This is a genomic window from Nocardia sp. NPDC056000 (genome assembly GCF_042269265.1).
GTDB lineage: Bacteria > Actinomycetota > Actinomycetes > Mycobacteriales > Mycobacteriaceae > Nocardia.
In genome coordinates, this window is the sequence record NZ_JBHJXS010000002.1 from 341332 (window position 1) to 399002 (window position 57671).

Sequence of the window (57671 nt, forward strand, 5' to 3'; positions counted from 1 at the left end):
GGTTGGCATCGTGTGCGGCGGCATCGATGAGTTCGGCCACATCGGTGGCCACGTGATCGCGGGCATTGGTGAGATCCCCGGCGGCGAGCCGTTCCAGCGCCGCGAGGGTGGATTCCACCCGGTTCTGCCCGCGATGCAGGTCGATGAGGATTTCCGCGCGCTGCGCCTCGTCCAGGTCCAGGGTGCGCAGCACTTCCAGATCGGTGCGCATGGCGGTGAGCGGGGTGCGCAGTTCGTGTGCGGAGACGGCGGCGAAATCGCGGGCGGTCTCCAGTGCGGCGGCGGTTTCGGCCTGTGCCCGGTCGATGCGCTCCAGCATGGTGTTGACCGCGTCGGCGAGCATTTCCGATTCGCGCACCCCGTGCCCGTCCACGGGCAGCGGGCCGCCGGGTTCGCCGTGCCGGTCCAGCTGCCGGGTCAGGTTCGCGATCGGGCGCACCGCGCGCCCGCCGAACAGCCAGCCCAGTCCGGCCGCCGCGGCCACGGCCAGCAGCGCCGCCCACAGCACCCAGCGCCGCTGCGCTGCCGTGGTGCGCTCATTCTCGGTGGTCGGAATGCCAAGGGAGACAACACGTCCGGAGGGTTGATTCTGGGTGGTGGTGAGCACCCGGTAGGTATTGCCGTCCACGGTGACGGTGTGATTCCCGACCGGTAGCGCGGGCAGCTGCACCGAGGTGCTGGCCAGTGAACCGTCGGCATTGCGCACGGTCAGCGCCATATCGTTGGTGGGTCCGAGCACCCCGAGCACGGTCACCGCGAGCACCGGTTCGATGAGCACCACCCGCGAGGTGACGGCCAGCTGCTGATCGGCCTGCGCGAGATTATTGCGCTCGATGGCGTACATGGTGAACCAACTCAGCGCCGCCACAATGATTGTCGCGCCGAGAGCGGCCGCCGCGGCGACGCGCGCCCGCAGTGAATACGAGCGGCGTCGCGGACTGCGCGGGCGGTTCACGGCGTCATTTCGGCGCGCGCAGCACGAATCCGACGCCGCGAATGGTGTGCAGCAGCCGGGGGGTGCCGTCGGTCTCGAGTTTGCGGCGCAGATAGCCGACGAAGACGTCCACCACATTGGTGTCGGCGGCGAAGTCGTAGCCCCACACCAGTTCCAGCAGTCGTTCCCGGCTCAATACCACCCCGGCGCTGCGCGCCAGTGTGGACAGCAATTCGAATTCCCTTTTGGTGAGCTCGATTTCGTCGCCGTGCAGCAGTGCGCGATATCCGGCGACGTCGACTTCCAAGGGCCCCACCGTGATTCCGCCCGGCACCGACGACGGCGGCACATCACTGCGCCGCCGCAGCAGCGCCTTGATCCGCGCCACCAGTTCGGCCAGCACGAACGGTTTCACCAGGTAGTCGTCCGCCCCGGATTCCAGTCCGGCGATGCGGTCGTTGACCGAACTGCGCGCGGACAGCACGCAGATCGGCACCTCGTTGCCCATGGCGCGCAGGGCGGTGACCACGCCCGCGCCGTCCAGGATGGGCATATTCATATCGAGCACGATGGCATCGGGTGCGGTCTCGTTGACCGCGCGCAGCGCCTGCGCGCCGTCCCGGGCGATGACCACCCGGAAGCCCGAGAGCCGGAGCCCGCGTTCGACCGAGACAAGAACATCCTCGTCGTCATCGACGACCAGGACAGTAGGTAACTCGCCGCGTTCGCCCACGGGTTCCATTGTCGCAGTCTCTGCCTCAGTAGTTGTGGCAGGTGTCGGCGACGGTCTGGATGGTGGCGGCCATACCGGAGGCGCGCGGATCGTTCGCGGCGGAGTTCGCGGCGTCCGGGTTATCGCGCACATACGCGTCGAATTCGGCCTGGCGCTGGGCGGGCGACTGATCGAATTTGGCCTTCAATTCGGCCTTCTGCGACGGGTTCTGGTCCAGCAGCGAGGCCAGGGCGGGGGCCTTGTCGTGCAGTGCGGCGTCGACCTGGGCGAAGGTGCAGGTCGAATTCAGCAGCGGCGCGGCCAGATCCAGCGGGCTCGCGGAGGCGGTGGCGGGGGCCAGTGCGATCGCGACGGTGGCGAGCGCACCGGCGCCGAAGACTGCGGCGGTCCGGTGGTTACGGACGAAACTCATGTATCGGCCTTTCTCAGCGGTACACGGGTCCTGCGACCCGTGCCCGCCCGACGCTAGGCCACCGCCATGGGAGTCCCGTGAACGATCTCTGAGAAAACCGTGTGGGTGCCCGAATTCGCCCCGGTCAGCGCGTGATTCAGGCGGAGGGCGCGGTATCTCCGCTCGGCGCGGCGGCATTGGGGTCGATGCGCCGGAACGGGGTGGTGGCCGCGGTCGCGGCATCGGCGGCCGCGATGCGCTCCTTATCCTCCATCAGCGTCACCGCATCGCGGATCTGCTTCTCCAGGGTGGGCAGCATGCCCGCGTCCTCGATGGTGGGCGGCACCTCGAAGGTCTCGCCCGCCGCGATCTGGCGCATGGTGCGGCGCAGGATCTTTCCCGATCGGGTCTTGGGCAGCGAGGTCACCGCGACCACGTCGTACAGCGTGGCGATGGCGCCGACCCGATCCCGGACCCGCTCGATGACCTGGGCGCGCAACTCCTCGGGCGCGATATCGACACCGGCCTTGAGCACCACGTATCCGATGGGCCGCTGGCCCTTCAGCTCATCCGGCACCCCGACCACCGCGGTCTCGGCGACCAGCGGATGTCCGGCGATGGCGGCCTCGATGCCGCCCGCGGACAGGCGATGTCCGGCCATATTGATCACATCGTCGCTGCGGCCGAGTACGAACAGATAGCCGTCCTCGTCGAAGAAGCCGGAGTCGCCGGTCAGATAGTGCCCGGGATAGGCGGAGAGATAGGAGCGCTCGAAGCGCGCGTCATCACGCCACAGCGTGGTCAGCGTGCCGGGCGGCAGCGGCAGCCCGATGACGATATTGCCCTCGGTGTTCGGCGGCACGGCGTTGCCCTCCGAATCCAGCACCCGCAGCCGATAACCGGGCACGGGAACCGAGGCAGATCCGGCCTTGATCGGAAGCTGTTGCAGTCCAAGCGGATTGGCGCAAATGGGCCAGCCCGTCTCGGTCTGCCACCAGTGATCCACCACCGGGCAGTCCGGCCGATCGGCGAGCAGGGTGTCGACCGACCATTCATAGGTGGCCGGATCCAGCCGCTCACCGGCGCAGAACAGCGCGCGCAGGGTGGACATGTCATGCCGCTTGGCCAGCGCCGCTTCGGGATCGGCGCGGCGGATGGCGCGCAACGCGGTCGGCGCGGTGAACATCACATCGACCTTGTAATCCTCGATGAGCCGCCAGAACGTGCCCGCGTCCGGAGTCCCGATCGGCTTGCCCTCGTAAAGGATGGTGGTCGCCCCGACCAGCAGCGGCGCGTACACGATGTACGAATGTCCCACGACCCAGCCGATATCGGAGGTCGTGAGCATGGTCTGCCCGGCATTGACGTCGTAGATATTGCGCATCGACCAGGCCATCGACACCGCGTGCCCGCCGTTGTCGCGGACCACGCCCTTGGGCTTTCCGGTGGTGCCGGAGGTGTAGAGGATGTACAGCGGATCGGTCGCGGCCAGCGAAACCGGTGCGGCCGGTTCGGCGTCGCGGATCGCCTCGTCCCAGTCCAGCCAGCGCGCGGCCACGGTCTGTGACGAATCAGGCAGATATTCGGTGGCGGCCTGTGCCGCGGAGAAGCGCAGTTCGGGAAAGCCGTCCCGCGCTTTGACCAGCACATTGCGCGGTGCGGTGGTCTCGGCGATATCCAACGCCTGCAACACGATCGGCGGGTATTCGATACGGCGGCCGGGTTCGAGTCCGCCGGAGGCTGTGATGATCAGCACAGGTTCCGCGTCATCGATGCGAGCGGCCAATTCGTGCGCCGCGAAGCCGCCGAAAACCACCGAATGCACCGCACCGATGCGAGCACAGGCGAGCATCGCGATAACGGATTCCGGAATCATCGGCATATATATGACGACTCGATCGCCGGTTTTCACACCGAGTCGCACCATGGATCCGGCAAATCGGGCGACTTCGTCCAGCAGCTGTGCGTATGTGTAAACACGCCTGGTGCCGGTCATAGCGGAGTCGTATATTAGGGCGGGCTGATCGGCGCGACCCCCCTCTTGACCGCCGGAACCGCCCTCCGAGGGTGTGATCTCGCGCACATGACGATCAAGTGCGTTGTAGGAGGTGTTGAGGCGAGCGTCCGGGAACCAGCGCGCGGTCGGGCGCGCATTCGAGTCGAGGATCTGGGTGGGCGGAACATCCCAGCTGATGGATTCGGCCGCGGTGCGCCAGAACTCCGAGGGATCGACCAGGCTCAATTGATACGCCGGTCGGTACTCCTGCTTCGCGTTCAACCCCGTGACTCCCTAGCTCCGCAGCACGCATGTGAAGGGCATGGATGCCCGCCTCGATAGATCAGCCTGATTGTGGCAGACTTCACGCGACGTCCGGGCGGACGCCGCGACCTTTGATAATGCCTGCAAACGGCTGGTCAGAGACTGGTGGTTGCCAAGAGGTCACACAAGAAGTTATTGATCCGTTAGAATCGCATGTCACATATTTCGGCCGTCTTGGACGCAATTTCTCGGCCAGCCGCAGTTCTCGGCCAGCTCCGTCTGTCGAGCCCAGCGTGCGATCGCGGAGGCTCGCTGATGGCGCGTGGCTTGGGCCAGTTTGGAAAGTGAGTGGGAGATGCGTGACGCCGCAAGGTCCGGCAGCAATAAGCGCTGGGCGCTGAGCAACTGGGACCTGCGATGGAAGGTGACGGCGGTGCTCGCCGTCCCGCTGTTGGTCGCCGTCGTGCTGGGTGCGTCGAGGATCTCGGCAGAGTTCGCGGAGTCCAGCAGGCAGGGGAACGCGGTCGACCATGTCGCCGTTATTCCGGCGATCACCGGTTTGAGTGCCACGGCCGCTTCGGTGGTCGGTGGTCAGATGGTCCAGCTCGGCCCGAACCAGTCGATCACCACCGAACCCGAATTGGCGAGCCTGGATACCGCTATTCAGTTCGCCGAGCGCGCGGTCTCATCGCTGTCCGATCTCCCGAGTGCGCGTGCCGCGCTCGATGACATGATCACCGCTTCCAAAGCGGTTCGCGCCAATGGACTGGCGCCGCTCAAGACCACCGCCGAGGGCATCAACACCATCGAGCGGATTCGCGGTAACAGCGTCCGGACCGTGGAGAGCATCGTCTCCACCATCGCCGATAAGAACGTCGATCAATCCAAACTACGATTGGTCGACTCGCTGAACACCCGTGCCGTGCTGGTCGGCGAGGTCGCCGGTTTCGCGGACGCGCTGCGCAGCAATCCCAAGGACGGCTTGCGCGATATCCAGATCGGCATCAGCACCGAGCGGCAGCTGCTCGCGGTCATGGCGCATCGGTTCGCCGACGGCGATCCGATCATCGCGGAGCTACAACGCCTGGTGGACACCCGTCTGCAGCTGGTCACCAGCCCGCAGGCGCAGGCCGGTCAGCTGCCGGTCTCGGATCTGAAGGATTCGCTGGTCTCCAGCGTCGAGAACTATCAGACCATCGGCACCAATTCGACCAAGGACATCGTGTCCCGAGTCGACGTGCTCGCGTCCAACGCGCGCGGCGACGCCATTCGCTACACCGTGATCGTCATCGCCACCATTCTCGGCGCGCTCGCGCTGGCCGTGTTGATCGCGCGCGCGATGATCGTGCCGCTGCGCCGTCTGCGCCTGGCCGCGCTCCGCGTCGCCGAATACGACTTGGCGCAGGAGGTCTCGCAGCTGCGTGACGGCGCCGATCCGGAAGACGTGCCGCTGGAGCCCATGCCGGTGCACACCGATGAGGAAATCGGTCAGCTGGCTCGCGCCGTCGACGATATCCACGGGCAGGCGCTGCGTCTGGCCGCCGATCAGGCCTCCATGCGTACCCAGGTCAACGATATGTTCGAGACCCTGGCGCGGCGCTCGAAGTCCCTTGTCGACCATCAGCTCTCGCTCATCGAGGCGATGGAGTACGACGAGAAGGACCCGCGCCTGCTCGAAAACCTCTTCCGCCTGGACCATCTCGCGGCGCGTATGCGCCGTAACGGTGACAACCTGCTGATTCTGGCCGGCACCAAACAGCGCCGCACCAAGTCCGCGCCCGTCGAGATCGCGGACGTGCTGCGTGCCGCCATCTCCGAGGTGGAGGACTACGAACGCGTCAAGCTGGGCGCGACCCCGCGCGGTGCGCTCACCGAACCGGCCGCCTCCGATATGGCGCACCTGTTCGCCGAGTTGCTCGATAACGCGCTGCGCGCCTCGCCGCCGGAGACGGACGTGAAGTTCACCTTCGCGCAGGCGCACGATCAGGGTCTGCTCATCGAGGTCGCGGACCGCGGCATCGGTATGCCCCCGGCCGAAATGGCCGAGATCAACCGGCGTTTGGAATCCACCGCCGAGGTGGGTCCGGATACCGCGCGGCACATGGGTCTGTTCGTGGTCGGCCGCCTGGCCGAGCGCCACGGCCTGAGCGTGCGACTGCGCCCGACCTTCGATACCGCCCGCGATCCCGGCGTCACCGTGACGGTGCACGTGCCCAAGCCGCTCATCGTGGCGGCGGGCGGTGCCATTTCGGTGCCGCCGCAGGGCAATCCGCAGCAGCCGGCCCCGGCCGCGCAGGGTGCGGGGAATCAGCAGGGCGCGCCGTCCTCCATGCAGATGCGCGCGGTCACCCGCACCGCGACCGGCAATGTCATGGTCACGGTGGATCCCGGTGTGAGCGGGCCGATTCCGGCCGGTGCGCCGGGAGCGCCCGGAGCACCGGCTCCCGCGGCCGCCTCGGGCGGTGCCTCGACGGGTCTGCCGCAGCGTTCGCCGGGCACCAACGTGCCGGGCGGTCTGCCCGGTAGCGGTGGCGGACTTGCCGGTGGCGGGCTCGGCGGCGGTCTGCCGCAGCGTCAGCCGGGCGTGAACGGTCCGACCGTGAAGCACACCGTGGCCACCCCGTCGGTGGACAGACCCGGTGGGCTACCCCAGCGCGATCCGGGTGCGAATGGTCCGGCCGCGCCGGGTGCGCAGCCTGCCGCGAATCTGCCGCAGCGCCCGCCGGGCGATGGCCCGGCCCGACCCGGCGGCGGTCTCGCCGCCAATATGCTTCGCCGCCAAGGTGGTCCGGGTGGTCCCGGTGGACTGCCCCAGCGTCCGGGTGGCCCCGGCGCGCCGGGTGGCCCGGGTGCACCGGGTGGTCTCGGCAACTCCGGCGGCCCGGGTGGCCCCGGTGGTCCGGGTAAGGGTGTCGGCCTCGGTGGCTCCAATGGTCTCGGTGGATCGGGTGACTCGGGTCTGACGCAGCGCGGTCCGGTACCGCCGCAGCGGGATGGTCTGGCTCCGCGCGATCCGGCGACCGGGCTTCCGCAGCGCGGTGGCGCTGATCAAGCGAACGGTTCGGCGTCCGGCGGTCTGCCGCAGCGCCAGCCGGGCACCAATGGCGCACCGGGTCGTGAGCCCAGTGTCGGCCTGCCGCCGCAGCGTTCCGCCCAGGGCGGACTGCCCACCCGTGAGCCGGGCGCCAATGGCGCGCCCGCGCGTGATGGTCTGCCGCAGCGCGGTGAGGCCGCAGGTGGTCTCCCGCAACGTGATTCGGGTCCGACCAACCGTCCGCAACCGCCGCAGCGCGGTGGCGCGGATGCCGCCGCCGGTGGTCTCCCGCAGCGTGGTGACGCCGCGGGTGGTCTCCCGCAACGTGATTCGGGTGCGGGGAACCGTCCGCAGCCGCCGCAACGCGGTGGTGCTGATGCCTCCGGTGGTCTGCCGCAGCGCGGTGGCTCCGACGCCCTGTCGGGTGGTCTCCCGCAGCGTGGCGGTTCGGATGCCCTGTCCGGTGGTCTGCCGCAGCGTGGCGATTCCGATGCTCTCTCGGGTGGCTTGCCGCAGCGTGGAAGCGGAGCGGATGGCGGCCCGCAGGGTCGTCAACAGCCGCCGCAGCGCGGTGGCCAGGATTCCCTCTCGGGCGGCCTGACTCAGCGCGATCCGTCCGCCGGTGGTCTCCCGCAGCGAGACGGCGGCAATGGTCTGCCGCAGCGGGATCAGTCCGGTGGTCTGCCGCAGCGCGATACGGGCAGGCACGGCCTGCCGCAGCGCGGTGGTGCCGATGCCGCGGGTGGTTTGCCGCAGCGCGGCGGCTCGGATACCGGCTCCAACGGTCTGCCGCAGCGTGATTCGGGTCTCCCGCAGCGTGGTGGCGATCAGGCCGGTGGCCTGCCGCGTCGTGCGCCCGGTGGCAATGGCGCGCCTGGCGCACCGCAGCAGGAAGCCGCGTTCGGTGGTCAGCCGCCGCAGCGTCCGGGTGGTCTGCCCCAGCGTGGTGCGGATCCGGCCGGCAGTGGTCTGCCGCAGCGCGACGGCGGCTTGCCGCAGCGCGGTGGCACCGATGCGGGTGCGCCCGGTTTGCCGCAGCGCGGCGCCAGTGGTCTGCCGCAGCGTGATCCGGGTGCGGGTCTGCCGCAGCGTCCGGCTCCGCTGCCGGGTCTGGGTCTGCCGCAGGGCGATTCGGGTGATCCGAAGGACCGCGGCCGGCACAGTTTCCGTTCGAATCCGCAGAAGGCGGCCTCGTTCTTCCAGACCCGGCTGCAGCCCGCGACCGGTGAGGATCAGGCTTCCATGGGTACGCCGATCTTCGCTGAGATGATGTCGGCGTGGTTGTCGGATCCGAGCGCGGAGCGATCCCATGTGGCCTCGTCCTTCGAATCACCGGGTGATGAGGGTTGGCAGGCCGCGCAGCGGGTAAACGAGTCCGAACCGCAGCGCCGTACGGCAGCGGGTCTGCCGCAACGTGATCCGGGTAACCGACTTGTGCCGGGCGGTGTCAACGGAAACGCTGACAAGGCGGCCCATCGCGACCCAGAATCCATCAGGTCGAGTCTGAGTCGGCATCAGCAAGGTGTCCGGGATGGCCGTGCGATGAAAGAAATGAACCTAACCGGAGATAAAGGAGACCGATGAACCCCGATCTAGGTGGTACGAAGCGTCAGCTGGATTGGCTGGTTTCGAATTTCGCCAATGAGGTTCCGGGCGTCGCACACGCGGTTCTGGTTTCGGCGGATGGTCTGCTGATGGCCGCGAGCGCGCAACTGCCCGTGGATCGTGCCGAGCAGCTGTCTGCCGTGACCGCGGGCCTCGCGAGCCTGTCGGTGGGCGTGTCCAATCTGTTCGAGGGCGGCACCGTCCTGCAGTCGGTGGTCGAGATGGAGCACGGTTACCTGCTCCTGATGGCCGTCGGCGACGGTTCCTACCTCGCGGTGCTCACGAATACCTCGTGCGACATCGGCCAGGTTGGATACGAAATGGCGTTGTTGGTCGAGCGAGTGGGCCAGACAGTCCAGGCCACACCTCGCGTCACGATGGGTTCCTGATGGCGGGATGGACATAGACAACGAACGCATCGGTAGCGCCGAGCCGAGCCTCGTTCGCCCGTATTCCCTGACTGCCGGCCGTACCCGGCCGAAGGTGGAATTGGCGTTGGAGGCGCTCGTCGCATCGCATCCGGTCGCCCTCGAGCGGCAGTTCGAACTCACCAACATCGAGACGTCAATCGTGGAGTTGTGCAGAGAATCGCCGTCTGTCGCCGAGGTCGCCGCGCGCCTGGGTATCCCGATCGGGGTGGCCCGGGTGCTGGTCGCTGATCTGATCGAAGCCGGCCATGTACGGGTTTCGGCGACATTGAAAGACGATTCCAGCGACGATGAACGTCGCGAGCTGATCGAAAGGGTTCTCAGTGGACTCCGGCGTATTTGATTCGACGACACAGGTCGATACGCGCACCAGCAAGCCCACGTCGGCCAAGATCGTGGTCGCCGGTGGGTTCGGTGTGGGTAAGACGACCCTGGTAGGTGCCGTCTCGGAGATCGTTCCGCTGCGCACCGAAGCTCTGGTGACCAATGCCAGTGTGGGCGTGGACTCCCTCACGGGTGTTCCGTCGAAGGCCACCACCACGGTGGCCATGGATTTCGGCCGTATCAGCCTGGCCGATGATCTGGTGCTCTACCTGTTCGGCACGCCCGGCCAGTACCGCTTCTGGTTCATGTGGGACGACCTCATCAAGGGCGCCATCGGCGCGGTGGTGCTGGTCGATACCCGTCGCCTGGAGGACAGTTTCGCCGCCGTCGATTATTTCGAGGCACGGAACCTACCCTTCCTGGTGGCGATCAATGAATTCGATGATGCGCCAAGGTATCCGGTGGAGGACATTCGTCAGGCGCTCGCGGTGCCCGCCGATGTGCCCATCCTGTCGATGGATGCCCGTCGCCGGGAACCGGTGAAGCAGGCGCTGGTCGCTGTCACCGAGTACGCGCTGCGCAAGGTCGTGCAGGGCTACTAGCAGGACGACGCGGCCTCCGGCGTTGCCCGCAGCGATGTCGGAGTCCGGTTAAGCTCGCGCGCGTGAAGACCTCGGCGCGAGAGTTGCTCGGCGAGTTGCTGGATCCCGGTTCCTTCGAGAGCTGGGATCTACCGCCGATCCCTGTCCAGGCTTCTTCCGCGTATCGGGCGGAGTTGGACGTAGCGGCGATGAAGGCTGGCATCGATGAGTCGGTGCTGACCGGTGCCGGAATGTTGCGCGGACGGCCGGTGGCCGTGATCGCATGCGAATTCGCCTTTCTCGCAGGGTCTGTCGGGGTTGCCGCGGCCGAGCGCATCGTGTCGGCGGTGGAGCGCGCTACCGAGCTGGGTCTGCCGCTGCTGGCCTCGCCGACTTCGGGTGGTACCCGAATGCAGGAGGGCACAGTGGCTTTCGTGCAGATGGTGAAGATCGCCGGAGCTGTCGCCGTGCACAGGTCCGCCGGGTATCCATATCTGGTGTATCTCCGCAATCCGACCATGGGTGGCGTCTTCGCCTCGTGGGGATCGTTGGGGCACATGACATTCGCCGAACCTGGCGCGCTGATCGGTTTTCTCGGACCGCGCGTCTACAAGGCACTTTACGGCCGCAGCTTCCCCGAGGGGGTGCAGACCGCAGAAAATCTGTACCACAGCGGCGTCATCGACGGCGTGGTGCCGATCTCGGTGTTTCGCCGGATCGCGCATCGGGCCCTGAATGTGCTGTGCGACGGTCCGCAGCCGCTCACCGAAATGGACGGTGACACCCGCGATTTCGACAATGGCGTGGGCATTCTGCAGGCCGGGCACGAACTGCGTGGTCCGGCGCTGCAGGTCGGGAATGATGTGCCCGCGTGGCAGTCGGTGCTGATCTCCCGGCGTGCCGATCGTCCGGGCATTCGCGAACTGCTTCGGCATGCGACCGACCGAGTTCCGTTGTCCGGCACCGGACAAGGTGAATCCGACCGGACGGTTGTGCACGCGCTGGCGCGCTTCCGCGGTCAGCCCTGCATCGTCTTCGGCCACGATCGCGCGGGCCAGTCACCCGACCAGACCATGGGTCCGGCGGCGTTGCGCGAGGCGCGTCGCGCCATGCATCTGGCCGCCGAATTGCAGGTGCCGCTGGTGCTGGTGATCGACACCATCGGCGCATCGCTCTCCCGCGAGGCCGAGGAGCGCGGCCTGGCTCCCGAAATAGCCCGCTGTCTGGCCGATCTCGTCACCCTCGACACCCCGACGGTCTCGGTGCTGCTGGGGCAGGGGAGTGGCGGCGGCGCGCTGGCGCTGCTGCCCGCCGACCGCGTGCTGGCCGCCGCCAATGGCTGGCTGGCCCCGCTGCCGCCGGAGGGTGCGAGTGCGATCGTCTACCGCGATACCCTGCACGCTCCGACAATGGCCGCGCGACAGGGCATTCGGGCGACGGAATTGCGGTCCAACGGGATCGTCGACCGCATCGTCCCGGAATATCCCGATGCCGCGGACGAAGCGGTGGATTTCGCGCTGCGCATGGTGTCGGCCATCGCGGCGGAGATCGCGGACCTGACCGCCAAGCCACTGGCTGAACTCCGCGCGGTCCGGCATCTCCGCTATCGGAGGCTGGGGCTGCCCGAGTAGCGCTGCCGATGATCTTCGGGACACCGGTTTCGGGGGCTCACTGAAATGCTCGAATTTTACTATTGTCTCGAGATGACAGTTGGAAGTGCTTGCGGTGTAATGGAATTGCTTCCGTGAGTGGGTAACACGGAGGTTCTGCATGTACCGAACTGCTCGTCTCGTCATGATCGGAGCGGTCGCGGCCGCGGCGTTGACCACCGGCGCCGCGTCCGCCTCGGCCGATACCGGTTCGGCGAATCCCGGTTCGCTCGGCACGCTTTCGGCGAATACCGGTTCGAGCCCCGGCCTGCTGGTCAATCTGCTCACGGCCGGTTCCTCCGGTGCGGGCTCCTCGATCGGCGGCAATTCACTGTCGTACCTGATCGAGCAATTGCTCATCAATTCCGGTTCGTTCACGCGCTGCCAGCTCAGCACCACCGACGATCCGTCCTGCGTCATCTGGCACTGATCGAATATCTGCTGGAAGTTAGCCCGCTCACATATCGCTTTTCGGCACTGACACGCGCGGGCGCGTGGTTGACGCCCAGGTGAACCACTTCTACGGTCGGAATGGTGACTTACCGGAGCGAGACCAGCGCAGTCCCCTCGATCGTCCTCAATGACGGCCATGTCATGCCCAAGCTCGGCTTCGGTGTGTTCAAGGTCGAATCGGGTGACACCGTCGACACCGTGGCGACCGCGCTGCAGGTCGGCTACCGGAGTATCGATACCGCGGCCATCTACGGCAACGAATCGGAGGTGGGCCGCGCGCTCGCCGATTCGGGGCTGCCGCGCGATGAACTCTTCATCACCACCAAGCTGTGGAATCGCAATCAGGGCTATGACTCGACCCTGCGCGCCTTCGACGAGAGCATGAAGCGTCTGGAACTGGATGTTCTGGACCTCTATTTGATTCACTGGCCGATTGCCGAGTCCGGTTTGTACGTGGACACCTTCCGGGCGCTGCAGGCGCTCAAGGCGCAGGGCCGGGTCACCTCCATCGGCGTCTCGAATTTCACCCGCGAACATCTGGAGCGGGTCATCGAGGAGACCGGTGAGACCCCCACCGTGAACCAGATCGAATTGCACCCGTATCTCGCGCAGACCGAGTTGCGCGCGTTCCACGCCGAGCACGGCATCATCACCGAGGCGTGGAGCCCGCTCGGCCGGGGCGCGGAGCTGGAGGACGCGACCATCGCCGCCGTCGCGCAGGAGGTGGGCCGCACGCCCGCCCAGGTCATCCTGCGCTGGCATATGCAGCTCGGCAATGTCGCAATCCCGAAGTCGGTCACCGCCTCTCGCATCGCGGAGAACTTCGAGGTCTTCGATTTCGAGCTGACCCAGGATCAGGTGACGCGAATCAGCGCCCTGGACAACGGCACTCGCATCGGCCCGAATCCGGACGAGTTCCAGGTGGACGCGCCCGCCTGAGGTTCAGGGCCTCGGCGTTCCGGCCTGCGGCCACCGGCTGTCGAGGAGGTCGGCGAACATGCGGGTGACCCGATCGGCGAGCGCCGATGCGGTGGTTCCCATTTGGGCGGAACGCAATTCGAGTTTGCCGTCCACCGTGAGCGATGCCAGGCCGTGCGCGAGGCTCCACAGCGACAGCGCCAAGGTCTCGGCATCCTCGGGCGGCAGGCCGCCGGTGCGGGTGGCGTCGTCGATGATGCCCTCGAGGACGGCGTAGGCGGCATCGCCCGCGGCCTCGGTCTCGGGATGTTTCTCGGGCTGATGCAGTTCGGGCCGGAACATCAGCCGGAAGTACCCGGGGGACGCCCGCGCGAATTCCACGTACGCCACGGTCATGCGGATGATCGCGTCGCGCGGTCCGTCGGCTTGTTCGCGAGCTGAAATCAATTGCGCGCCGAGCTGTTCGAAGCCGCGCGTGGAAATCGCCGCCAGTAGCGCGGCTCGGTCGCTGAAGTGGTGGTACGGCGCGCCGGGGCTGACGCCCGCTTCGCGTGCGACCCGGCGCAGGCTCACCGCTGCCAAACCCTCGGTCTCGATGAGGTGCAGCGAGGCGCGCAGCAGCTCTTCGCGGAGGTCTCCGTGGTGGTAGCGGTCCTTGGTCGGCATGGGATGAGCGTAAGGGGTTGACTTCGGCGTGCCCTTGAATCTATACATTGTTTAGATTCTAAACACTGCTCAGATTGGAGCCGTCCCATGTCGGATCTCGTTCTCGTCACCGGCGCCTCGGGCTATCTCGCCGGGCATGTCATCGATGAATTGCAAGGTCAGGGCTATCGCGTGCGCGGCACGGTGCGCTCACTCGCCAAGGCCGCCGAACTCACCCACCTGACCGGAGTCGACTTCGTGCAGGCCGATCTGGACTCCGACGCGGGGTGGGCGGAGGCCGTGGCGGGCTGCCGTTTCGTGCTGCACACCGCCTCGCCCTTCCCGCCCGCCGAACCCGAACACGAGGACGAACTCGTGCGCCCCGCGGTGGACGGCGCGCTGCGCGTGCTGCGGGCCGCGGCGGCCGCGGGTGTGCAACGGGTGGTGCTCACCTCATCGGTGGCGGCCGTCATGCGCGGGCATGGCGATCGAGTCCTCACCGAGGACGACTGGTCGGATGTCAACGCCTGCAACGCCTATGAGAAGAGCAAAACCCTGGCCGAGCGCGCCGCTTGGGATTTCGCGGCGGCGCATCCGGAACTCGAACTGGCCGTGATCAATCCGGGCATGATCCTGGGCCCGGTGCAGCGCGCCGCGGCCGGAACCTCGGTCGATGCCGTGCGCATCCTGCTGGCCCGGGAAATGCCTGGCCTGCCCGATCTCGGCTTCTCCACGGTCGATGTCCGCGATGTGGCCGTCGCGCACCGGCTCGCCATGGAACTGCCGCGGGCCGTGGGCAATCGCTACATCTGCGCGGGCGAACAGGTAGCGCTACCGGAGATGGCGCGTGCGATCGCCACCGAATACCGCGTCCCGACCCGGGTGCTGCCCGATTGGCTCGTCCGCCTGAGCGCCCGCTTCAATCCCGCCGCCGCGACCGCCGCCCGCTACCTGGGCCGCACCGAACACGTCAGCGCCGCCAAGGCCCGGGACGAACTCGGCTGGACCATGCGCCCGGTCCAGCAGACCCTGCTCGACACCGCCGCCAGCCTGATCCGCTTCGGCGTCGTCGCCGACCCCGGCACCCCGCGCGGCAAGGCCCCCCGCCCCGCCTCCCAAGCCCTCGCCTGACCGAACCCTCACACCGTGAGATGGTCACACAGTATGCAGCCCAAGGTATTTGGTGAGCTCCACCGCCGCAGCCCGCCCCGCGCGGTTGGCCCCGATGGTGCTCGCCGACGGCCCGTACCCCAGCAAATGGATGCGCGGATCAGCCGCCACCTGTGTGGCGAGCTGCCCGGTCATGGTGATCCCGCCACCCGGCCCGCGCAGCCGCAGCGGTGCGAGATGATCGAGGGAACTGCGGAATCCGGTGGCCCACAGAATCACGTCGGCGGCCTGGAAAGTGCCGTCGGCCCAACGGATTCCGCCGGGTTCGATGTGATCGAACATGGGTTTGCGATCGAGCACGCCGCGGGCGCGAGCGGCGCGCACCCGGTCGTCCTCGGGCAGTCCGGTCACCGATACCACCGAGCCCGGCGGCAGTCCGCGTCGTACGCGATCCTCCACCATGGCGACGGCGGCGCGTCCGGCCTCCGGTCCGAACTTGCTGTCCCGGAACACCGGTTCGCGCCGGGTGACCCAGGTGGTGTCGGCGACTCGCGAAATCTCGTCCAGCAGTTGGATTGCCGTGATTCCGCCGCCGACCACGACCACATGCTTGCCCGCGAATTCGCCGGCGGTGTTGTAGTCGTGCGCGTGCAGCTGCCGTCCGGCGAAGGTGTCCGCGCCGCGATAGAAGGGGATGAACGGTTTATCCCACGTCCCCGTGGCGTTGATGAGCCCTCGGCTGCGAATATCGCTGTCCACGACCGGTTTAACGACCGAAGGGTCCGTGTGATCGAGGCTTACCGGCCGCACCTCGGAGTGCAGCAATCCGTCCACCTCGGCATCCGGGCAGGTGGCGGTCGTCGCCCGATCGCACACCACGCTCACCGACACCGGCCGGTGCACCCGCAGGTCGAACCGCTTCTCGTACAACTCGAAGTAGTGCGGTACCGCGGTGGCGGCCTGCGCGTTCTCGGACCCGTCCGGCAGCGTCTCCTCGAAGGACATTCCGGGTAGATCGTGCACGCGGTTGACTGTGCTCAATGTCAAAGAAGGCCAGCGGAACTGCCACGCGCCGCCCGCCGCGGGCGCGTGGTCGACAATCAGAAAGTCCTGTTCGGGGCGTAATCCGAGTCTGCGCAGGTGGTACCCGACCGACAATCCGGCCTGGCCCGCACCGATCACCAGGATCTCGACATCGGGTGTTGCTGTCACGGACCCGACGGTACGCCCGCTTACAGTGAACATGTCCATGGGTACGTAGCACAGTGGGGAAGGACAAATGCTCGGAGTCAGCCGTGATGGCGATGTCGTCACCATCGAACTGCAGCGTCCGCAACGGCGGAACGCACTCAACGAAGAGCTCGTGCGGTTGCTGCGCGATGCGATCGAGGAGGCCGCGGGGTCGGCTCGGGTGATCGTGCTGACCGGTCAGGGTCCGCTGTTCAGCGCGGGCGCGGATCTGGACGGCGTCTATTCGGACAGTTTCCTGGGTGCGCTGCTCGGCATGTTGCGCGCCATCGAGACCGCACCGGTGCCGGTGATCTCCGCGATCAACGGGGGCGCGCTGGGTGCGGGCGTGCAATTGGCCATCGCCTCGGATCTGCGGGTGATGAGCCCGGATTCGTTCATCGCCATTCCGGCCGCGAAACTCGGTATCTCCGTGGATCGTTGGACGGTGCGGCGACTATCCACGCTGATCGGGCCGGGTCCGGCGCGCACCATTCTGCTGGGCGCGGAACGGGTGCAGGCGCAGGACGCGTACAACTTCGGTTTCGCCAATAAGATCGGCACGCTCGAGGACGCGCAGATGTGGGCCAAGCAGATCGCCGAGCTGGCTCCGCTCTCGCTGCGTCATATGAAGCTGGTTTTCAACGATGACGGCAGCCGCGGTGATGACACCGCCGAACAGAGCGCCGCCCTGGCCGCGGCCTGGGCCAGCGCCGATGCGCAGGAGGCACGGGTGGCTCGGTTGGAGAAGCGTTCCGCGAGATTCGAGGGCCGATGAACGACAAGCGTTTGGGCGCGAATGCGCGGAGACTGGCTGGTATGGCAGCGGGTGCTTTCGGAATCTCCTGGGTGGTGCGGGCGGCATGGGGTATCCCCAATGCCATGGGTGCGTCGATCAATGCGATCGCGCCGACCGCGACCGGGGCGACGACCTATCGGAACAAGCAATTCCACAACACCGAACCGAGTTCGCAGCTCACCGGTTCGGGGCTGGAGCTGCTGTATCAGCTACTGACACAACGCAATACGGGCAGGCCGCCGGGCAAGATCCCGCTGGAGACGCCGGTGGTGCCGGATCAGGCCGCCGATCTCGCGGTCACCTGGTACGGGCATGCCAGCTGTCTGGTCGAGGTGGACGGCTACCGGGTGCTCACCGATCCGGTGTGGAGCGAACGGGTTTCGCCGTCCGCGCTGGTCGGTCCGGCGCGGCTGCATCCGGTGCCGACGCCGCTGGAGGCGTTGCCGCCGGTGGACGCGGTGCTCATCTCGCATGACCACTACGACCATCTGGACCGCGATACCGTCGAAACGCTGGTGCAGACCCAGGACGCGGTGTTCATCGTGCCGATCGGTATCGGCGCGCATCTGCGGCACTGGGATGTCCCGGCCGATCGCATCGTCGAATTGGATTGGGCCGCTTCGGTTTCCCTGTCCGAGCTGGAGCGCGCGCATCCGGACGGCACCGATCTGGTCATCACCTGCTCCGAGGCCAGGCATTTCTCCGGTCGCGGTCTGGTGCGCAACACCACGCTGTGGGCGTCCTGGTCCATCGCCGGTCCGACCCGCCGGGTGTATTTCGGCGGCGATACCGGTTACACCAAGGCGTTCGCGGAAGCGGGCGCGCGGCTGGGCCCGTTCGATCTGACTCTCCTTCCCATCGGCGCGTACGACCGGCACTGGCCGGACGTGCACATGAATCCAGAGGAGGCGGTGCGCGCACACGCCGATCTGTGTGTCGGCGATCCCGGATACGGGGTTTTGGTTCCCATCCACTGGGCAACCTTCAATCTGGCCTTCCACGGCTGGTCGGAGCCGGTTCGCCGGATGGTCGCCGCCGCGAAAGACGCCGGTACGACGGTCGCCGTGCCCAAGCCGGGACAGCGGATCGACCCGATTGGCCTCCCATCAGGGGATACGTGGTGGGAAGATGTGCGCGAATGACCGAAGACCGAGAGTGAAGGAGCAGGGACTGTGAGTCTGATTGACACGCTCAAGGGACTGGTCGGCAAGGGCAAGGAAGTGGCGGCCCAGAACGCCGAGAAGATCGAAAGCGCGGTCGACAAGGCCGGCAATGTGATCAATGACAAGACCGGCGGCAAGTACTCGTCGCAGATCGACAAGGGTACGGCCGCGGTCAAGAACGCGATTCCGGCCGATGCTCCGGCGGAGGCGCCCGCGCCCGCCGCCGAGCCCGCACCGGCCGAGGCCGCGGCCGCGCCCGCACCGGAGCCCGCACCCGAACCCGCTCCGGAACCGGCCCCCGCGCCGGAACCGGCTCCGGGAGATCAGCCACCGGCCTGATTTTCGACGCCGCCCCCGTCATTCCGGCGGGCTTTTGGCCGGAATCCACTGCCCGCGAGGTGTGGATTCCCGGCCGTAAGCCATGCCGCGATGACGGGGTGAGCCGACCGTCGGCTTCGGACCCGGGAAGCCGTGGGCTGGCCGGAATATCCCGCACCCGGCCTTAGACTGCCCACTATGGGGTCCCGTCGGGATTTCGGGGGTATCGAGGTTGGGCTCACCAACCTCGACAAGGTGCTGTATCCGGCCACCGGCACCACCAAGGGCGAGGTGATCGACTACTTCACCGCCATCGCCCCGGCACTGCTGCCGCATATCGCACTGCGGCCGGTGACTCGCAAACGCTGGCCCAACGGGGTCGAGCAGGGCTCGTTCTTCGAGAAGAATCTTGCCGAGCACGCGCCGAAGTGGCTGGCGCGCCGCACCGTTCCGCATTCGGACCGCCCGGTGACCTATCCGCTCATCGATTCGGTGGCCGGAATGGCCTGGCTCGGACAGCAGGCCGCGCTGGAAGTGCATGTGCCGCAATGGGTTTTCGACGGGGAGACGCGCGGTCCGATCACCCGGCTGGTATTCGATCTGGATCCCGGGCCGGGGGCGGGGCTGTCGGAATGCGCGGAGGTGGCGCTGATCCTGCGGGATGTGGTGCGCGAGGTCGGACTGGACGCGTACCCGGTCACCAGCGGCTCCAAGGGAATTCACGTCTACGTGCCGTTGGATCGGCGGGTCGCCGCGGACGGTGCGTCGGCGGTCGCCAAACAGGTGGCGTCGAATCTGCAACAGCTGCGACCGGAATTGGTGACCGCGAATATGGCCAAATCCGAGCGCGCGGGCAAGGTGCTGCTGGACTGGAGCCAGAACAATATGGCCAAGACCACCATCGCGCCGTATTCGTTGCGCGGCCGCGCTGAGCCGTGGGTGGCCGCACCGCGCGACTGGTCGGAGATCGAACAGCGTAAGAAGCTGCGGCACTTGCGATTCGGTGATGTCCTGCGCCGCTGGGAGCGCGACGGAGATCTGCTGGCCGGGCTGGACGAGCCGGTGCCGGAACAGCCCGACAAGCTGCACGTCTATCGATCCAAGCGCACCGCCGAACGCACGCCGGAACCGGTGCCCGCCACCGCGCCCGCGCCCTCGGACGGGAATCGCTATGTGGTGCAACGACATCAGGCGCGGCGACTGCACTGGGATGTGCGACTCGAGCGCGATGGCGTGCTGGTGTCCTGGGCGGTGCCCAAGGGGCCGCCGGTCGACACCCATGAGAATCGGCTGGCCGTGCACACCGAGGATCATCCGCTGGAGTATCTGGACTTCCACGGCTCGATTCCCAAGGGGGAGTACGGGGCCGGGGATATGGAGATCTGGGATCACGGCACGTATGAGACCGAGAAGTGGCGGGACGACGAGGTGATCGTCCGGCTGCACGGCGAGCGGCTGGACGGGCGGTACGCGCTGATCCGGACCGACGGCAAACAATGGCTCATGCACCTGATGAAGGATCAGACCGGCGAGCCGGAAGGTCATGGCGCACAACCTGATTCGCGAACCAGGAAGCCGGTTCCGCTGCCGCACGGCCTGACTCCCATGCTGGCCACCCCCGGCGATGTCGCGTCTCTCGATACCGAGCAGTGGGCCTTCGAAACACTGTGGGACGGCGTCCGCCTGATCGCGGAGATCGAGGATGACGCGGTCGCGCTGCACGATGCCAATGGCCGCGGGGTCCGCCGCTTTCCCGGATTGGCGGCCCTGGGCGGCGAATTATCCGGTCACCGTGCGGTTCTGGACGGCGCGGCGGTCGTACTCGACGATCGGGGCCGCGCCGATCCCGCGCTGTTGCGCGCCGATCCGGGCAGTGCGGTGCTGGTGGCCTTCGACGTGCTGTATCTCGACGGCACCTCGCTGCTGCGCAAGCGGTACGAAGATCGCCGCCGCGTACTGGAGGCGCTCGCCGCACGCATGCCGTCCCTGATCGTCCCGCCGCTGCTGACGGGTTCCGGTGCCGAGGCGCTGCGCACCGGCGAGGAGCGGGGTGCGGCGGGTGTGCTTGCCAAGCGCCGTGATTCGGTCTACCTGCCGGGGCGGCGCGGCCGATCCTGGGTCAGCACCCGCACTCCGGGCTCGTCTCGGTAGGCACGTTCAGGCGACGGCCGGGGTGATCTCGCTTTCCGGTCGCGGTTCGGCGGTCGCGTGCACCTCGTGGAAGCCCGGCAGGAAGCGATCGACGTAGGGGATGAGCAGGTGGATGAGCGGCCCGATTCCGAAGGCGTACACCAGGGTTCCGATCCCGACGCTGCCGCCGAGCATCCAGCCGATCGCCAAAACGGTGACCTCGAGCGAGGTGCGCACCATCCATACCGGCCGCCCGGTCCGGCGAACCAGTCCAGTCATCAGGCCATCGCGCGGTCCCGGACCCATGCCCGCACCGATGTACAGCACGCTCGCGACCGCGTTGAGCAGCACCGCCGCCACCATGGCCGCGATGCGCAGCGGCAGCCCGTCGATATCGGGCATCACATTCAGCCCCACATCCACCGCGATGCTGATCACCACCACATTGCTGACCGTCCCCAGCCCCGGCTTCTGCCGCAGCGGTACCCACGCCAGCAATACCACCGCGCCGGTGATGGCGACGACGGTTCCGAAGCTGACCGGCACATTCCCGGCCACGCCCTGGTGGAACACATCCCACGGATCGAGTCCGAGCGCCGCGCGCAGCATGACCGCCATGGACCACCCGTACAACCACAACCCGACATAGAGGGCGACCAGCCTGCGCAGCAACATGCTCCAATGGTCCAGCCCACTGGCCCGCGAAAACAGATCCAGTCATCCGATACTGGCATCTTCTTCCGGAGTCCACCCTGCCATCGCTATTCATGAGCGTCGGCTGTGGATGACTGTGGATAGCGGGGGAGATGCTGTGCGCGTGCGCCTGTGGAATTCGGGACACGGGTGCGCGCGAATAGCGACCGGCCAGTTCTATTCATTTGCGCCGCAGCGCCTTCCAGCGCAACGTCCTGGCAACGACGCGCGCTCGCCGTTGACCCGGAGGTATGCGCGGCAGTAACTTGAGGAATCCGATGCGCCGGAGTTGCAGGTCAGCGCGATGGGCGAAGCCCTCGGGCCTGGAGCGTCGGTGATTCGACGCTGGAGGCGGGCATGCGGCGAGATGACGCGACCGAGCGCGGGGGATTGGTGCCGGTCGAGCACGGACATTCATGGCGCACCGGACCGGGGCGCATCGTAATAATCTGTCTCGCAGTGCTTCTTGCGGCGTGGTCGGCGACCGCCGCCGCGGGGGCGGAGGGCGTGCCCGCGCCGGACGACGATCCCTTCTACGCCGCGCCCGCCGGACTGGAGTCCAATGCCGATGGGACGGTGCTGAATTCGCGCCCGATCTCGGTGCTGGGACTGAACCTGCCGGTGGCGGGCTGGCAATTGCAGTATCGGAGTACGGATTCGACGGGGGCGGCGGTGGCCGATGTGGCCACCGTGATGACGCCGCTGCTGCCCTGGTTCGGCCCCGGTGGTCGGCCGCTGCTGTCGTACCAGGTGGCGGAGGACAGTCTCGGCACCCGCTGCGCGCCCTCGTTCGCCCTGCGCGGCGGCCGCGATATCTCGATTATCAATACCGCGCTTGATATTCCGTTCCTGACGGCCATGCTCTTGCGCGGCTGGGCCGTGGTGGTCTCCGATTACGAGGGCCCCGAATCGCGCTTCTTCGACGGGGTGAATTCCGGCCGGGGCGTGCTGGACGGCGTGCGCGCGGCCAGATCATTCCCGCCCGCCGGGGTCACCGCGGACAGCCCGATCGGCGCGTGGGGCTATTCGGGCGGTGCCTTCGCAACCCTGTGGGCCATGCAGCAGCGCGCGGATTACGCACCGGAACTGTGGTTTTCGGGTGTGGCGGCGGGCGGCGTGCCCGCGAATATCGCCGCCATCTCCCGCAGGGTCGACGGCGGTGTCCAGGCCGGACTGGCGGTCTTGATGATCGCGGCCTTCGCCCGCATCGATCCCGGATCGGGCATTGCCGAGGATCTCAATGACAACGGCCGGGACATGCTCGCGCGCGAGTCCACGGCCTGCGGTGCGGATATGGTGCTGCGGCACCTGAATCGGCATCTCGACGAATACTCCGATACGCCGAATCTACTGTGGCACCCGCAATTTCAAGCCGCCACCGAGCGGCAGGAGCTGGGTGCGGTCGCACCGGATGTGCCGCTGTACCTGTACCACAGCACCGCCGACGACGTGATTCCCGTGGAGGGTTTCAGCGCCCTGGTGGATCGCTATTGCGCTCTGGGAGCGAACATTACGGCCGTGCACTCCGGCATTCCCGGCCACAATCCGGCGGCCGCGGTGGAATCCCTCGGCGCCATGAACTACCTCGGTGACCGGTTCGCGGGCCTTCCCGCGCCCACCGGCTGCTGAACGGGCCTCGGCGACGGTCGAGGCCCGCGGTAGACCGCTGAGGTCCCCCGGAGACGGCTGGGGCGCGCACCGAAATGGTGCGCGCCCCAACGGGATCCGCGTCGAACTACTTGGCGTCGTTGAACTTCGAGGTGCCCGGGGCCGCGGTCAGCGTGCCGATCAGGTCCATGCCCGCGACGACCAGCGCCGGGCCACCGACCACCAGGGTGCCGATGATGCCGCCGATGGTCGCGCCCGCGATCACACTGGCTACGACGCCGGGACCTGCGACGATGCCGGTCAGGCCGACCAGCGCGCCGAGCGCGGTGCCGATGAAGGCGCCGATGGCGGTGGCGATGCCGAACTGGCTGGCGAAGGTCTGCATGGCCAGCGCGTTCTCGGTGGTGGAGGCGACCGGCTGCACCACGACCGGGCGGGCCGAGGAGACGTCCTTGACCGCGGTGATGTCCAGGGTGCGCGCACCGTCGGAGACTGCGGCGGGCATGGTGTACTCGACGCCGTCCTGGCGGAAGGTGAGCGGCAGGCTGACCACGGTGTTACCCGCGTTGTCCTTGATATCGACCGACTTGCCGGTCAATTCGAACGCACCGTTGGTCAGGGTGGTGATCACGTCGTTCCCGACCAGGTTCGAGGAGTAGCCGATCTCGGGAGTCGTCTGGTCGGCATGTGCCACCCCGGAGCTCGCGATGGCGACCGCCACGGCGATGGGTGCGGCAACCGCCGTGATTTTGCGCAGCTTCATTGCTTGTCCAATCTTCATCAGGTTTTCGGGGCAACACACGCCCAACACGATCGATTCCCTTCCAATCGGAAACGTGTTGAGCCCCCGTGCGTTTGCGCTGCCCACTTGCTACCGATCACGGTAGCTCGCCCCACCGACACGTCGAATCATTTTTGACTCGAGAGTCGCTCAAAACAGCAGTTCGGTCACAATACCCATAGCGCAAAAAACTGCCAAAACGGACAGAGCGATGGCATCGGATCGACCCGGAGCGCCGGGGCGCGCTGTCAATTCGCCGGTGCCGCCGCGGGTGGTGATGGCCTCGCCGAGTTCACCCGCCCGGCGGCTGGCGACGGCCATTCCGGCGGTGAGGATATCTATCCACGGGTTCTGCGCGGCCTGGTGCAGCAGTGAATCCCGGGGCCGCAGTTTGCGCGCCGCCCGCAGCACCCGCATCTCCTCCAGCAGCAACGGGAGTCCGCGCAGGGTCAGTGCGATCACCACCGCCCATTCGTCCACCGGCACGCGATGCCGTACGCCGTGCCTGGTCCAGCCGATACGCCGCAGCGGCGCACCGAGTCTGGCGAGCGCGGGCGCGACCTCGCCCATCGGCGTGGTCCACGCGACCAGGAACGACGCGCCCAGCAGCAGGAAGCCGAACAGCACGATCTGGGTGTATCGCAGCAGCGCGCCCATGCCGACCGGGGCGTTGATGGCCGCGCCGATCAGAATGCCGACCCAGAACCACCAGGGGAAGCGGGGGAGTGTGCCCAGCGGTAGCCGGGCAATGAGTCCGGCCCCGATCAGCATGGCTGTACCCAGTCCGAGCAGCGCCCAGGACGGGGTGAAGATGAGCAGCGCGCTGAACGCGAACACCCAGATGATCTTGGTGCCCGCCCAGAGCCGATGCACCGGGCTGTCGACCGGAACTTCGCGCAGGATGACACTGCTCATCGCAGTCCTCCGATCGAACCGTGGGCCGCCCGGGCGGCGGAATAGCTTGGCGGCGAGGCGTTTTCGACGAGCCTGCCATCGCTCAAATGCACGATCCGGTCGCAGACCGGGGCGGTCTCGGAGACGTCGTGCGAGATGATGACCAGGGTGAGCCCCGAATCACGCAGCCGCGCAAGCAATTCCACCACGCTGGCGCGGCCCGCCGGATCGAGTCCGGCCAGCGGTTCGTCCAGCACCACCACCTGCGGCCGGCTGGCCACGATGGCGGCCAGCACCACGCGCTTGGCCTGTCCGCCGCTGAGCGATTCGATGGAACGCGAGGCCAGTGCCCGGTCCAGTCCGACCGCGTCGAGGGCGCGGGCGACGGCGGCGGTGCCGCGGCCACCCCAGTCCTCTATCTCCGCGCCGACGGTCTGGCGCTGCAATTGCAGCCGGGAATGCTGAAAGGCCAACTGCACCGCGCCGATTCGTTTGTGCGAGGGCTTGGCCCCGGTGTACTCGCGCAGTTCGCAGCTGCCGCCGCTGGGGATGGTCAGTCCGGCCATGATCCAGGCCAGCGTGGACTTGCCGGAGCCGTTGCCGCCGACGACCAGCAGGGCCTCACCGCGCCGCACCGACAGGTCGATACCGTGCAGAGCCGGTGCCTCCCAGGGGGTTCCGCGATTGTAGGTGTGCCGGACGTCTTTCAGCTCGAGCACGGTATCGCCCATCGGCCTGCGCCGTTGATCGCGAACCGGGTGCGGCCAGGCGGGCAGGTGGGCGACCGTGCGCCCGCCCTGCAGGTGCACCACGCGGTCGGCGGCCGCGGCATCGGCTTCGTGATGGGTGACCAGCACGACCGCCATTCGATGCCGCCGGGGCAGATCCGCGAGCAGTGCGACGAGGTCGCGCCGTCCTTCCGGATCGATCATGGAGGTGGCCTCATCGGCCAGCAGCAGGGTGGGTTTGCGGGCCAGGGCGGCCGCGACCGCGAGCCGTTGCTGTTGTCCGCCCGAGAGTGTCGCGGTTTCCCGTCTGCCCATGCCGGCCAGTCCGACCTCGCCGAGCAGGGCGTCGACGTCGACCGCGGCGGCGATCTCGGTGGGCAGTCCCCACACCACATCGTCGGCGACCAGGACGCCCAGGGTCTGGCTTTCGGGGCGCTGCAAAACCATTGCGGTGCCGCCGTTCACGCCGAGCCCGGCCGAGCCCGGCCGGGTGACGTCGCCGCCGGTGGGCGGGCGGCCCGCGAGAATCCTGGTGAGCGTGGACTTTCCGGAGCCGTTATGCCCCACCACCGCCACGAATTCCCCGACCTGAATCGTCATATCGATGCCGCACAGCGCATCGGTGGTCGCGTCCGGATAGCGAAACGCGACCTGCCGCAACGTAACCGGCAGCGGTGCGACCGGCCGATCGTCGGCGGGCGCGTCCAGCAGATCATCGCGTCCGGGCAACCAGGCCAGTCGATCCAGTACGGTGCCGAGCACGAACCACGATACGATCCCGCTGACGAGCATGGCCGCGACGATGCCGCCGCCGATCCAGGCCCACCACCAGTGCAGCACCGAATCGGTGTACCCGGCGATATTGCGGCCGAGCGGTTCCAGCACCGCCTGCCGTGCCGCGAGATCCTGAATGCCCTTCGCGGTATTGCGGATGCTGTCGAACAGCAGATTGCGGGTTCGCGAGAACAACTGCAGCATGCCGACGGAGAACCCGGCGAACACCAGCCCGGCCAGCAGCGAGAGTCCGAGCACCGCGGGCAGTCCGCCGCCCCGCCGCTTGACGACCCCGATGATGCCGCCCACCACCGCGACCCCGACCAGGTTGGTGGCGGGCACCAGCCCCGCCGCCACGAAGGTCACCAGCGTTCCGGCCACGGTCGCCGCCACAATGGCCCGCAACCGCTGCCGATGCGCCAGCAATCCGAGCGGCACCGCCGCCACCAATTGCAGTGCCGCCGCGAACGGCACCAGCGACCCCACGGTCACCAGTCCCACCGTCGCGCCGCCCAGCACCGCCCCGGTGGCGAGCTCGATGGGCCGCAGCGGCCCGTGCGGAAGTGCGGACCCGCGGGGCCGGTCCGGCACGGCTAATCGAGTCTGGGACGAATCGGTCACGCCCTCCAGTCTGCCGTGCTCCGCCGACTACCCGCCCCGACCTGCGCCACATCCACACACTTTCGCCATACATGCGCACATCCGCACGTGTGTGACTACCTCGGCAGCGGGGTGAGTGCGTAGTCGTAGCGGTGCAGTGTGGCGGTGCGGCGGCGGTAGCTGCGGGTGGTGCCGGGCCAGTTGTTGGTGATGCGGCCCGACGCGGTGCGGTACCAGCTGGTACAGAAGTTCCAGGGGGTGCGGGCCAGGCGGTGTTGCAGGGCGCTGTTGTACGCGTATTCGTTGTCGGCTTTGACCTCGAGGGTGTGGCCCGGGTTCTCGGCCAGCAGCTGGACCGCCTGGCGGATATAGCGCGCCTGGGATTCGAGCATGTAGATGATGGAGCCGACGCCGAGGTTGGTGTTGGGCCCGTAGACCAGGAACAGATTGGGGAATTCCGGGACCGTGATGCCGAGGAAGGCGTGCGCGCCGTCGGCCCAGACATCGGAGAGATCACGGCCACCGCGCCCGCGAATCCGCATGGGCCACAGGAATTCCGTGCCCTTGAAGCCGGTGCCGTAGATGATGACATCGGCCTCGCGCACCACTCCGTCGGCGGTACGGACCCCGTCGGGGACGATATCGCTGATGGCCGTGGTCTCCACGTGCACATTGGGCTGGGTGAGCGCCGGATAGTAGTCGTTGGAGAACAGGCCGCGTTTACAGCCGATGGGGTAGTCGGGGGTCAGCTTGGCCAGCAGTTCGGGATCGGTGACCTGCTCTTCCAGGTGATTCTGTGCCATTCGGGAGACCCCGCGCACGATGCCCGGGAATTCCACCAGCCCCAATGCCACGAATTCGGCGATGGCCCACCAGGAAAAGCGTTCCGCCGCAGGCAATCCCGGCACGTGCAACAGCACGCGCTGATGCACCGGCTTGTAATCGGTGTCGAATTTGGGCAGCACCCAGGCGGCGGTGCGCTGGAAGAGCGTCAGTTCGGCCACATCCGGCTGGATCTCGGGAATGTACTGGATGGCGCTGGCTCCGGTTCCTATGCAGGCCACGCGTTTTCCCGCCAGCTTCACCTCGTGATCCCACAGCGCGGAATGGAAGGAAGCGCCCTCGAAGCTGTCGATCCCGGGGATATCCGGCATGGCGGGCCGGGACAGCTGCCCGACCGCCGAGACCAGCACATCCGCGGTGCGCGCGACCCCGTCGGCCGTCGTGACCGTCCACTGTCCGGAGGTCTCGTCGAATTCGGCCGCGGTGACATCGGCCCCGAAGACGATCGATTCCAGCAGTCCGTGCCGTTCCGCGACCCCGCGCGCGTACGCGAGGATATCGTCGCGTCCCGAATATCGCTGCCGCCATTTGGGTTTCGGCTCGCGGGAGAAGGAGTACAGCGGTGAGGGCACATCGCAGGCGGCCCCGGGATAGGTGTTCTCCCGCCAGACGCCCCCGAGGTCGGCGGCTCGCTCCAGAATGGTCACCTCCCGAAACCCATTCCGCTGCAATTCCACAGCCATCCCGATCCCGCCGAATCCGGCACCGATGACGATCACCGAAGGCATCGGCCCTCCTAACGTCGAAGACTGTTCTCACTGTAGAAGCCCGCTTCGCGCCGCGTAGCAGACCGGATCGAGAGTTTCGGCCATAATTCGGTTATGAGTACGGTGCCGGAGGCGGGGATCAAGGACTGGGACTTTCCGCGCGGGGTGGCGAGCGTGGCGCTGATGGTCGGGTTCGCGGCCGAGCACGGGGTGGCGGCGGGGCGCATGCTGCAGGGCAGCGGGCTCACCGAGAAGGTGCTGGCCGATCCGGACGCGCAGATCGACGCGCACACCGAACTGGCGGTGATCCGGAATCTGGTGCGTGAGCTCGGGGATCGGCCGAGTCTGGGATTGGAACTGGGCCGCCGGTATCGGATCACCACCTTCGGGATTTTCGGCTTCGCCTGCGTCAGCAGTCCTACGCTCGGCGAGGCCATCGCCTTCGCGCTGCGGTACCTGGAGCTCAGTTTCACCTTCTGCATTCCGGTGGCGCGCTGGCAGCCCGGGGAGTTCGTGGCGCGAATACATGATGAGCGGGTGCCCGCGGATGTGCGCCGATTCCTGGTGGAGCGCGACGTGACCGCCATGCACCAGATGCTGTGCGATCTGCTGGGGCACCGGGTGGATCTGGTGCGCGCGGAATTCGATTTCCCCGCGCCGGACGATACCGCGCCGTATCTCGAAATCTACGGTCTGCTACCGAGTTTCGATCGTCCGCACAATCTGTTCACGATGGATCCGGCGGTGCTGGAGCAGCCGCTGCCGCAGGCCAATGAGCACACCCTGGCCATGTGCCTGGCGCAGTGCCGGGAATTGGTGTCGCGGCGGCGGGCGCGCACCGGTATCGCGGCGGATGTGCGGGAATTGCTGGTGCCGCGCGGCGGTGCGGACGGATTCGCCGCGCCGCCCGGAATCGATTCGGTGGCAAGGGATCTGAATATGAGCACCCGGACGCTGCGGCGGCATCTGGATACCGCGGGCACCAGCTACCGGCAGCTGCTGGACGAAGTCCGCCGGGCGCTGGCCGAGGAAATGCTCACCGCCACGCCGCTTTCGGTGAGTGATGTGGCGATCCGGCTCGGTTACGCGGAGGCGTCCACCTTCATCCACGCCTTCAAGAGATGGACGGGCACAACGCCTTCCGCGTATCGCCGGGGTGCGCTCAGTCCTGCGGTTCGCTGAGCCAGCCGCCCATGGCGATGGGCCGGAACATGGTGAGCAGCTTGCCGTCGCGAATGGAGTGGAACAGCAGCGACGGATCCGGCGCGAAATCGATCGGCACGTGACCCGGTGCGGCCCTTTCCCATTCGAGGCCGATGGTGGAGGACACGCTCGGCGCGACGATCAGCGGTTTGCCCGCGAACGTGGTCACCAATCCCGCGTGTACGTGTCCGGTGAGAATGCCCAGGATGCGGTCGTCCCCGGCCACGATGTCGGCGAGCCGTTCCGGATCGGTGAGCCGAATGGGATCGCAGACCGTGCTCTGCACCGCCGTCGGCGGATGATGCATGGCGATCAGCACGTGTTCGTCGGCGGGCGTCGCGGCCAGCAGATCGGTCAGAAAGGTGAGGGTGGCGTCCTCCAGCAGCCCTTCGGGTTTCCCGGGAATGCTGGAGTCGAGCAGGGCCAGGGTGAGCCCGTCGACGCTGTGCGCCTGATTGATCGGCGCGTAGCTCGCGGGCTCGTCGAACAGCACGGTGCGCATATTGCCGCGGTCATCGTGATTGCCGGGGAGCAGAATCACCGGGACATCGGCGGTCAGGGCGGCGCGGGCCTGCCGGTATTCCTCGATATCGCCCTCATCCGCGATATCGCCGGTGACGATGATGACGTCGGGTCGCTGCGGCAGTTCGGCCAGAAAGGCCATCACCCGTTCGGCGCGTTCATTGTTCCGGGCGCCCATATTGAAGTGGGTGTCACTCAGCTGTGCCAGCAGAACCATCGGCATCACTTTCTGTGAAGGGCCGCATCACCGCGCCCGCAGCGGCGCAACGCCGCGCCACCAACTCAGGCTAGATGAGCTGCCACTATGCGGTCTCGGTGAGACTCGCCACCGAATATAGCGATCTCACATCAATCACCGCTTGTGGTGGCCGGGCTCATGGCTTTTCGCGCGTCATTCAACAACGCTTCCGGATCGTTCGTGATACCGCCGATGCCCCAGAAGTCCGCACCCGGCTCGGCCTCCAGATCGAGCTGCGGGGGAGTGCGCCAGGACGCGTCCAATCCCAGCCGCCAGGAATGCAGATAGGTGCGATCGAACGCCCCGGATTTGTCGAACAGCGGATCGCCGATGATCGCGTGGCCGATCCAGGCCAGGTGCACCCGAATCTGATGGCGGCGGCCGGTGATCGGCCGCAGCGCCAGCACGGTGCGCGATTCGTCGGCGGCCACCCGCGCGAATTCGGTGATCGACGGATAGTTCTTGCCCGCCAGCACATCTCGTTCGTCGACGAGCCAGCGATCGCCGTCCCGTCGAATGCTCTCGCGCGGCGCGGCAATGCGGATCCGGTTCTTGCGCCCCACGCTCAGGGGCAGCTCGATGACCCCGCGCTCGGGCAGCCCACCCGATTCGACCACCGCGAGGTACGCCTTGGCGGCGGTCCGCTTGTTGAATTGCCGCGTCAATTCCCCGTGGGCGGGCAGCTCTTTGGCGAGCAGCACCATGCCCGAGGTGACCTTGTCGATGCGATGCACCGGGTACAGCGTCTCCCCGGCGGCCGCGGCGAGCTCCACGATATCGGTGTCGTGGCGCTCGCCGGTCACCGATATCCCGGCGGGCTTATTGAGCGCGAGGATCTGCTCGTCCTCGGTGATCAGGCACTGTTTCCGCAGTTCCGGCCAACGCGTATCCACGGAATCAGCGTAGAGATCAGCCGATGGCCCGTTCCAACTCGGCCAGTCCGGCCTCCATATGGGCGGGCATCCGGTCCAGATCGGGCACGGTGCGGCGGCAGCCGACGAACCCGAAATCGAGATTGTCGCCATTGGTGGTGAGCGTGATGTTCATGGCCTGCGATTCGAAGGGAATCGACAGCGGATAGTTGCTGTCCAATCGCGCGCCCTGCATATAGACCGGTTTACGCGGCCCGGGCACATTGGAGATGACGAGATTGAACGGCATCCGCGGCAGCGCCTCGAATCCCGGCATCAGCGAAACCCCGAGCGGTGTCATCAGCAGTGCCGACAGCGCCATCGCCTCCATGCGCGGCAGCTGGGTGAAAACCTGTTTGGCCTCGCGCATGGACGTGCTGATGGCGGTTAGTCGCGCCAGCGGATCATCCAGGTGCGTGGCCAGATTCGCCAGGCAGGCCGCGACCATATTGCCTTCGGCATCGGCCTCGGCGGCGCTGCGGATATTCACCGGCACCATGGCGATCAGCGGTTCGGCGGGCAGTCCGTCGTGTTCGATCAGATAGGCCCGCAGCGCCGCCGCGCTCATGGCGAGCACCACGTCGTTGACCGTCGCGCCGGTGGCGAGCCGAATGGCGTTGATGCGCTCCAGCGGCCAGGAGCGCACCGCGATGCGCCGCGCCCCGCCGATGGTCACATTGAACATGGTCTTGGGCGCGGTCATCGGCATGGTGAGCCGCCCGTCGATGGCCCCGCGCAGCGGCGAGGCGATATAGGCCGTACTTCTGATCATGCGCGGCAACGCTTTTCGCAGCTGTGACCACGGGCTCGGTGGTTCGGGTGCGTCCTGCACGACCGGTGCGGTGCCCCACGGCACCCGCACGCGCGCGTCGAACGGATCGTCGGTGAGGGTGTGCTGGAGCAGCCGCATGGCCGAGACGCCGTCGATGAGGGCGTGATGCATTTTCACGTAGACGGCGAACCGCCCGTCGTCGAGTCCCTCGATGACCCGGGCCTCCCAGAGCGGCCGGTGCCGGTCCAGCAGGGTGCCGTGCAGTCGTTCGGTGAGGTCGATGAGCGCGTCCATGCCGCCGGGGGTGGGCAGGGCGGAACGCCGCAGGTGGTAGCCGAGATCGACCTTGTCGGCATGCGACCAGGTCAGGCTGGAGAAGCCGCCGAATCTGCGGCTGGGATGCCGCCGGAAGCGGGTGCGCACCTCGGTGGAGCCGGCCATCGAGTCGTAGACGTCGTGCAGGAATTCGGGACCCGCGTCGGCGGGTGGTTCGAACAGCTGCAAGCCGCCCACGTGCATGGGGTGTTCGCGGGATTCGACGGCGAGGAAGATCGCGTCGAGAGGGTTCAGGAGGTCCATCGGTTTCGCCTAACCGGTGGGGGCAGCATCGAGCCGGGGAGGGCTCGCACAGACTGCCGGGGAGAATTACGGTCGGCGACGCTGCCCCCCGCTGCCTTGACGGGGAATCACGTTATCACTGTGCTTGTTTCGTCATAGCCCGAACTTCGGAACGCAAACTATCGGTTTGGTTGCGATCGGTTTGCTCGGCGTCATTCCACTCTTCCCGCTCGGCTTCCTCGACCGAGGCGAAGTGCATGCCGACAATGGTGCGCCGCCCGTGTGCGAACGGATGCACGCGATGCAGGGTGGTATCGGTGCGCATCAGATACAGATCGCCCGCGGTCAGCTCCCAGGAGTGAATCGGATTGCGGGTCAGCGTGCGATGGATATCGGAGTGGTCCCAGTCCCGCCGGGTGTGCGCGACGGTCTGCACGAAACCGCCGTCCTCCAGCGGCGGGCATTCCACCACCAGGACGAGCGCGAAAGCGTAGTCATCCCAATGCCATTGGCCGACGACGTCATCGTGATGTCGTCGCCGCACCGCGAACCGCCGCGGGGCCGGACAGGACAGCACATGCTGGGAGGCCACCTCGGCGAGCTTGTGCCGCAAGGGTTCACAGTCGTAGAGCTGTGGAATGCACTGCCCGCGCGCGACCACTTCGCGGGAGCCGATATCGACGGTGTGCCGTGCGGGCGGCTCCGCGGTCCGCGTCGCCTCCGATTCGGCGGCCGGGGCTTCCCAGTCCAGGTGATGGTCGACGATGGCGAGCGCCTCGGCGGCCAGGGCGCGTTTGACGCGATGCGGCAGCAGGAAACCGAGCCGGGCTATTCCGGTCTCGGCCAAGCGGTCTCGCGCATGACGCAGGGCTGCGGGGTCCACCGCGCTCAGATGTCTCCGGGCGGCGTCCACGGTGCTGTGGTGCTGCACGTATCGATTGTATTCCGTTGCCCGCCAACGATTATGGATTCAGGTCGCCGAAGGATCACGATCGGGTGGCGGCCCGTGACCTTCGGTGGCCGGGAGCGGGCGCGGCGGCGACGCTCCGGACTCGCCGCAGAGACGGGGGTCGTGCCGCAGGGGCAGGTCAGCGGGGGTAGCTTTGAATTCGCTATGGCTGACTACGGGCATGAGCTGAGGTTCGGGATATTCGTTCCGCCCGAGGCGGCGCGCGGGCAGGCGCTGCTGCGGCTCATTCGCCGCGCCGACGATTCCGGCCTGGAAGTGCTGGCGGTGCAGGACCATCCGTATCAGCCCGCCTTCCTGGACACCTGGACGCTGCTCTCCTACGCCGCCGCCATCACCCGCAGGCTCACCCTCATGCCCGCCGTGGCGAATCTGCCGCTGCGCCCGCCCGCGGTGCTGGCCCGCAGCGCCGCGAGCCTGGATCTGCTCAGCGCCGGCCGGATGGAATTGGGCCTGGGCGCGGGCGCGTTCTGGGATGCCATCGCCGCCATGGGCGGGGAACGCCGCACCCCCGGGCAGGCGCTGACCGCGCTGCGCGAGGCGGTCGGGGTGATCCGCGCGCTCTGGGGTGCGGACGGCCGACCGTTCCTGGACGGTGAGTTCTACTCCCTGCACGGCGCGAAAGTCGGCCCGGCACAGGCGCATCGGATCGGCATCTGGCTGGGCGTCTACGGTCCGCGCGCCTTACGCCTGACCGGTGAGCTGGCCGACGGCTGGCTGGGCAGTTTCGCCTATTCGCCCCCGGACGCGCTGCCGCGCCTGATGACCGCCATCGATACCGGCGCTCGCGAGGCGGGCCGCGTCCCCGCTCTCATCCGCCGCGCCTACGTGATGGATCCGTCCATGCCGGTCGCCCAGCTCACCGAGGTGGCGCTGGCGCACGGCATCAGCGAATTCCTGCTCCCGGTGAATCCCGAAGGGGAGCGGGAGACACAGTATTTCGCCGCCGAGACCGCCCCCGCGGTGCGCGCCGCGGTCGCCGCCGCCCGCGTGGCCTAGCGGATCACTGTCCGAAGAATCGGCTGTTCAGAATCTGGCGCAGCGGGGACAGCGCGTTGCCGTAGCTGACCCGGTCCGAGCGCACGGTGTGCATGGAGCTGTCACCGCGCTTGGGGTCCTCGCAGATGACGCGAATGTGCTTGCCATTGGGCCGGATCGGGCCGAGCGTGAGATCGACCGTGCCCGATTTATCCACCACGCCCCACGGCCCGGCGAGATTCTTGCCCGCGATCTGACAGCGATTGCCCGCCTTCTCCCCGCTGACGTGCGCGGTGACGGCGGTGCGGCCCTGGATGACGGCCTTGGGTTCACTGGTGGCGGTGGCGGCGCCCGCGGCCAGCAGCGTGCCGAGGGTGCCGATCACGGCTGCGGTGATGATGCGGGTGCGGACCGAGCGACTCATGGTTCCGATAGTGAAGCGCGTCCCATGAGGTTTCTGTGAAGTCGGGGGATGAATTGGCGATGAACTTCGCGCCAAAACCCCTTCCACCTGGACGGTTTGATACGTTTTGTTGATCATGGATCGCGCCATCAGTCGTCGCGCCATGCTCGGTTTGGCCACCGCCGCCGGGCTGTCCATCGCCGCGTGCAGCCGCTCCGAGGAATCTTCGGGTACATCCACCACGTCGACAGTATCGAGCACCGATGCCGTCGCAATCGCCACCGACGCATATATTTTCGGATATCCGCTGGTGCTCATGCACGCGACGGCGGATACCAGCGGTCCGGTGAATCGCTTCCGGCACGCGCAGGGGCTGCCCACGTCGGCCGATCGGCTGCTGGTCCGCACCAACCTGGACACCCTCTATTCGACCGCCTGGCTGGATCTGGCCGATTCGCCGATGGTGTTGCAGGTGCCCGCGATCGAGCGCGGCCGCTTCTGGCTGATGCAATTGCTGGACGCCTGGTCGAACACCGTGCACGATCCCGGCAGCGTGCGGCCCGACAGCGGCCGTCCCGATCCGCCGTTCACATATCTGATCAGCGGCCCGCACTGGACCGGGCAGGTGCCGGACGGCGTCGCGCATCTGCGCATGCCCACGGTCACCGCGTGGCTGCTGGGCCGCGTGCAGGTCAACGGTGTCGCCGATCTGCCCGCGGTACATGCCATCCAGGACCAATTGCGGCTGGCCCCGCTGGCTTCCTGGCTGGCCGATCGCACCGCGCTCACCCCGGGCGTGCCGATCCCGCAGGGGCAGGGCGGCCGCAGCTATCCGGTCAAGGATGTGGCGGCGCTGGACGGCCGCCGGTTCTTCGATCGACTGTGCGATCTCATGTCCACCGACACGCCCGCCGAAGCCGACGCCCCCGCGCTGAAACGCTTCGCCGCCATCGGAATCGCGCCCGGCGGCAATGTGGACGCCCTGCGCCTGGAGGATCTCGACGCCGCCGCGGCGGCCGCGCGCAAGGCCATCGCGGGCTATGTGGACCCGGGCGCGTACACCGAGAACGGCTGGCTCTTCCACGACAATCTGGGCAGTTACGGCACCGATTACGCATTGCGGGCCGGTACCGCGCTCTCCGGGCTGGGCGCGAATCTGCGCCGCGACGCCCTGTATCCGACCACCTCGGATCTATCCGCCGACAACAATGGCCAGCCGCGCTCGTTCCGGTTGCGCTTCGATCCGGGTCAGCTGCCGCCGGTGGACGCCTTCTGGTCGCTGACCGCCTACGATTCGGATGATTTCCTGGTGGCCAATCCGGCGGGCATCTACACCCTCGGTCATCAGCTGCCGCCGGTGCCGGGTCCCGACGGTTCCTTCGAGATCACCGTGCAGAATGCCGATCCGGGACCGGCCGTGCCGCACGGCAATTGGCTGCCCATCCCGGCGTCGGGCACCTTTTCGCTGACCCTGCGGTTGTACGCGCCGCGACCCGAGGCGACCGACGGCAGTTGGAAGCCGCCCGAACTCAAACCGGTGTCCTGACTGTCCGGCCGGAGTGTTCTCTGCCAGAATCGAATTGCTATGAGTACGCTGAGCGCCGTTCATCGTGGGTTCCGGAGCCGATAGGACCAGCTGCGGACCGACCTCGAGGAGGATGTGGTGACTGCCGTAGCCCCCAAGCCGGAATCGGGATTAGAGGCCACTCGGCCCTACCCGGCGCGGCTGGGCCCCAAGGGTTCGTTCATCTACAAGGCGGTGACGACGACCGACCCCAAGGTGCTCGGCGTCATGTACCTGACCACCGCCATCTCGTTCTTCCTCATCGGCGGTTTGCTGGCGCTGCTGATGCGCGCCGAATTGGCTCGCCCGGGCATGCAGTTCCTGTCCACGGAGCAGTTCAATCAGCTGTTCACCATGCACGGCACGATCATGCTGCTGTTCTACGCCACGGCGATCGTGTTCGGCTTCGCGAACATCATCCTGCCGCTGCAGATCGGCGCGCCCGATGTGGCATTCCCGCGCCTGAACGCGTTCAGCTACTGGCTGTACCTGTTCGGCGCGTCCATGGCGACGGCGGGCTTCGTGACCCCGGGTGGTGCGGCGGACTTCGGCTGGACGGCCTACACGCCGCTGTCGGACATCGTGCATTCGCCGGGCGTCGGCGCGGACCTGTGGATTCTGGGCCTGGCCGTCTCGGGCCTGGGCACGATTCTGGGTGGCGTGAACATGCTGACCACGGTGGTCTGCCTGCGCTGCCCGGGTATGACCATGTTCCGGATGCCGATCTTCACCTGGAATATCGCCGTCACCAGTGTGCTTGTGCTGCTTGCCTTCCCGCTGCTGACCGCGGCGCTGTTCGGCCTGGCGTACGACCGGCACCTGGGCGGGCACATCTACGATCCGGCCAATGGCGGGGCCATCCTGTACCAGCATCTGTTCTGGTACTTCGGCCATCCCGAGGTGTACATCATCGCGCTGCCGTTCTTCGGCATCGTCACCGAGATCTACCCGGTCTTCTCGCGTAAGCCGATCTTCGGTTACACCACACTGGTTTACGCGACGCTGGCCATCGCGGCGCTGTCGATCGCGGTGTGGGCGCACCACATGTACGCCACGGGAGCCGTTCTGCTGCCGTACTTCTCGTTCATGACGTTCCTGATCGCGGTGCCGACGGGCGTGAAGTTCTTCAACTGGATCGGCACCATGTGGCGCGGGCAGTTGACGTTCGAGACGCCCATGCTGTGGTCCATCGGGTTCCTGGTGACGTTCCTCTTCGGTGGTCTGTCGGGTGTCATCCTGGCCAGCCCGCCGCTGGACTTCCACGTGTCGGACTCGTATTTCGTTGTGGCGCACTTCCATTACGTGCTCTTCGGCACCATCGTGTTCGCGACTTTCGCGGGCATCTACTTCTGGTTCCCGAAGATGACCGGGCGCATGATGGACGAACGTCTGGGCAAGTGGCACTTCTGGGCGACGTTCGTCGGCTTCCACACCACATTCCTGGTGCAGCACTGGCTGGGCAACGAGGGCATGCCGCGCCGCTACGCGGACTACCTGGATACCGACGGATTCACCACGCTCAACACGATTTCCACGATCGGCGCGTTCATTCTCGGCGCTTCGATGCTGCCGTTCGTGTGGAACGTCTTCAAGTCCTACCGCTACGGCGAAGTGGTGACCGTGGACGATCCGTGGGGTTACGGCAACTCCCTGGAGTGGGCGACCTCCTGCCCGCCGCCGCGGCACAACTTCTACGAGCTGCCGCGCATTCGTTCCGAGCGTCCGGCGTTCGAACTGCACTACCCGCACATGGTCGAGCGCATGCGCGCCGAGGCCCACGTCGGGTGGGGCACCAAATCGCATCGGGTCGCGGAGCTGGATGACAAGGTCTCCAGCTAGCGGAATTTTAGGATTGACATAGCAATTCACTTCGCCCTAATCTTGTGTCCGTCACAAGATTAGGGCGAAGGGCTTTTCATATGCGCAAGCTGCGGTTTTCCGGTGTTCCCGAGCAGATCGCCGGTGCCGAGCCGGTCCCCGGTCCCGGACAGCTGCTGGTCCGTTCGGAACTCGCGGGCGTCGGCGTGGGGCTCGTTCGGATGATCGCCTCGGACACCACGATCGATCCCGGCGGTGAGATCGCGGGCGTCATCGTCGCCGTCGGCTCCGGCATCGCGCCGGAATGGGTCGGCCGCCGGGTGGCGGGTGTGGTGTTCGAGGGCGCGTATGCCGAATATGTCTTGGCGGCACCGGCATTGGTGACCGAGATCCCCGACGAGGTGGTCGCCGCCGATGCGCTCGCCATCGTGCGGGGCGGCCTGGTGGCGCTGGGTGCGCTGCGCGCCGGACGATTCGGGGCGGGGGAGTCGATCATGATCACCGGCGCGGCCAGCGGAAGCGGCCATCTCGCGGTGCAATTGGCCAAAGCCCTGGGCGCGAGCCGGGTCGTCGCGGCGGTGAGCTCCGCCGAGAAGGCCGAGTTCGTGCGTGAGTGCGGTGCCGATGCCGTGGTCACCTACGACGAGCCGTGGACCGAACGCGTGGATGTGGTGCTCGACGGCGTCGGCGGCGAGCTCGTCCAGCGCGGCGTGGAAATCCTTGCGCCGCACGGCCGTCTGGTGGCGTACAGCGCCGGGCGCGGGACGGTCGACGCCAACAGTCTGCTCGCCGATCTGAAGACCGTCACCGGATTCTCGATCGGCCTGCTCAGCCGCACCCGGCCGGATCTGATCGACGCCTATCGCGCCGAACTGTGGAAGCTGCTGGCGGCCGGGCTGATTCGCCCCCGGCACACCGTATTGCCATTCGAGGGCATCGACGCCGCGATCGACCTCATCGCCACCCGCCGCAATCTCGGCCGCGTCATGATCCGCACGGCCTGAGGCGGCGACGCGAGGTCGAATCACGGTCGCGGCCAGGGTCTTCCGTCGATGCGCTCGATATCGGTGTTGAGCCGCTCCAGGTAGCCCGCGAAGATCGCCACGTCCTCGGCCGACCAGTTCTCCATGACCCGTTGCAGCCCTTCGGTATTGGCCGCGCGCTCCTGCTCCAGGCCGCGTTCGCCCGCCGCGGTGATCCGGAATTTGCGGGCGATGCCGCCGTCCGGATCGGCGATGCGTTCCACCACGCCCGCGCGCAGCAGGGCCGCGGTCTGCCGGTTCAGGGTGGAGGTGTCCAGGCCGAATGCCTCGGTGAGCTGGCCGATCGTCATCGGTCCCTGGGCGCTGAGCCGGCTCAGCAGCACGTAGGCGCTGCGGTCCAGGCGGGTGCCGTCGCGCCGGTAGCGCGCGTTGATGGTGTACCGGCCGAGCAGCATGGTTTCGAATTCGACCCGGTCCGTGGGCTTTTCCATGCCGTCCTTCCGTTGCTGCCTGCGTGAGCCTGTCTATCACAGGTGATCTGGGTCACAGCATGGATATGCACCATGCATATCGTGTGTACCGTACACATGCGTTGCACTCGATCGATGAGGAGAAGCGCGTGGCCGTGTCAGCAAGTGACGCCCGAGCCGGATCGGCAGCCGTCCCCGGGCCCGGCGAACCGATCGGCGGACGGCCCGGCGGTATCGTCGGCGTCCTCGCCATGGCGGGCATCATCGCCGCCGTCATGCAGACCCTGGTGGTGCCGCTGCTCGGCGAACTGCCCGCGCTGCTGCACACCAGCGGATCCAATGCCTCCTGGGTGGTGACCGCGACCCTGCTCGCCGCGGCCGTCACCACACCGGTCGCGGGGCGGCTCGGCGACCTCTACGGCAAGCGCCGCATGCTGCTGATCTCCACGGTCCCGCTCATCGCGGGCTCGGTGCTGTGCGCGGTCGCCGGATCGGTCGCGCCGATGATCATCGGGCGCGGCTTGCAGGGTATGGGCATGGGCATTCTGCCGCTTGGCATTTCGGCGCTGCGGGATCTGCTGCCCGCCGAACGGCTGGGCCCGTCCATCGCGATGGTGAGCGCCTCCATGGGAATCGGCGGCGCGGTGGGCCTGCCGGTCGCGGCAGCGGTTGCGCAGCACGCGAATTGGCGGGTGCTGTTCTGGGTGGCGGCCGGATTGAGCCTGCTCATCGCGATTCTCATCTACGTGGTGGTGCCCGATGTTCCGGTGCTCGCCAAGGGGCGTTTCGACGCCGTCGGCGCGGTCGGGCTCGGCGTCGGCCTGATCTGCCTGCTGATCGGCATTTCCAAGGGCGCGAGCTGGGGCTGGGACAACGGCGGAATCATCGGACTGCTCGTCGCGGCGGTTCTCGCGCTGGTGCTGTGGGGCTGGTGGGAGTTGCGCACCCGGGATCCGCTGGTGGATCTGCGCGTCACCGCGCGGCCCAGGGTGCTGCTGACCAATGCCTCGTCGATGGTGCTCGGCTTCGGCATGTACTCGGCCTCGCTGATCATTCCGCAGCTGCTGCAACTGCCCAGGTCCACCGGATACGGCCTGGGACAGTCGATGCTGGCGATGGGCCTGTGGATGGCCCCCGGCGGGCTGATGATGATGCTGGTGTCGCCGCTGGGCGCGAAGCTCTCGGCGGTGCGTGGTCCGAAGGTGACGCTGGTCGCCGGTGCGCTGGTGCTGGCCGCCGGTTACGCCTCCTCGACGGTGCTCATGGGTTCCACCTGGGGGCTGCTGGTGGCGGTCTGCGTATGCAACTGCGGTGTGGCGCTGGCCTACGGCGCGATGCCCGCGCTGATCATGAGCGCGGTGCCGCTGTCCGAGACCGCGGCGGCGAACAGCTTCAATACCCTGATGCGCTCGATCGGCACCTCGTTCTCGGCCGCGGTCATCGGCGCGGTGCTGGCGCAAATGAGCACCACGCTCGGCGGTCATCCGATTCCGACCGAAAATGGTTTCCGCACAGGGCTTTTCATCGGCTGCGGGGTGGCGCTGGCCTCGGCCGCGATCGCCGCCTTCATTCCGGTCAAGGGTGAGGAAGCAAGCGGCCGCTCAACCACCGGCGCGAAGGCCGCGGTGGCCTGATCATTCGTCCACCTACGGCACGCTGGAAATAGCAGCAGACTTCCAGCAACTGTGCGGTACTGTCCGCAGTCGGAGCGAAAGACCGTATCCAATTGCGCTCCGGCTCATTCCGCCGCTCTCGACTTCGGGAGGGACAGTGCCAGCCCAGTCTCCGGATGTCCGCGTCGCCGTGCCGTTCGAATTGTCCCGCGCCCAAATGGAATTGTGGCTCGCGGACGATATCGGAGCCGGGGACCGCACCGCTCCGCGCGCCCTTCCCGGCCAGGCGCACTACCTGGAATTGCGGGGTGAACTCGACGCCGAACGCTTCGACGCGGCCTCGCGCCGCGCCTTCGAGGAGTTCGGCGTCGGCCGGCTGCGCATCGGCCGTGCCGACGGACAGCCGTATCAGTGGCTGGCCGCCGATATCGGCGGCGGCCTCGAACGCGTCGACCTCACCCGCGAGGCCGAACCGTATCGGGCGGCGCTGGATTGGATGAACCGGCGGCATCGCGAACCCATCGAACTCATCGACGCGCCGCTGTGGGCCGCGGCGCTGCTGCGGGTCGAACCGGAGCTGCACATCTGGTACGCGCAGATGCATCACGTCGCCATCGACGGCTACGGCGGATTGAGCCTGATCGCGCGCATCGGGCAGTGGTACGACGCACTGCTGCGCGGGACCGAGCCGGTGCCGTTCGGCGGTCTCGCGCCGGACCTGATCCAGGCTGCGGACGCCGAATACCGGGCGTCGGCGCGGTTCACCGCGGACCGCGACTATTGGCGGGAACGCTTCTCGGACTGGACCGTTGCGCCGCCGGCCGGGGTGGCGACCCGGGTGCGCGCTGCCGGTCCCGCACCCGTCGCGTTGCGCTCGGCGGGTGCGCTGTCACCGTTCGAATGGGTGGCGCTGGAACAGCTGGCCGCCGACTGCGCGGTGAGCCCCGCGCAGGTGCTGGTGGCCGCGGTGTGCGCGTTCCGGGCGGGCACCACCGGCGGGACCGAGCCGATGGTGCAATTGGCGGCGTCGGCCCGAACCACCGCCGCGCTGAAGCGATCCAGCGGCATGCTGGCCAATGTGCTGCCGATCCGGCTGCGCTGCGCGGGCGCGATCACCGCGCGCGAGCTGATCGCGGCGGCGGCGCGGGAGATCACCGGCGGGCTCCGGCATCAGCGCTACCGCTTCGAGGAGCTGCGCCGCGATCTCGGCGTCACCCCCGATCAACTGCTCGGCCCGACCGTGAACCTGATGTTCTTCGACCGCACCAGCCGATTCGGCCGCGCCACCGGTGAATACCGCATCCTTTCCTCGGGATCGGTGGCCGATCTGCACTTCAACCTGTACCGCGCCGGAGCCGAACAGGGTCTATCGGTCGACCTGCTCGCCAACCCGGATCGCTATGACCAGACCGAGCTGAACGACCTCCTGAACCGCTTCCTGCTATTCCTTGGCAACCTTCTGGCCGCCGACCCGGATCAGCCCGTCGGCACCATCGGACTGCTGACCGATACCGAGCGCGACCGAATCCTGCACGCCCCCAACCGGATAGACGAGCCCGACCCCCGCCTGCTGCCCGACCTGCTGGCGGCCGGAGTCCGCCGCGGCGGCGACGGCACCGCGGTGGTCGACGGCGCGACCTCCCTCGCTTACAGCCAACTGGAAGACCTATCGAATCGACTGGCGCACAGCCTGATTCGCCGCGGCATCGGCCCGGAGGACATAGTCGCCGTCCCCGCCCGCCGCAGCGCGGCCTGGGTGGTGGCCATCTGGGCGCTGGCCAAAGCCGGAGCCGCCTACCTGCCGGTCGATCCGGCCCACCCCGTCGACCGAATCGCCGCGATACTCCGCGAAGCCGGAGTCCGCCTCCTGATCGACACTCCCGCAACGCCATTCCCGGACCGGGTGCGCCACGGCCGCGAATCACTCACCGTCCCGGCACCATCGGACTCGCACGACAGCAGCGCTCCCAACATGACCGCCGCCGATCGGGTGCGCGCGCTGCGCCCGGGACATCCGGCGTATGTCATCTACACCTCGGGCTCGACCGGTGCGCCCAAGGGTGTGGTCGTGACCCACGCCGGTCTGACGGGATTGCTTGCGGCACAGGCCGATCACCTTCCGGCCGCCCCCGGTGATCGCGTGCTGTGCGCGACCATCCCGACCTTCGACGCCTCGCTGTGGGAGGTGCTGCTCGCCGCGACGACCGGGGCGACCCTGGTGATCGCCGACGGCGACTCCTACGCGGGTCCGCGCCTGGCGGATCTCATCCGCCGGGAACGGGTGACCCATGCCTTCCTCACGCCCGCCGTGCTCGCGGCCACCGATCCCACCGGACTGCCCAGCCTGCACTATCTTTCGACGGGCGGCGAGGACTGCCCACCGGCCGTGGTCGCCGCGTGGTCTCCCGGCCGCACCCTGGTCAACGTCTACGGCCCCACCGAGGCCAGCATCGTCACCAACCTCGCCGCGCTGACCCCGGACCGCCCGGTGACCCTCGGTACCCCGGTTCCCGGTATGCGCTGCTATGTCCTGGACCCGTGGCTCCGCCCCGTCCCGCCCGGTGTGGTCGGCGAGCTCTACCTCGGCGGCCCGGGCCTGGCGCGGGGCTTCCTCACCCGCCGGGCCGGGACCGCCGCCGCCTTCCTGGCCGATCCCTTCGGCGCGCCGGGGGAACGCCTGTACCGCACCGGCGATCTCGCCACCCGGACCGACTCCGGTGACCTCGAATTCCACGGCCGCCTGGATTCCCAGATCAAGATCCGCGGTCTCCGGATAGAGCTCGGCGAGATCGAAGCCGCCGTGGCAGCCTGTCCCGGCGTCGCTCAGGCCGTGGTCATGGTGCACGGTGGTCGCGACGCCGCCCAGCGGATCGTGGCCTACGCGGTGCCGGAGCCGGGGGTGCTGCTCACCACCCGGGAGCTGGAAGTGTCTGTGGCGCAGCGGTTGCCGAGCTATATGGTGCCGGTGATCGTGCTGCTGGATCGGCTGCCGGTCACCGCGAACGGGAAGGTCGATCGGGCCGCCCTGCCCGCACCCGCCCCGGTGGCCGGCCGGTATCGCGCGCCAGTCACCGAGGCGGAAAAGGTGGTGGCGGAGGCGTTCGCGCAGGTGCTCGGCGGGCGGCGCATCGGGCTGGACGATGACTTCTTCACGCTGGGCGGCGATTCGCTCGGAGCGGCATTGGTCGCGGGGCGGGTCGGGGCGGCGCTGGGCGTGGCGGCCGGGGTGCGGGATCTGTTCGAGGCCGGAACGGTGGCGGGATTCGCGGCGCGGGTGGGCGCGCGGGATCTGCTGGTGGAGCGGGAGCGACCGGGGGTCCGGGAGCGGGGTGGGCCGGTGCCCATGTCGTATGCGCAGCAGCGGCTTTGGCTGGCGCAGCGGATGGATCCGGAGTCGGCGGCGTACAACATGCTGCTGGGGTTGCGGTTGAGCGGTGAGCTGGATGTCAGCGCGCTGACCGCCGCGCTCACCGATGTGGTGGAGCGGCACGAGGCGTTGCGCACCTCATTTCCCGAGGTCGACGGGGTGGTGCGGCAGCGGATCGCGCCGGTCGACACGGTGGTTTCGGGCCTGGTGGCGGAAACCGTTGCGGCCCAGGATGTCGAGGACACCCTGGCCGAGTTCGGGCGCGCCAGTTTCGATCTCGCGGCCGCCCCGCCGATTCTGCTGCGGCTGCTGCGGATTCATGACCCGAAGGGCGTGGCGGAGCAGCATATTCTCGCCGTTCTGGTGCATCATGTGATCGCCGACGGACTTTCGCTCGCTCCATTCGCGAGGGATCTGGCGGCCGCGTATCCGGCCCGGGCACGCAGTGCGGCTCCGCAGTGGACCGCACTACCGGTGCAGTACGCGGATTACACCCTCTGGCAGCGCGAGGTGCTCGGCGCCGCGAACGATCCGGAGTCCGAACTGTCCAGGCAGCTCGGCTACTGGTCGCGCGCGCTGGCCGGGCTGCCGGTGGAATCCGGTCTGCCACCGCATCGGCCGCGCCCCGCGCGTGGCTCGCGGCGGGCGGAGCGGGTGCGTGTGGAGGTTCCCGGTAGCACCGTCCGGGGATTGCGCGAGGTGGCTCGCCGGCACGGCGCGACCATGTTCATGGTTGTGCACGCCGGCCTGTCGGCGGTGCTGGCCGCGGTATCGGGTGGAAGCGATATCGCGGTCGGCACCCCGGTGGCCGGGCGCGGTGACGCCCGCCTCGACGATCTGATCGGCATGTTCGTCAATACGCTCGTACTGCGGGTGCCGGTGGATCCGGCCGAATCGTGTGACGGCCTGCTGTCCCGGGTCCGCGATATCGATCTGAGCGCGTTCGCGCATGATGAAGCGCCGTTCGAGCACGTGGTCGACGCCCTCGGCCTGCCCCGTTCCGGAGCGCGGCATCCGCTGTTCCAGGTGATGCTGTCCTTCCGCCCGCGCGCGCACGCCGAATTCGAGCTGCCGGGTCTGCGGGTGGAGTCCGTCGAAATCCCGTTGCCACTGGTCAAATTCGATCTGGAATTCACCGTCGCGGAGTCCCCGGACGAATTGGCGGTGAGCCTGTGCTACGCGGCCGACCTCTTCGACGAGCCCGCCATGACCGCGCTCACGCAGCGACTGTGCCGGATGCTGGAACACATCGCCCTCGATTCCACGGCCCCGGTCGGCGCGGTCGATCTGTGCTCCGCCGATGAGCATCGCCTGCTGCGCGAATGGAACGAGACCAGTCAGGCGGTCGCGATCACGCTGCCGCAGTTGCTGACCCGCGCGGCCGCCTATGATCCGGACGCGTGCGCGCTGCGCTGTGAAAGCGGTGCGTTGAGCTACCGCGAGCTCGGTGAGCGCGCGAATCAGCTGGCGCGCACACTGATCGCGCTCGGCATCGGCCCGGAGGACATCGTCGCGGTGGCGCTGCCGCGCTCCCCGGAATGGGTGATCGCGGTCTGCGCGGTCGCGCACAGCGGCGCGGCCTATCTGCCCGTGGACCCCAACGCGCCCGCCGAACGCATCGAGCATATGCTCGCGGATTCCGGTGCGGCCCTGGGCATCACCACCGATCGCCGCCGCGCGGACCTGCCCGCGCCGGCCGGTGGCGGCTGGTTGCTCATCGACCCGGACGAGCCCGCCGACGAGTTCGCGCCGCCGATCACCGACGCCGACCGGGTGCGCCCGCTGCGCCTGCACCATCCGGCGTACGTCATGTACACCTCGGGATCAACCGGAATCCCCAAGGCCGCCACCATCACTCACGGCGGCCTGGCGAATGTCCTGGTCACCCAGGCGCAGCGCTGCGACGCCGATCCGGACGCCCGGGTGCTGGCGGTGGCCTCGCCCAGTTTCGACGCCTCCATGTGGGAGTTGCTGCTGGCCTTGGGATCCGGTGCGACCCTGGTGCTGGCTCCGCCCTGGGCGTACGCGGGTGACGCCCTGCTCGAACTGCTGGAGCGGGAGCGCATTACGCACGCCATGCTCACCCCGCGCGTACTGGCGACGCTCACCGATCCGGGGCGGCTCCCGCAATTGCGGCTGCTCGCCACCGCCGGTGAGACCTGCCCGCCGGAACTGGCCGCTCGTTGGTCCGCCGGACGGTGTTTCGTCAATGTCTACGGCCCGACCGAGACCACCATCTGGTCGAGCGTCAGCCGTCCGCTGCGCGCCGACGCCACCGTATCCATCGGCGGTCCGGTGATCGGTGCGCGCTGCCATGTCCTGGACGGCCGCCTGCGCCCGGTGCCGCCGGGCGTGATCGGCGAAATCTATATCGCCGGGCCGGGTTTGGCGCGCGGTTACCATCGCCGCCCCGGATTCACCGCGACCCGTTTCGTATCCAGTCCGTTCGCGAGCACCGGCGAACGCCTGTACCGCACCGGTGATCTCGGGTGCTGGCGCGGTGACGGTGAACTGGATTACCACGGCCGCAATGACTTCCAGATAAAGATTCGCGGTGTCCGTGTCGAACTCGGTGAGATCGAGGCCGCGCTGTCGGCCGCCCCCGGGGTCGCGGATGCCGTGGTCGTCCTGCACGCCGATGCGTCATCCGGGCCGGGGGAACCCGAGATCGTCGCGTACGTGGTCCCCGATGCGGGACACCGGATCGATCCGGCCGCACTGCGCACCGAACTGGCGCGGGTGCTGCCGGAGCATTATCTGCCGACGGTGGCGATCGTGGAACGCCTTCCACTGACCATCACCGGGAAGGTGGATCGAGCCGCCCTGCCCGCCCCCGTGCGCGCTCGGGAGCGGTATCTCGCACCGGAGACCCCGCTCGAGGAGACGGTCGCGCGCGCGTTCGCGGCGGTGCTCGGCGTGGATCGCGTCGGCGCGGATGGTGACTTCTTCTCCCTCGGCGGCAATTCATTGAGCGCCACCCGTGCGGTGGCGGTATTGCGCGGTGCCGGTATCGAGTTGGATCTGCGGGCGTTGTTCGAGGAGCCGACCGTGACCGGGCTGGCCGGGGCGCTGGCGGCGCGCGGGGTGTGCGCGCCGTTCGATCCGGTCGGCGAGGACACGCGCCCCCGGCCGGATCTGGTGCCGCTGTCCTTCGCGCAGCAGGGTATTTGGCTGCTGGACCGGCTCGGGGCGGGCGCGGCCTACCATATTCCACTGGCTGTGCGGCTGAGTGGAGCCCTCGACGTGACCGCACTGACCGCGGCGGTGGCGGATGTGGTGCGGCGGCACGAGGCGCTGCGCACCTGGTTTCCCGAACGGGACGGGATGCCGTATCAGGCCGTGGCACAGGACGATATCGGCGCGCTCGACATCCGCCGGGTGTCGCGGCAGCGCCTGGACCGCGCCCTGCGCGAATTCGAATGCGAGCCTTTCGATCTCGCCGCGGAGCCGCCGATTCGGGCACGGCTCTACGGCATCGACGAGGCGGGCCGCCCCGCCTCCTGGGTGCTGATCCTGGTCGTGCACCACGTGAATGCCGACGGATTCTCACTCGGTCCGCTCGCCCGCGATCTCGCCACCGCCTATACCGCCCGCGCGCTCGGCGCCGAACCGAAATGGCCCGCGCTGCCGATGCAGTACTCGGACTACGCGATTCGGCAGCACGCCGCGCTGGGTGCCGCCGATGATCCGGGCTCGGAACTGAATCGGCAACTGAAGCAGTGGATTTCGGTACTGGACGGCGCACCGCTGGAATTGCCGCTGCCCTTCGATCGCCCGCGCCCCAGGCAGTCCGAGCATGCCGGTGGCAGCGTCGAATCGACCGTGCCGCCGGAGATCACGATCGGCCTGCGGGAACTCGGCCGCCGCCATCGCGCCTCGCTGTTCATGGTGGTGCATGCGGCGCTGGCCGTACTGCTGGCGAAGCTTTCCGGCACAACGGATATCGTCATCGGCACTCCGACCGCCGGGCGGGATCGGCCGGGTCTGGACGATCTGGTGGGCATGTTCGTCAATCCCGTCGCGCTGCGCGTCCCCGTCGACGGCCGGGAATCCTTCGGCGGGCTGCTGCATCGGGTCCGCGATATCGATGTCGAGGCGCTCGATAACGCGCACACTCCCTTCGAGCGGATAGTCGAAGCGCTCGATCTGCCGCGTTCCACCGCCCGGCATCCGCTGTTCCAGGTCGTGCTGTCCTATCAGAGCTTCGGCTCGACCGAACTGGCCCTGCCCGGCGTTCGCGTCGAAGCCCTGCCGCCGTACACCGGCGCGGTCCGATTCGATCTGGAATTCGAAGTGGCGGAGCGGAATTCCACCCTCGGCCTCACCCTGCGCTATGACACCGCTCTGTTCGACCCGGGCACCGCCGAGAGTGTGCTGCACCGTTTCGGCCGCCTCCTCGCCCAGGCCGCCGTCACCCCGGATCGCCCGGTGCGGGCCATGGACGTGCTCACCCCTGAGGAACGCCACGACATTCTGTACAGCTGGAACCGCACCGGCGGTGCCACCTGCATCAACCTGCCCGGCCTGATGTGCCGCGCGGTCGCCCTGGCTCCCGATGCCACCGCCGTCGTGTACGGCGACCGCACCCTCACCTACCGCGAACTCAACGAACGGTCGAACCGGCTGACCCGGGCCCTCATTCGCCGCGGCATAGGTACCGGCGATGTGGTGGCGGTGGCCATCCGCCGCTCACTGGATTGGGTGATCGCGCTGTGGGCGGTGGCCAAATCCGGCGCGACCTACCTTCCGATAGATCCCCGCCACCCTTCCGGCCGCATCGATCAGCTGCTCACGGATTCCCGTGCGGCACTGGGTATCACGACCGCGGACGTGGGTGCCTGGCTGACCGGCCCGCGCGAGGTCGCCGCGGATGCCGATGAACGCCCGGCTACCGGGGGCGTGTCCCGCCGGGGCGTCGCACCTCGTGCCGCACAGCCCATTTGGCTGGTACTGGATGCGCCGGAGGTCTCGGCGGAGCTGGCCGCCACTTCGGCAGCCGTCGTCACCGGCAATGAGCGTCTCCGCAATGTGCGACTCCACGATGCGGCCTACCTCATCTTCACCTCCGGCTCGACCGGCGCACCCAAGGGCGTGGTCATCACGCACGCCGGTCTCGCCAATACGGTGGCGGCACAGGCCGAACACTGTGCGCCCCAGCGTGATTCGCGCATCCTCGCGGCGGCGTCCCAGAGCTTCGACGCCTCGATCTGGGAGCTGCTGCTCGCCCTCGGCGCGGCCGCCACCCTGGTCATCGCCGACCCGGATCTCTACGGCGGCCCCGAACTCACCAATCTCATCCGCCGAGAACGAATCACCCACGCCTTCCTCACCCCTGCGGTCCTCGCGGAACTGGATCCGGCGGAATTGCGAACGGTCGCAACGGATTCATGCGAGGTCGCGAGCGACGAGACCGAGTCGGAGCTGCGGGTGCTGGTGACCGGTGGGGAGGCGGTGCCGCCCGCGCTGGCGGCCCGGTGGTCCGCCGATCGCCGCCTGCTGATCGCGTACGGTCCCAGCGAGGTCACCGTCATCTCCAATTACAGTGCGCCGTATGAGCGGGGGCAGCCGGTCACGCTGGGCGGACCGGCGACCGGGATGCGCTGCTATGTCCTCGACGCCTGTCTGCACCCGGTGCCCGACGGCGTGACGGGGGAGATGTACATCGCCGGGCCGGGTGTCGCGCGCGGCTATCACGGCCGGAAGGGGCTGACCGCGCTCCGCTTCCTGCCCGATCCGTTCGCGCCGGGCCGGATGTATCGCACCGGGGACGCGGTGCGCCGCCGGGCCGACGGCTCGCTGGAGTTCCTGGGCCGCACCGATTCCCAGCTCAAGGTGCGCGGTATGCGCGTCGAACCCGGCGAGATCGAGGCCGCGCTCACCGACCTGCCGGGCGTCGGCCAGGCCGTTGTCGTCCTGTACACGGAGACGCCCGGCGATCCCCGCATCGTCGCCTACATCACCGCCGACGCGCCGGATCTGGAGGTCACCGGCGTGCGCGCGGCGCTGACGGCCACCCTGCCCGGGCACCTGGTCCCCTCCGCCATCGTGCTGTGCGAACGACTGCCGCTCACCGTGAACGGCAAACTCGACCGCGCCGCCCTGCCCGCCCCGGCACCCGAAACCGCCGAGTTCCGCGCCCCGGCCACCACCGCCGAGCGCGCGGTGGCACGCGTATTCGCCGAGGTCCTGCACCTCGACCGGGTCGGCCTGGACGACGACTTCTTCCGCCTCGGCGGCAATTCCCTCAACGCCACCAGGGTGGCCGCGCGCCTGGGCACGGCACTGGGCGTGCGAGTACCGGTGCGCTCGATCTTCGACGCCCCCACGGTGGCAACCCTGGCCGACCACCTGGCCACCGCCCCGCGCACCACCCGTACCCCGCTCACCCCACAACCCCGCCCGGACCGCATTCCGCTCTCCTATGCGCAGCAACGTCTTTGGCTGCTGCACCGCCTCGACCCGCGATCCGACGCCTATCACATACCGCTGATCCTGCGCCTGCGTGGCCGCTTGAACGCGCCCGCCATGGCGGCGGCGGTACGCGAGGTCATCGCCCGCCACGAAACCCTGCGTACCTACTTCCCCGACACCGACGGCCAAGGCTCCCAGCGGATCTTGACCACCGGATCCGGTGATGCGCTCGGCTCCCCGGAAGATCGGACCGTTGCGCCGAGCGGCTTGCCAGCGCCGGAAACGCGTGTGGTGGACGGGTCGGTCGTACGGGAGGCTTTACAGGAATTCTGTTCGCGGCCTTTCGATCTGACGGCGGAGGTGCCGGTGCGCAGCGCGCTGTTCGCGCTCGGTGAGTCGCCGGACACCGCGCGCGAGTGGGTGCTGGCGTTCGTGATTCATCACGCCAATGCTGACGGCTATTCGCTCGCGCCGTTGGCCCGGGATCTGGCGGCGGCCTATGCGGCCGCGTGCGAAGGCATTCGCCCGCGGTGGGCCGAACTTCCCGTGCAGTACGCGGATTACACGCTGTGGCAGCGTGCGGCCCTGGGCTCGGTGGAGGAATGCGGGTCCGAGATGACGCGCCAGATCGATTACTGGATGGGCACGCTCGCGGCATTGCCCGCGGAGATCGGCCTGCCGTTCGATCGACCACGCCCGGTGGTCGCCTCCTTCGCGGGCGCGGCCGTAGCGTGTGAGATTCCCGAGCAGACGATGCGGCGGTTGCGGACGGTGGCGGCCGAGCATGACGCCTCGCCGTTCATGGTGTTGCACGCGGGCCTGGCGATACTGCTCGCGGCGTGGTCGGACGGCGATGACATCGCCATCGGCACCCCGGTGGCCGGGCGCGGGGCGGCGGAGCTGGACGATCTGGTCGGCATGTTCGTCAATACCCTGGTGCTGCGCACGGAAGTCACCGCCGCGCAATCATTCTCCGAATTCCTGGAGCGGGTGCGCAGTATCGATCTGGCTGCCTTCGCACATGCCGAGGCGCCGTTCGAACAGGTGGTGGAGGCGCTCGAGCCGCCGCGTTCGCGGTCTCGGCATCCGCTGTTCCAGGTGCTGCTCACACTTCGGAACCTGGAACCCGTGCGCCTGGAACTGCCCGGGCTCACCGCCGAAGTCGTCGAACCCGACTCGCGGGCCGCTCGCTTCGATCTGGAATTCACCATCGCGCCTTCGGATTCCGGGCTGACGATGCATATCCGGTATGCCACGGACCTTTTCGACCACGACACCATCGCGGCCCTGGCCCAGCGCTACCTGCTGCTGCTCGACAGCGTGACCGCCGAACCGCTGACGGCCATTGCCCGACTGCCGATCCTCGGCCCGTCGGAGTATCGCCGAATCATCCAGGACTGGAACAGGACCGGAGCGGCGGAGAGCGATCTGCTGCTGCCCGACATCCTGGCCGCCGCCGTACGTCGTGCCCCCGACGCCGAGGCCGTTCGCCATGGCGATCTGGCTCTCACCTACCGCGAACTCGATGACCGCGCGGCCCGGCTCGCCACCCTGCTCACGGCCCGGGGCATCGGCCCAGAGGACGTGGTGGCCCTCGGGATGTCCCGCTCCCTGGCCTGGGTGGTGTCCTGCTGGGCGGTGGCGAAATCCGGCGCGGCATTCCTGCCCGTGGACCCGGCCTTTCCCGCCGCGCGCATCACCGACCTGCTGCACCCGATCCGGCCCCGCGCGATTCTCACCGCCGCGGCCGAATCCGCCGCGTTCGCGCACACGGGGATGCCGCTGATTTCACTGGCCGCCGACGGAACCGTCGTCACCGCCGAATCGCGGACCGAGATCGATGAGGCTTCGAACGACGAGACACGGTCGCACGCCGATCGGGCGCACATCGACAACGCGGCCTACATCATTCACACCTCGGGCTCCACGGGTGCGCCGAAGGGTGTCGTGATCAGTCACGCGGGCCTGGCGAATCTGGCTGCTACACAGGCGAAGTACATCGGGGCCGAGTCCGGCAGCCGCGTATTGTGCGTCGCCGCACCGAGCTTCGACGCCTCGGTGTGGGAGCTGGTGCTCGCGGCGGGGGCGGCGGCCGCGCTGGTCGTCGCGCCGCCCGAGGCGTACGCGGGTGCCGCGCTCACCGAATTCATGCGATGCGAACGCGTGACCCATGCCTTCATCACCCCCGCGGTGCTGGCCTGCACCGATTCGACCGGACTGCCGGATCTGCGCGTGGTGGTCACCGGCGGCGAAGCCTGCCCGCCCGCGGTCGCGGCTACCTGGGGCAAGGCCCACCGCCTGGTGAACGTCTACGGCCCCACCGAGGGCACGGTGATCGCCACCCTCGAGGACGCTCTCGACGGTGCGCGACCGGTGACGATCGGCGGGCCGGTCATCGGTGCCCGCTGCTACATCCTGGACCGCTGCCTGCGCCCGGTTCCGGTGGGCGCGACCGGTGAGCTGTATCTCGGCGGCTCGGGAGTGGCCCGAGGTTATCTGCACCGAACCGCCGCCACCGCCGCCTCTTTCGTCGCCGATCCCTTCAGCCCCGCCGGTGAACGCCTGTACCGCACCGGAGATCTCGCCGCCTGGTCGCCGGATGGACGACTGATCTTCAAGGGCCGCAATGATTTCCAGGTCAAACTGCGCGGAATGCGGATCGAACTCGGCGAGATCGAGGCAGCCGTGTCCGCCGCACCCGGAGTGGCTCAGGTGATCGCGGTCGCCGCCCCGGCGAATACCTCGGCGGGTGCGCGGCTCGTGGCCTACGTCATTCCGGACCCGGGCCGGACGATCGACGGCACCGCCGTCGCAGCGGTTGCCGCACAACGACTTCCGGCACAGCTGGTGCCGGTCGTGATGCCGCTCGAGCGCATGCCCCTGCTGTCGAACGGGAAGATCGACCGGGCCATGCTGCCCGCACCCGCGTTGCCCGCCAGCACTTTCCGGTCCCCGGTCACGCCCGCGGAGCAGCGGATTGCCACCGCATTCGCCGAAGTCCTCGGCGTGGCGGAGGCCGGTCGGGACGACGATTTCTTCACCCTCGGCGGCAATTCCCTCACCGCGGCCCAGGTCATCTCGCGCCTGGACGGGATCATCAGCCTGCGCGATCTGTTCGAGGCCCCGCAGGTCGCCGCGCTGGCCCGCCGACTGGAGGCCGAGAGCACCTCGGCAGTGCCGGATGAGGACGAAAAAGCAAGCGACACAGCGGAGAACGAGTCGTACGCGGTGGTTCTGCCGCTGCGCCGCTCCGGTCCGGACACGCTCTTCTGCATTCATCCCGGCGGCGGTATGGCGTGGCCGTACGCGGGCCTGCTCACCCATCTCGATCCGGCCGTCTCGCTGTACGGCCTGCAGGATCCCTGGGTGGTCCGCGACGAACACCCTTTCACCACCCTCGCCGACTACGCCGACCGCTATGTCACCGAGATTCGCCGGGCCCAGCCGCGCGGCCCCTACCGCCTGCTGGGCTGGTCGCTCGGCGGCCGCATCGCCCACGAGGTCGCCGTGCGGTTGCAACTGCTGGGCGCGGAGGTGCGCACGCTCGCCCTGATGGACACCGCCGCGTACGACGGCACCGAACAGGCTTCGGGTGAGACCGAATCCGCATGGGCGGAGTTGCGCGCCAACGGCGATATCGCCCGCGCGGCCGCGGTGTTCCCGCCCGATCTGGTCGAGCGCGCCACCGTCGCGCTCACCCGTGCGGTCCCGGGTGGCCCGTCCGGGCGCTATCGCGGGGATCTGCTGCATTTCACCGCCATTCGGGAGACCGATGCGGACCGCCGCCCCGCCGAGACCTGGATGGAGCACATCACCGGGACGGTGACCGATATCGAGGTGGACGCCACCCATATCGGCATGGCGGCCGCCGCACCGCTCGCGGTGATCGGCCGGGAGCTGGTGCGGCGCTGGGATCGCGGGTGAGCCTCGACGATTTGCCCAGGGCCATCAAGGTTTTCGGCGCGCGCGTGCACAATCTGAAGGACATCGACGTCGAGATCCCGCTGTGGTCCTGGGTTGCGATCACCGGTCTGTCCGGTTCCGGGAAGTCCTCGCTCGCCATGAATGTGCTCTACGGCGAGGGCTATCAGCGTCTGCTGGACGGCCTGTCCACCTACACCCGGCGGCGCATCAGCCAGACCGAGCGCCCGGATGTGGATCGCATCGATTTCCTGCCCGCGACCCTGGCGCTGCGCCAGCGCCCGCCGATTCCGGGGCGGCGCAGCACGGTCGGCACCATGACCGAGGTGTACAACGTGCTGCGGCTGATGTACTCGCGGCTCGGATCGCACCTGTGCCCCACCGGATTCCGGCTGCCGCCGACCCTGGACGTGGCGATGCGCGGCTATGTCGACCTGCCCGAATGCGGTGGCAGGGTGGAATTGCCCGGCGCGGAATCCTTCTCGTTCGACAGTTTCGGGGCCTGCCCGCGCTGCGGCGGCCTCGGCACGGTCGAGGAGATCGACGACGACGCGCTGATCCCGAATCCGGACCTGACCATTGAAGAGGGCGCGGTCGCACCCTGGAAACTGCCGCTGCGCGATTTCCAGCCGCAGATCGCCGCGCAATTGGGTGTGCGCATCGATGTGCCCTATCGCGACCTCACCGCGCGCGAACGCGATATCGTGCTGGACGGCCCCGCCGAGAAACGGCACGTGGTGGTCACCACCAAATCCGGCCGGGCCGCCGAACTCAACGGCACCTACGAGAATGCCCGTGCGGCCGTGCGGCATTCGCTCGCCAATGCCAATAGCCAGACCACCCGCGAACGGCTCGGCAAATTCTTCACCCTGCACACCTGCCCGGCCTGTCACGGCACCCGGCTGCGCCCCGAAGCGCTCGGCACGCTGCTCGAGGATCGCACCATCGCCGAGACCAGCGCGCTCACCCTCGCCGAATTGTCCACGTGGGCACCGGGAGTGCCGGAGCGCCTGCCGGCCGATATGCGCGAAATCGCCACCCGCCTCAGCACCGAATTCGTGCGCGCCATAGCTCCGCTGCTCACCCTCGGACTCGGCTATCTGACCCTGGACCGGGCGGGTGAATCGCTATCGACGGGGGAGCGGCAGCGCATCCAGCTCACCGCGACGCTGCAAACCCGTTCCACCGGAATGCTTTACGTGCTGGACGAACCGTCCATCGGCTTGCACCCGGCGAATATGGACGGCTTGATCGGTGTCATCCGCGCCCTGGTCGACAATGGCAATTCGGTGGTCATGGTGGACCACGAGGTGGAATTGCTGCGCCAGGTGGACCAGCTCCTGGAAATGGGACCGGGCGCGGGTCGCGCGGGCGGTACGGTCATCGCCCGCGGCACCGCCGCACAGCTGTCCGATGACCCGAATTCGATTACCGGGCCGTATCTTTCGGGGCGTGCCGACCCGCATGCCCGCAAGCCGCGCGGGGTGCGCGCCGGGGATGAGCAGCTGGAGATCACCGTCGGCGATTTCTACACCCTGCACGATGTCACCGCCCGCTTTCCGCTGCAGCGGCTGACCCTGGTCACCGGCGTATCCGGTTCCGGCAAAACATCTCTGGTGCTGGACAGCCTGGTCCCGGCGCTCACCCGTCGGCTGGCGGGGGAGCGACTGCCCGCCCATGTCCGGGAACTGAACACCGGCGGCATCACCCGCGTGATCACGGTGGATTCCACGCCGATCGGCAATAACAGCCGTTCCACCCCCGCCACCTACTCCGGAGCCTTCGACGGTATCCGCGCGCTCTTCGCCGCGACCCCGCAGGCTCGCGAAAAGCATTGGGGCGCGGGCAGATTCTCCTACAACGTCAAGGGCGGACAGTGCCCGACCTGCACGGGCCTGGGCGAGGTCTCGCTGGATGTGCAGTACCTGCCGGATATGGTGCTCACCTGCCCGGCATGCAATGGGGCCCGCTACAACCCCGAGACCCTCGAGGTGCGCGTGGACGGCTCGTCCATCGCCGACGTGCTGAATCTGACCGTCGCCGACGCCGCCGACCGTTTCGCGGGCGTACCGCGCATCGGCCCGCCGCTACAGGCGCTGCGCGAGGTCGGTCTGGGCTACCTCAGCCTCGGCGAACCCACGCCCAGCCTGTCCGGCGGCGAGGCCCAGCGCATGCGCCTGGCCAGTGGCCTGCGTACCGGTCAGCGGCATCTGCTCTATGTCTTCGACGAGCCGACCACCGGCCTGCATCCGCAGGATGTGCGCACCCTGGTCGGTGTGCTCGATCGCCTATTGCACGGTGGCGCGACCATTATCGCCATCGATCACGATCTGGATCTGATCGGCGACGCCGATCACGTCATCGATATGGGACCGGGCGGCGGTCCGGAAGGCGGCCGGATCATCGCCACCGGCACGCCCCGGCAATTGACCACTGCTCCGGACAGCCTGACCGGCCGCTATCTACGCCGTCATCAGCGGCACGGCTGACCGGTCACAGTCCCGGCACCCGGGCGAACACCGCCGCCGCACTGTCCTGCCGGAAGAAGGCGTCATCGGGATGGCCGCGACCGGGTCCCTGCGTCAGCTTCGAATCGGGCAGCCAGGTGTAGTCGATGAGCGTGAGGTTCAGCGGCCCGGCCG

Annotated in this window: 39 protein-coding genes (2 of these 39 only partly in view); 21 read left to right on the forward strand and 18 right to left on the reverse strand. The window is 68.0% G+C overall.

The genetic code is table 11. The features are described 5' to 3' along the window. The 4 genes from ACFC4D_RS06665 to ACFC4D_RS06680 all read right to left on the reverse strand — a co-directional run. Window positions 1-955, reverse strand: partial view of a HAMP domain-containing sensor histidine kinase gene (locus tag ACFC4D_RS06665; RefSeq protein WP_364641358.1) — the 5' portion only. Its footprint begins 422 nt before the window's first position; the window shows 955 of its 1377 coding nt (coding positions 1-955); the start codon lies at window positions 953-955; its stop codon lies off the left edge, out of view. Window positions 956-959: 4 nt separating this feature from the next. Then, window positions 960-1676, reverse strand: coding sequence for a response regulator transcription factor (locus tag ACFC4D_RS06670; protein ID WP_364641355.1), 717 nt, complete (start codon window positions 1674-1676; stop codon window positions 960-962). Window positions 1677-1692: 16 nt separating this feature from the next. Then, window positions 1693-2079, reverse strand: a complete 387-nt coding sequence (locus tag ACFC4D_RS06675) for a hemophore-related protein (RefSeq protein WP_375962793.1) — start codon at window positions 2077-2079, stop codon at window positions 1693-1695. A 136-nt stretch (window positions 2080-2215) separates the two neighbouring features. Next, window positions 2216-4336: an AMP-binding protein gene (locus ACFC4D_RS06680; RefSeq protein WP_375962795.1), complete on the reverse strand. Its 2121-nt coding sequence runs from the start codon at window positions 4334-4336 to the stop codon at window positions 2216-2218. A 337-nt stretch (window positions 4337-4673) separates the two neighbouring features. Here ACFC4D_RS06680 and ACFC4D_RS06685 point away from each other — a divergent pair, with 337 nt between their 5' ends. From ACFC4D_RS06685 to ACFC4D_RS06715, 7 genes are all read left to right on the forward strand, one after another. Next, the gene (locus tag ACFC4D_RS06685; protein ID WP_376062033.1) at window positions 4674-8936 is read left to right on the forward strand and encodes an ATP-binding protein; all 4263 of its coding nucleotides are present in this window, start codon (window positions 4674-4676) and stop codon (window positions 8934-8936) included. Next, window positions 8933-9346 carry a roadblock/LC7 domain-containing protein gene (locus tag ACFC4D_RS06690; protein ID WP_029930951.1) on the forward strand — a complete coding sequence of 138 codons (414 nt, stop codon included), beginning with the start codon at window positions 8933-8935 and terminating at the stop codon, window positions 9344-9346. The genes ACFC4D_RS06685 and ACFC4D_RS06690 overlap by 4 nt, the downstream gene beginning before the upstream one ends. A 7-nt stretch (window positions 9347-9353) precedes the next feature. Then, a complete protein-coding gene (locus ACFC4D_RS06695; protein ID WP_364641343.1) occupies window positions 9354-9728 on the forward strand; it encodes a DUF742 domain-containing protein in 375 nt (124 codons plus the stop codon). Continuing rightward, window positions 9709-10311, forward strand: coding sequence for an ATP/GTP-binding protein (locus ACFC4D_RS06700; protein ID WP_297623101.1), 603 nt, complete (start codon window positions 9709-9711; stop codon window positions 10309-10311). The genes ACFC4D_RS06695 and ACFC4D_RS06700 overlap by 20 nt, the downstream gene beginning before the upstream one ends. 62 nt (window positions 10312-10373) lie before the next feature. After that, entirely contained in the window at window positions 10374-11921 is a 1548-nt protein-coding gene (locus ACFC4D_RS06705) for a carboxyl transferase domain-containing protein (RefSeq protein WP_376062034.1), read from the forward strand. A 139-nt stretch (window positions 11922-12060) separates the two neighbouring features. Continuing rightward, entirely contained in the window at window positions 12061-12369 is a 309-nt protein-coding gene (locus ACFC4D_RS06710) for a hypothetical protein (protein ID WP_375962805.1), read from the forward strand. Between the two features lie 104 nt (window positions 12370-12473). Continuing rightward, a complete protein-coding gene (locus ACFC4D_RS06715) occupies window positions 12474-13331 on the forward strand; it encodes an aldo/keto reductase (protein ID WP_375962808.1) in 858 nt (285 codons plus the stop codon). Between the two features lie 3 nt (window positions 13332-13334). Here the strand turns inward: ACFC4D_RS06715 and ACFC4D_RS06720 are convergent, their stop codons facing one another. Then, window positions 13335-13976, reverse strand: coding sequence for a TetR/AcrR family transcriptional regulator (locus tag ACFC4D_RS06720; RefSeq protein ID WP_375962811.1), 642 nt, complete (start codon window positions 13974-13976; stop codon window positions 13335-13337). Between the two features lie 87 nt (window positions 13977-14063). On the opposite strand from ACFC4D_RS06720, the gene ACFC4D_RS06725 reads away from it, so the two are divergent. Beyond that, window positions 14064-15086, forward strand: coding sequence for an NAD-dependent epimerase/dehydratase family protein (locus ACFC4D_RS06725; protein ID WP_376062035.1), 1023 nt, complete (start codon window positions 14064-14066; stop codon window positions 15084-15086). A gap of 24 nt (window positions 15087-15110) precedes the next feature. Here ACFC4D_RS06725 and ACFC4D_RS06730 read toward each other — a convergent pair whose 3' ends face one another. After that, a complete protein-coding gene (locus tag ACFC4D_RS06730; RefSeq protein ID WP_376062255.1) occupies window positions 15111-16310 on the reverse strand; it encodes an FAD-dependent oxidoreductase in 1200 nt (399 codons plus the stop codon). 34 nt (window positions 16311-16344) lie between these two features. Between ACFC4D_RS06730 and ACFC4D_RS06735 the strand changes: the two genes are divergently transcribed. The 4 genes from ACFC4D_RS06735 to ligD all read left to right on the forward strand — a co-directional run bounded on the left by ACFC4D_RS06735 (window position 16345) and on the right by ligD (window position 20723). Then, window positions 16345-17070: an enoyl-CoA hydratase gene (locus ACFC4D_RS06735; protein ID WP_375962816.1), complete on the forward strand. Its 726-nt coding sequence runs from the start codon at window positions 16345-16347 to the stop codon at window positions 17068-17070. A 41-nt stretch (window positions 17071-17111) separates the two neighbouring features. Continuing rightward, entirely contained in the window at window positions 17112-18233 is a 1122-nt protein-coding gene (locus ACFC4D_RS06740; protein WP_376062036.1) for an MBL fold metallo-hydrolase, read from the forward strand. A 30-nt stretch (window positions 18234-18263) separates the two neighbouring features. Beyond that, window positions 18264-18593 (forward strand): antitoxin, encoded by a 330-nt coding sequence (locus ACFC4D_RS06745; RefSeq protein WP_364641316.1) that lies wholly within the window; start codon window positions 18264-18266, stop codon window positions 18591-18593. Window positions 18594-18770: 177 nt separating this feature from the next. Beyond that, window positions 18771-20723, forward strand: coding sequence for a non-homologous end-joining DNA ligase (gene ligD / locus ACFC4D_RS06750; RefSeq protein ID WP_376062037.1), 1953 nt, complete (start codon window positions 18771-18773; stop codon window positions 20721-20723). A 6-nt stretch (window positions 20724-20729) separates the two neighbouring features. Here the strand turns inward: ligD and ACFC4D_RS06755 are convergent, their stop codons facing one another. Then, window positions 20730-21377: a YitT family protein gene (locus ACFC4D_RS06755; RefSeq protein WP_376062038.1), complete on the reverse strand. Its 648-nt coding sequence runs from the start codon at window positions 21375-21377 to the stop codon at window positions 20730-20732. A gap of 477 nt (window positions 21378-21854) precedes the next feature. Here ACFC4D_RS06755 and ACFC4D_RS06760 point away from each other — a divergent pair, with 477 nt between their 5' ends. Continuing rightward, window positions 21855-23024 (forward strand): lipase family protein, encoded by a 1170-nt coding sequence (locus ACFC4D_RS06760; RefSeq protein ID WP_376062039.1) that lies wholly within the window; start codon window positions 21855-21857, stop codon window positions 23022-23024. Window positions 23025-23130: 106 nt separating this feature from the next. On the opposite strand, the gene ACFC4D_RS06765 is transcribed toward ACFC4D_RS06760, so the two are convergent. From ACFC4D_RS06765 to ACFC4D_RS06780, 4 genes are all read right to left on the reverse strand, one after another. Next, on the reverse strand, window positions 23131-23766 hold the full coding sequence (locus ACFC4D_RS06765) for an ammonium transporter (RefSeq protein WP_364641305.1): 636 nt from the start codon (window positions 23764-23766) through the stop codon (window positions 23131-23133). Between the two features lie 168 nt (window positions 23767-23934). Next, window positions 23935-24699, reverse strand: coding sequence for an energy-coupling factor transporter transmembrane component T family protein (locus tag ACFC4D_RS06770; protein WP_375962828.1), 765 nt, complete (start codon window positions 24697-24699; stop codon window positions 23935-23937). Continuing rightward, entirely contained in the window at window positions 24696-26771 is a 2076-nt protein-coding gene (locus ACFC4D_RS06775; protein WP_376062256.1) for an ABC transporter ATP-binding protein, read from the reverse strand. Before ACFC4D_RS06775 ends, ACFC4D_RS06770 begins: the two co-directional genes overlap by 4 nt. A 125-nt stretch (window positions 26772-26896) precedes the next feature. Further along, window positions 26897-28351 carry a flavin-containing monooxygenase gene (locus ACFC4D_RS06780; protein ID WP_376062040.1) on the reverse strand — a complete coding sequence of 485 codons (1455 nt, stop codon included), beginning with the start codon at window positions 28349-28351 and terminating at the stop codon, window positions 26897-26899. Between the two features lie 93 nt (window positions 28352-28444). Here ACFC4D_RS06780 and ACFC4D_RS06785 point away from each other — a divergent pair, with 93 nt between their 5' ends. Further along, a complete protein-coding gene (locus ACFC4D_RS06785; RefSeq protein WP_376062041.1) occupies window positions 28445-29512 on the forward strand; it encodes an AraC family transcriptional regulator in 1068 nt (355 codons plus the stop codon). Here ACFC4D_RS06785 and ACFC4D_RS06790 read toward each other — a convergent pair. From ACFC4D_RS06790 to ACFC4D_RS06805, 4 genes are all read right to left on the reverse strand, one after another. After that, a complete protein-coding gene (locus ACFC4D_RS06790; protein ID WP_376062042.1) occupies window positions 29493-30272 on the reverse strand; it encodes a metallophosphoesterase in 780 nt (259 codons plus the stop codon). The genes ACFC4D_RS06785 and ACFC4D_RS06790 overlap by 20 nt on opposite strands. A gap of 131 nt (window positions 30273-30403) precedes the next feature. Further along, on the reverse strand, window positions 30404-31186 hold the full coding sequence (locus ACFC4D_RS06795) for an RluA family pseudouridine synthase (RefSeq protein WP_376062043.1): 783 nt from the start codon (window positions 31184-31186) through the stop codon (window positions 30404-30406). 16 nt (window positions 31187-31202) lie between these two features. Further along, window positions 31203-32555 (reverse strand): wax ester/triacylglycerol synthase family O-acyltransferase, encoded by a 1353-nt coding sequence (locus ACFC4D_RS06800; protein WP_375962838.1) that lies wholly within the window; start codon window positions 32553-32555, stop codon window positions 31203-31205. Window positions 32556-32670: 115 nt separating this feature from the next. Continuing rightward, window positions 32671-33465, reverse strand: a complete 795-nt coding sequence (locus tag ACFC4D_RS06805) for a hypothetical protein (RefSeq protein ID WP_376062044.1) — start codon at window positions 33463-33465, stop codon at window positions 32671-32673. A 183-nt stretch (window positions 33466-33648) separates the two neighbouring features. Here ACFC4D_RS06805 and ACFC4D_RS06810 point away from each other — a divergent pair, with 183 nt between their 5' ends. Further along, on the forward strand, window positions 33649-34500 hold the full coding sequence (locus tag ACFC4D_RS06810; protein WP_376062045.1) for an LLM class flavin-dependent oxidoreductase: 852 nt from the start codon (window positions 33649-33651) through the stop codon (window positions 34498-34500). Window positions 34501-34504: 4 nt separating this feature from the next. Here ACFC4D_RS06810 and ACFC4D_RS06815 read toward each other — a convergent pair whose 3' ends face one another. Further along, window positions 34505-34903 (reverse strand): hypothetical protein, encoded by a 399-nt coding sequence (locus ACFC4D_RS06815; protein WP_364641278.1) that lies wholly within the window; start codon window positions 34901-34903, stop codon window positions 34505-34507. A gap of 115 nt (window positions 34904-35018) precedes the next feature. On the opposite strand from ACFC4D_RS06815, the gene ACFC4D_RS06820 reads away from it, so the two are divergent. The 3 genes from ACFC4D_RS06820 to ACFC4D_RS06830 all read left to right on the forward strand — a co-directional run bounded on the left by ACFC4D_RS06820 (window position 35019) and on the right by ACFC4D_RS06830 (window position 39268). Further along, entirely contained in the window at window positions 35019-36428 is a 1410-nt protein-coding gene (locus tag ACFC4D_RS06820; RefSeq protein WP_376062046.1) for a DUF1254 domain-containing protein, read from the forward strand. Between the two features lie 117 nt (window positions 36429-36545). Further along, window positions 36546-38285, forward strand: a complete 1740-nt coding sequence (gene ctaD, locus ACFC4D_RS06825; RefSeq protein ID WP_364641272.1) for a cytochrome c oxidase subunit I — start codon at window positions 36546-36548, stop codon at window positions 38283-38285. An 80-nt stretch (window positions 38286-38365) separates the two neighbouring features. Beyond that, window positions 38366-39268: a zinc-binding dehydrogenase gene (locus ACFC4D_RS06830; protein WP_376062047.1), complete on the forward strand. Its 903-nt coding sequence runs from the start codon at window positions 38366-38368 to the stop codon at window positions 39266-39268. Window positions 39269-39288: 20 nt separating this feature from the next. Here ACFC4D_RS06830 and ACFC4D_RS06835 read toward each other — a convergent pair whose 3' ends face one another. After that, on the reverse strand, window positions 39289-39738 hold the full coding sequence (locus ACFC4D_RS06835; RefSeq protein ID WP_364641265.1) for a MarR family transcriptional regulator: 450 nt from the start codon (window positions 39736-39738) through the stop codon (window positions 39289-39291). A gap of 230 nt (window positions 39739-39968) precedes the next feature. Here ACFC4D_RS06835 and ACFC4D_RS06840 point away from each other — a divergent pair, with 230 nt between their 5' ends. The 3 genes from ACFC4D_RS06840 (at window position 39969) to ACFC4D_RS06850 (ending at window position 57518) form a co-directional block, all read left to right on the forward strand. Beyond that, window positions 39969-41351 carry an MFS transporter gene (locus ACFC4D_RS06840; protein ID WP_376062257.1) on the forward strand — a complete coding sequence of 461 codons (1383 nt, stop codon included), beginning with the start codon at window positions 39969-39971 and terminating at the stop codon, window positions 41349-41351. A gap of 136 nt (window positions 41352-41487) precedes the next feature. Further along, window positions 41488-55032, forward strand: a complete 13545-nt coding sequence (locus ACFC4D_RS06845; RefSeq protein WP_376062048.1) for an amino acid adenylation domain-containing protein — start codon at window positions 41488-41490, stop codon at window positions 55030-55032. Beyond that, window positions 55029-57518, forward strand: a complete 2490-nt coding sequence (locus ACFC4D_RS06850) for an excinuclease ABC subunit UvrA (RefSeq protein ID WP_376062049.1) — start codon at window positions 55029-55031, stop codon at window positions 57516-57518. Before ACFC4D_RS06845 ends, ACFC4D_RS06850 begins: the two co-directional genes overlap by 4 nt. A gap of 4 nt (window positions 57519-57522) precedes the next feature. Here ACFC4D_RS06850 and ACFC4D_RS06855 read toward each other — a convergent pair whose 3' ends face one another. Then, a protein-coding gene (locus ACFC4D_RS06855; protein WP_376062050.1) for a M28 family peptidase crosses the window boundary here: on the reverse strand, window positions 57523-57671 show its 3' end. Its footprint extends 2110 nt past the window's final position; the window shows 149 of its 2259 coding nt (coding positions 2111-2259); its start codon lies beyond the right edge, outside the window — the gene reads right to left on this strand; it ends in the stop codon at window positions 57523-57525.

Coding starts and splice junctions, on each gene's coding strand:
- ACFC4D_RS06790 (WP_376062042.1), bottom strand. CDS start 30,272: ATGGTTCTGCTGGCACAGCTGAGTGACACCCACTTCAATATGGGCGCC.
- ACFC4D_RS06780 (WP_376062040.1), bottom strand. CDS start 28,351: ATGCCTTCGGTGATCGTCATCGGTGCCGGATTCGGCGGGATCGGGATG.
- ACFC4D_RS06810 (WP_376062045.1), top strand. CDS start 33,649: ATGGCTGACTACGGGCATGAGCTGAGGTTCGGGATATTCGTTCCGCCC.
- ACFC4D_RS06785 (WP_376062041.1), top strand. CDS start 28,445: ATGAGTACGGTGCCGGAGGCGGGGATCAAGGACTGGGACTTTCCGCGC.
- ACFC4D_RS06815 (WP_364641278.1), bottom strand. CDS start 34,903: ATGAGTCGCTCGGTCCGCACCCGCATCATCACCGCAGCCGTGATCGGC.
- ACFC4D_RS06695 (WP_364641343.1), top strand. CDS start 9,354: ATGGACATAGACAACGAACGCATCGGTAGCGCCGAGCCGAGCCTCGTT.
- ACFC4D_RS06835 (WP_364641265.1), bottom strand. CDS start 39,738: ATGGAAAAGCCCACGGACCGGGTCGAATTCGAAACCATGCTGCTCGGC.
- ACFC4D_RS06690 (WP_029930951.1), top strand. CDS start 8,933: ATGAACCCCGATCTAGGTGGTACGAAGCGTCAGCTGGATTGGCTGGTT.
- ACFC4D_RS06800 (WP_375962838.1), bottom strand. CDS start 32,555: ATGGACCTCCTGAACCCTCTCGACGCGATCTTCCTCGCCGTCGAATCC.
- ACFC4D_RS06685 (WP_376062033.1), top strand. CDS start 4,674: ATGCGTGACGCCGCAAGGTCCGGCAGCAATAAGCGCTGGGCGCTGAGC.
- ACFC4D_RS06820 (WP_376062046.1), top strand. CDS start 35,019: ATGGATCGCGCCATCAGTCGTCGCGCCATGCTCGGTTTGGCCACCGCC.
- ACFC4D_RS06735 (WP_375962816.1), top strand. CDS start 16,345: ATGCTCGGAGTCAGCCGTGATGGCGATGTCGTCACCATCGAACTGCAG.
- ligD (WP_376062037.1), top strand. CDS start 18,771: ATGGGGTCCCGTCGGGATTTCGGGGGTATCGAGGTTGGGCTCACCAAC.
- ACFC4D_RS06675 (WP_375962793.1), bottom strand. CDS start 2,079: ATGAGTTTCGTCCGTAACCACCGGACCGCCGCAGTCTTCGGCGCCGGT.
- ACFC4D_RS06725 (WP_376062035.1), top strand. CDS start 14,064: ATGTCGGATCTCGTTCTCGTCACCGGCGCCTCGGGCTATCTCGCCGGG.
- ACFC4D_RS06710 (WP_375962805.1), top strand. CDS start 12,061: ATGTACCGAACTGCTCGTCTCGTCATGATCGGAGCGGTCGCGGCCGCG.
- ACFC4D_RS06670 (WP_364641355.1), bottom strand. CDS start 1,676: ATGGAACCCGTGGGCGAACGCGGCGAGTTACCTACTGTCCTGGTCGTC.
- ACFC4D_RS06730 (WP_376062255.1), bottom strand. CDS start 16,310: ATGTTCACTGTAAGCGGGCGTACCGTCGGGTCCGTGACAGCAACACCC.
- ACFC4D_RS06740 (WP_376062036.1), top strand. CDS start 17,112: ATGGCAGCGGGTGCTTTCGGAATCTCCTGGGTGGTGCGGGCGGCATGG.
- ACFC4D_RS06720 (WP_375962811.1), bottom strand. CDS start 13,976: ATGCCGACCAAGGACCGCTACCACCACGGAGACCTCCGCGAAGAGCTG.
- ACFC4D_RS06755 (WP_376062038.1), bottom strand. CDS start 21,377: ATGTTGCTGCGCAGGCTGGTCGCCCTCTATGTCGGGTTGTGGTTGTAC.
- ACFC4D_RS06830 (WP_376062047.1), top strand. CDS start 38,366: ATGCGCAAGCTGCGGTTTTCCGGTGTTCCCGAGCAGATCGCCGGTGCC.
- ACFC4D_RS06765 (WP_364641305.1), bottom strand. CDS start 23,766: ATGAAGCTGCGCAAAATCACGGCGGTTGCCGCACCCATCGCCGTGGCG.
- ACFC4D_RS06770 (WP_375962828.1), bottom strand. CDS start 24,699: ATGAGCAGTGTCATCCTGCGCGAAGTTCCGGTCGACAGCCCGGTGCAT.
- ACFC4D_RS06840 (WP_376062257.1), top strand. CDS start 39,969: ATGGCGGGCATCATCGCCGCCGTCATGCAGACCCTGGTGGTGCCGCTG.